Here is a 56,720-nt window from a genome sequence, read left to right as displayed (position 1 = left end):
TCATGCGTAGAATTTAGTATCGTTTCTTGAACCGTTCCATGTTCTTTCATATAGGATATTAACGTTTCTTTCTCATCAATCAATTGAAAAATAAAGTTTGCTATCGTTCCAGATATAATAGTCGTTGTTTTTGGGCAAACCTCCTTTATTTGTTCAATTAAATTTTCTTGTCCTGTAGCCTCAATGACAATATCCACATTAGGTTGAATTAAATTTCTCCAGTTACTATCCGTTTTAATTTGATTTTTTTGTGCCAATTGAATGCCGGGTGCTTCTAAATTGATATCTGAGACTGCAACGACTTCCATTTTTTTTGTTTCCATTAACAGCTTTAATAGTGCTGTACCGCCTTTTCCTGCACCAATAATAACGACTGATTTCATTTTCTTCCCTCCCTTTTAAGAAAATCTTCCATACACAACTATTACCGAAACTTAGAAAACTTGCAACTGATTACTCGAACGACATGGTATAATAATTTGAAAATAATTATGAAAGGATAACTAGCATGCAACGATTTATTGCATTAATGATTTTAGTAATTCCAGCTATTATTGCAGGTTATGGAATAAAACTTATGCGCGATACCGTTTTTCAAATTCTTCATACTCCATTTTTTTCATTATGGCTTCAATTTATAGTAGGTTTTATCCTTTGTATACTAGGAATTGCTTTTATAGGTGGTTTTATTTTTCATCGTGATCGAAAAAATAACAAAGTAGCTCCTCGTTTTCTTAGGAAACCAAAAAAAAGTTGAGACAAGTATGTAACTCCAGATCATTACGATATATAGAACGACTGAAATACTGTGGTTCTATATATCGTCTCCTTCAAAGAGTAGAGACACTTGAATCAACATCTTCTTATTTTTCAGACAGCCCCCACCGATCTACAATTTTCATTAGTGGGTGTTTCTCAATCCACTTTGTAATTGAAATTCGTTCAGCAACGACAGTTAAAAGCACTAACAGTAGTACCATTATATATTGTTGATGTATAGGCGCATATGATATGGTAATGATCGCTATTATGCCTCCAACTAATGTTGCCCCATTATCTCCTAACATCGCGACTGCATGGCCTTCTAAAACATAAAAAATAAATAAAAACGTTAATAAAAACAAGTAATATGAAAAAGAGACATTAACGACAACATAAGGTATAAAAATCGCAACATGCAAGAGTGATACTTTCCAAACGCGAAGTGGCCTCGTGTCAAACAAATTCATTACGTGAGGCGTTAATATCAATATTAACGAATAGCGAATCCATTGCTCTAACGATACAGGTTCGATTAAATAGAGCCAAAAGAAGGTTAACATTAAAGTACCAGTAAGCTTTAATAACCCCGTACTAAAAACACCTGCTCGAATGAATTGATAAATATGACCCTTTAACCCTTTAGGACTTCGATCTCCAATAACATCATCAATTAGACCAATTAACCATATTCCAATTAAATAAATTATGCTTATTCCACTAAATAAGTCATTATCCCACGGAGAAAAAATGGCAAATATAATATAACTATATAAAACAAACACACCAATACTATAAGGTATAGACTGCTGTAAAAAGTTGTTTGCTGTCCAGTTCATACGAGTAAAAAACACCATACTAGCAATAGCTACTAAAGGTAATGTAAAAGATAAAAAGATCATTTAACCACCTCTCACGGCCGCCTTAATATCTAACCACTGCTTCCCCCGATGAACAATGCCTCTCCAGTTCTTCCCTGTATGCCTGTGTGTGATGTTAGTATCCACTTCAATGACCTTTGCACCTGCTTGAATTAAATCTAATGTCATCGCTATTTCAATTCCATAACCATAATAATTTTTATTTAACAACGTTTTTAACCATTTACTGCGAAAAGCTCGTTGACCTGATAACGGAGCTGTCAACCACTTGCCAGTCCTTTTATAAATAGTGTTTTGGGCTTTTCGCTTAACAAAACCAAAGCCGCTTGTTTTTGCTGGAGGAAGAGTTCCTATGACTACATCAATGAAAGAATATTCTAATGGAGCTAATAACTTTTTTCCTTCACTAGCCGTCGACCCAATATCTGCATCTAAACAAACGATAAACTTCCCACTGGCTATTTGCCATCCTTCTCTTAACGCTTGTCCTTTTCCTTTATTTTCACTTAAATGAATAACTTGATCACTATATTTTTCACAGATCTGTCCTGTATTATCTGTACTTCCATCATTTACAGTTATGATTTCTTGAACCCACGGTTCTTCCCTTAAAGTGATTAATGTTTTTTCAATTCTTTCTTGTTCATTAAATGCAGGAACGACAACACTAGCTTGAATGTTCATGAGTAAAATTTTCTCCTTTAAGCCGTAATAGCGATAAGTAAAAATCTTGTATTTCGATCTCATGAATAGGTATAGCTTCTAAAGCCATATGAGGCCCTTCATATTCTTTATAAAGTTCATTTCCTATTGATATCAATATTCCATCTGCATCGAATATCGGTTCAACACCCATTTCAATTACTTTTACTTCTGCTCCAATTTCTTCTAGTAAAAATGCTAATTTATTATATTTTTCATCTTGAGCAGGAATGTACAGAGGTGTAGAGCCCATTTCTTCAGCGACAAAAGATAACCAACCATCTCTTTCAGTTTTTAATAACGCATTTTCAGAACGAAGCTGGTTAAAATAGATAGCTTGTTGCTCAGTCAACCAATCTTTATCAATAACAACACCGACAAAAGCTCCGAAAAAGAAAGTTAGTATTAAGAGAATATTTGCTCGTAATGTCATAGGTTTCGGTCAGCCTCCTACCGTTATCCAATTCCATAAAATCATAAGGAGTAATTGAATTTTAGAACTTGAAGTAATGAATAATAGCGCAGCTAAACTACCTGCTATTGGAAACAGTGGTAAAATTCGATTATTTTTCTGTTCTAATTGGTGAATTCCTTTTAAATCAACAATTCGATGTCCAGCTTGCATGCGAGTTAAAAGAGTTGCTCCCATCCCTTTTCTTCCTTTTTCTAAAAATTCATTCATAGATGCATGCCCACCTACTAAATAAATAACTTTAGCATTAGCCCAGTATGAAAAAATAATCGCTACATCTTCACTCGTTCCTACAAATGGTAGTTTTTCACATTGTAATCCAAGCTTACAAACTCGTTCAAATCCTGGTGAGTTCCCATCTAGATAACAATGAGCAATGAGCTTTGCTCCCGACTTTAATAATTTCTCACTAACCGAATCCATATCACCAATTATATAATTAGGTATAATACCTAATTCAGCTAAGCCATCCGCCGCACCGTCTACAGCTATAATTGGAAGCTTTTTTGTTTTTATTGTAGGTAAAAGAGTTAGAAAATCTTTTTTATACTTAGACCCTCTAACTACAATCACAACTTCCTTTCCGTCAAGTTCTACAAAAGGTTGGTAGATTGAGCTATCATTTAAAAAGTCAGCCAGTTCCTTTTTTGCATAAGTAATAGAATTACTTACAAAATCTTTATATAATTCGGTCAAGTGATAGGATGAGATTTTTTTTAGCTCATATACCCATTTGATGGTATATCGAAAAACTTTCGCAACCTTCACCCAGTGATCATTGTCCAATACAAACAAATCAAGATTCACGATTTTTATGTTTTTTAAATGAAATTTAATTCTGCGGTCATACATTTCCACAATATCGTAAACAGGTATTTGAGCTTCTAGTAGTTCTAATACACCATTATGGTCATATCGCCCTGTCATCGAGCGCTTTACGTTAAGTACCGCTTTCACTTTTTTAGCAATTAATGCATCAGTAGCTGTACAATCAATATCTTCATGATGCAGCATCGCAATACTTCGTTTCGGAATCACTTTAACTAAATCTTTCGTAATTTGTCCTTCATAACATACACCACTCAGGAACCAATTCATACATAACCCCTCGTGTCTTTTTTGATAGTATGTTCCAATAGGACGAATTTCAACCATATCTTCATTTTGTATAAGGGAAAATCTAGTCGGGAAAAATAAAAAAGATCTTGGAGGTGAAAAAAATGTTTCAATTTTTACACGAAAAAAATGAACGGAAAGTTTACGAAGCGGAGTACTGTGACAAAAGGTATTTAATTACTTACAATCCTGAGACTGATGAAATTGAACATATTATACCAACAATGGGTACAGATACAATTGTCCACTTATTTAAAAATTATATAGACGAACAACATTAAAGAGGCTGCTAAAATAGTCAGCCTCTTTCTTAATTAATAATTAATCTTGGTTCTTTCAACTTACTTTATGCTCAATCCGGAGTTTATCTGCAACCATTGCGATAAACTCACTATTCGTCGGTTTTGCTTTAGAGTGACTTACTGTATAACCAAATAAAGACGAAATTGAATCGATGTTTCCTCGACTCCAAGCGACTTCAATTGCATGACGAATAGCTCGTTCTACACGACTTGCTGTCGTATTAAATTTCTTTGCGATATCTGGGTATAACACTTTTGTAATTGAACCTAAAAGCTCAATATCATTATATACCATTGTTATCGCTTCTCTTAAATACATATACCCTTTAATATGTGCTGGTACACCTATTTCATGGATAATATTTGTAATACTTGCATCGAGGTTAAACTCTTTAGTTGTCGATTTAATCGGTGTTTGTTGATATGAAACAGACTTTTGGATGAATGTTTGTTTTTGTCCACTGATCTCACGAATATTAGAAATCAATGTGTCCATATCAAACGGCTTTAAAATGTAATAAGATGCTCCTAAATCAACTGCCTTTTTCGTTACATCCTCTTGGCCAAAAGCCGTTAACATAATAATATTCGTGCTCTTTTTAAGTCCTAATTGATTCATCTTTTCTAATACTGCCAAGCCATCTAAATGAGGCATAATAATATCTAGTATAAGTACATCAGGTTGCTTTTCTTCTACAATCTTTAAACACTCCTGTCCATTGTAAGCGTAACCTACAACTTCCATATCATCTTGGGCAGAAATATACTCATTTAATAAACCAACTAATTCCCGGTTATCATCTGCTATACATACTTTCACCTTTTGCACAGGACGTCCTCCTCAACTTCTATAGTAGTAAAATAATGTCTAAAGTTATATTCCAAACAACAAATTCGACACTTTAATGAAAACTCCTTTAAAATTTCTAAAATTATCTGAAAAATATTGTTTTTTATTAAGAAAATGCGTTATAATATAAAATTCGATTATTTTCGATACCTCAGCTCGGTTTTCAATTGACTTTTGTCGAATCATCTTTTTTTCTTGTTTATTTTGCAATCACAGTTAATTATATGTCAACATTCTTATATTATTAATCTTATCACAAATAAATTGTAAGATATACACGATTTTTGATGAAGCAAATACATATAATTAAATAAATTGGCTCTTTTCTCAAAGATGTTGCTTTTAACTTTTGGACCGTAAGCCAAGCGGATGCTTGGCTCTTCACGTATAGCGTGAAGGTTTTGAAAATAAAATAGCCGTTCAGACAAATGAATTTGTCTTGAAAAGGCTATTTTATTTTCAAAAAACGGTCCAAAAGCAACAAAGTTTACGAAAACAGCCAATAAATTAAAAAGACGAGCTTAGCTCGCCTTTGCATCATTTTTTCCATAAATATCAATTCCGGCTTCTTGAAGCATCCATTCAATATGACATCCATATCCACTCGTTGGATCATTAACGAAAACATGTGTTACTGCCCCAACAATTTTTCCATCTTGTATAATTGGACTACCACTCATTCCTTGAACAATTCCACCAGTAGCTTCAATTAAATTTTTATCAGTTACTTTAATTACAAGCCCTTTAGTAGCAGGATATTTTTGTGGAGTTGAACTAACGATCTCAATATCGTATTCTTGAACCTTTTCTCCTTCAACAACTGTTAAAATTTTTGCAGGTCCTTCTTTTACTTGTGACGATAAAGCAATCGGCATTTCTTGATCATGCAAGTCATTTTTTATTTGCTTTTGGGTTGTCAGTTCACCAAAAATCCCAAACGAACTATTTTTTGTAATACTTCCTAATACATGCCGTTGGTCGGAAAAGCTCGCTAATTTTTCACCTGGATCGCCATTACTTCCTTTTTCAATAGAAGTTACTGAAGATCGAATAATCTGTCCATCATGAACAACAATTGGCTTTTTTGTATCAACATCTGATATAACATGACCTAAAGCACCATATTTCTTCGATTTCGGATCAAAAAATGTCAATGTTCCTACGCCAGCAGCCGAGTCGCGAATATATAATCCTAAACGATACGAGCTTTCTCCTTTAGCCTTTAAAGGTTTTAACTTTTTTTGTATCGTTTTTTGATCCCGTTTTACTTGAATATCAAGCTTTTCTCCTTTTTCACCAGCTTCTTGAACAAAAGTGGCCACTTGGCTCATTCTCGTAATTTTTTCGCCATTAATTTCAGTAATCATATCACCTACGAGTATTCCGGCAATTTCCCCTGGTGATTGTTCACCATCTTCTGTCTGTATAAGATGATGGCCTACAACTAATACTCCATCTGTATTTAATTTTACACCTATTGATTGGCCTCCAGGAACTACTTTCACTTCAGGTAATACTTTTACGTCCATTTTCTTAACAGGCAAAGACCCTGACTGAATTGTCACCTCACCATCTCCTTGCCCCTGGGCTAATACAGTAACAGCGGCCATTTCTTCATGTTCGACTTCATTAAACATGAAATGCGATTGATTAGTGTGAGCTGTGAGGCTTCCTAATTCAGGTGTTTGTTTAACTAATTGTTGTTCCACTCCTTCAAATACGACAACTTGTGAAGGAATATTAATCCACTCATGTACTGGCTTACAAAAGCCAATACCAATGACAAAAACAAGGAGAATTGTTCCTAAAACTTTTCTAATTTGTTCTGAATGCAATTAATTCACTCTCCTCGCTCCTAAAACACACCTCCATAATTGCTGTATTACTAATGTTGCCTTGTTTCACCTCATTTATAACCGTTCAAAAAATAAAAAGCCAGCCTATTTTGGCCGACTTTTCATGTTTTGGTTTTTATTTTTTTTGCTAATAATATTAATTCACTTGCATGTTTTTGAGTAAGGTCTGTTACTTCAACTCCAGAAATCATTCTGGCAATTTCTATAATTTTTTCTTCATTCGTAAGTTCTCTTACATTTGTTTTCGTTCTTTCCTTAATTTGCTGTTTTGATATATATAAATGTTGATCAGCCATCGCAGCAACTTGTGGAAGGTGAGTAATGCAGAGCACTTGAGATCTCTCTGCAATTTGATTAATTTTTTCAGCTATCGCTTGTGCCACTCTTCCACTAACACCTGTATCTACTTCATCAAAAATTAAAGAGGTTACTCCTTGCCCTGATGAAAAAATTGTTTTCATTGCTAACATGATTCGTGAAATTTCTCCACCAGATGCTACTTTTGATAATGGTTTTAATGGTTCACCTGGATTAGTGGAAAGGAAAAATTCAGCAGTATCCATACCTTCTTCCGTAAAGCGTCCACGTGGTAATTTATTCATTTCCACCGAAAATTTCGTTTTTTCCATATAAAGCGCCTGTAACTGTTGGTGAACAGCTGCACTTAATTGTTCTGCTGTTTCTTTACGAATTTTTGATAATGCATTTGCTTCAACCTCTAAATCTAAAACGACAGCATCTAATTCTTTTTGTAGTGCTTGAATTCGATCATCCTTATTAACAAGTGTATCAAGTTCTTCTTCAACTTTAGCAGCATACTCTAATATCTCATCAACAGTTGCACCATATTTCTTTTTTAAAAAACTAATCTCATTTAATCTTGTCTCAATCATTTCAAGACGATTAGGATCAAATTCTAAATGTTCAAATTTATGACTTAATGTAAACGATGTTTCTTCGAGTAAATAATAACAATTTGAAATGGTCTCAACAAGCGTTTGCAGGTCCGGGTCTATCCCAGCTGCTTCTTCAACATGATTTAACGCATTATGTATCCATTCGAGACCTTTCCCTTCACCGTAAAGACTATTATAGCTACACGTGAGTGCTTTATAAAGTTTTTCATAATTCGCTAATCTAAGCTTTTCTTCTAGGAGATCGTCGTCTTCATGTGGATTTAAATTTGCTTTTTCTATTTCATTTAATTGATATTGAATAAGGTCGAGCCGGTGGGCTAACTCCTGCTCATTTTTATTCATTTGTTCTAATTGCTGTTTCACTTTAACATATTTTTTATAAAGCAATTGATATTCCATTTTTGTCGTTTTTAACTTATTTTGAGCAAAGTTATCCAAATAGGACATATGTCTTTCATGTTGCAGCAACGATTGATGCTCATGCTGTCCATGGATATCTACTAATGTTTGTCCAATTTCTCTAATAATACCTAGAGTCACAAGCTTACCATTTAACCGACAAATGCTCTTTCCATTCGTCGTTAAATCCCTTCGAACTATGATCATGCCTTCTTCAACTTCAATACCTAAAGACTTAGCTTTTCCAATAACAGGATGATCTTGTTCAATTGAAAATAAGCCCTCAATCTCAGCTCGATTAGCACCGTAACGAATAAATTCAGTTGAGCCTCTTCCGCCAATTAATAAACCGATGGCATCAATAATTATCGATTTACCTGCACCGGTTTCTCCTGTAAGAACTGTTAAACCTTTATTTAAAGATATCGTGAGTTCATCAATAATTGCAAAATTTTTGATGGACAATTCTACAAGCATAATATTTTCACCCTTTATAGCATATCTAAAAAGCGCTCTGAAATACTCGGGCTATCCTCTTTATGTTTACATATAATCAAGATTGTATCGTCTCCACAAATCGTTCCCATTATTTCTGACCAATCTAAATTATCGATTAATGCCCCAACTGCATTCGCATTTCCTGGTAACGTTTTCATGACGATCATATTTTCTGATTGATCAATGCTAACAAAACTATCCATTAATGCGCGCTTTAATTTTTGTAGTGGATTAAACCGTTGGTCAGCTGGTAGGCTATATTTATAACGACCATCCACCATTGGCACTTTTACTAAATGGAGCTCTTTAATATCTCGAGAAACAGTCGCTTGTGTAACATTATAACCGGAATTTTTTAATTGCTCTACTAAATCATCTTGAGTTTCGATCTCTTGATTGGTAATAATCTCTCGAATTTTTATATGTCGTTGGCCTTTATTCATTTCATCCACCTACTTATCGTATTTATTAGCATTCATTAATTGTATATTCATTATTTTACATGTATCCTCGGTGAATTCAAGGTTTTTTACAAATAATTATAAAAATTAATGTATAAATAATATAACTCAAAGTTTATACGTTTCTGTATAAAAAAGCTAACATTCCAATTTTGAAATGTGGTTAAAATGCCCACCTTAGTTACTTTTATCCCTTGGGAATCTCAATCTAACTAAAACTTAGCGGAAAAAAAGAGGAGCTATTGCCCCCCACTTAATCTTTCTTCAATTGTGCATGTGCTTGATGAACCACTTCTTCCACAGAATGCTCAGGTGACGTGAAGTCTTCTGTTGAATTCCATCGTAAGTGTAGTAAAAACTCTATATTGCCTTCCCCACCTTTAATAGGTGAATAATCGATTCCTGCAATTCTATATCCTTCATTTTGAGAAAATTCAATGATGGCTTGGACTACTTTAATATGTGTATTAGGGTCGCGCACAATCCCTTTTTTGCCTACTTCTTCTCGCCCCGCTTCGAACTGCGGCTTGATTAATGCTATGACATGACTATTCTCAAGTAATAATGTTTTTAATACCGGTAAAATAAGTTTTAGCGAAATGAATGAAACATCAATCGTTGCAAAATTAGGCAACCCATTGATTAAATCTTCAGCTTTTACATAGCGGAAATTTGTTCGTTCCATGACTGTCACGCGTTCATCTTTCCTTAACTTCCATGCTAATTGATTATAGCCCACATCTAAGGCATAGACTTGCTTAGCCCCGTTTTGCAGTGAACAATCTGTAAAGCCACCAGTTGATGCCCCAATATCTAGAACGGTAGCACCTTCTAACTGAAGATGAAAAACTTCAATTGCTTTTTCTAGCTTTAGTCCTCCCCGACTAACATAAGGTAAAACATCACCTTTGATCGTTAAGGGAGATTCGATATCAATCTTCATACCTGGTTTGTCAACGCGCTCACTTTCGACATAAACGAGTCCTGCCATCACCGCTCGTTTCGCCTTTTCTCTCGTTTCAACTAATCCTTTATCTACTAACAATACATCAATACGTTCTTTTTTGCTCATTATTTATGCCCTTTGTCTTTTTCGGGGTACCATTGTTGTTATTTTTTCAATGACTTTACTAGAAGTTAACCCAATTTCTTCTAATAATTGTGCTACACTTCCATGCTCAATAAATCGATCAGGAATTCCCATACGTTCAACTACTACACCATGAAGGTTATGATCATGGAAAAATTCCAAAACAGCACTTCCGAAACTTCCTTGAATAGCAGTTTCCTCCAACGTTAAGATTGGCATGTTCGCATTTGCAAGGTCAGTAAGCAATTGTTCATCTAAAGGTTTTGCTGAACGTGCATTTACTACTTTTACAGACACCCCTTGTAATGCTAGTTGACGGACGGCTTCTTCTGCCACAGGTAACATTGTACCGAATGTTAAGATACAGGCATCGTTTCCATCTTGAAGGACTTCCCATTTTCCAATTGGTATTTGTTTTAACTGTTCATCCATCTTTATGCCATATCCATTCCCACGTGGGTACCTGACAGCGATCGGACCGTCATCATATTGAATCGCTGTATAAATCATGTGTTGAAGTTCATTTTCATCTTTCGGCATTAAAATAACCATATTAGGTAAATGACGAAGATAAGCGATATCAAAGACCCCTTGATGTGTTTCTCCATCTGCCCCGACGAGTCCCGCACGGTCGATCGCAAAAAAGACATTTAAATTTTGGCGACAAATATCATGAACAACTTGGTCATACCCTCTTTGTAAAAATGTTGAATACACCGCAAATACTGGTTTTAATCCTTGTGTAGCTAAGCCACCTGCCATCGTTGTCGCATGTTGTTCAGCAATTCCAACATCAAACATACGCTCAGGAAAATCTAAAGCAAACTTATCTAATTTTGTGCCACCAGGCATTGCAGCCGTAATTGCAACGAGTCTTTTATCATCTCTAGCAATTTTCTTAAGTGTGTCACTAAAAACACCACTATAGCTTGGTGGACCTGGTTTTTTAACAACTTCTCCAGATTCAATCTTATAAGGCCCTAAGCCATGCCAAGTTCCTTCGGCATCATTTTCTGCGGGAGCATAGCCTTTCCCTTTTTTCGTGAGGACATGAATTAACACCGGTCCTTTTGTCTTTTTTGCATACTTCATGTTTTCGATTAAATCATCCAAGTCATGACCATCGACGGGCCCTAAGTACGTGAACCCCATTTCTTCAAAAAAGATTCCTGAAACGAGTAAATATTTTAAACTATCTTTCACACGCTCAGCAGTAGCAGCCAGCTTTCCACCAAAGGCAGGGATTTTTCGGATCAACATTTCTAGCTCTTCTTTAGCCTTATGATATTTCCCTGCCGTTCGTAAACGCCCTAATACATTATGAAGTGCTCCAACATTAGGAGCGATGGACATTTCATTATCATTTAAGATAACGATAATATCTTTTTGTTCATGGCCAATATGGTTTAAAGCTTCTAAAGCCATACCACCAGTTAGCGCACCATCACCAATAACCGCAACGACTGTATCATCCGTACCCTTTAAGTCACGTGCAGTTGCCATTCCCATTGCCGCAGATAATGACGTAGAGCTATGTCCCGTTTCCCAAACATCATGTTCACTCTCACTTCTTTTTGGGAAACCACATAATCCCTTATATTGACGTAAGGTGTCAAATTGGTCGGCCCTGCCCGTAAGGATTTTATGAACATAAGCTTGATGCCCTACATCCCATATAATTTTATCTTTTGGACTTTCTAAACAGTGATGTAATACCAATGTAAGTTCAACAACACCTAAATTAGGACCAAGATGACCACCTGTCACCGATAACTTTTCTATTAGAAAACGACGAATTTCAGATGCTAGTTCTTCCAATTCTGATTTAGATAGCTGTTTCAACATACTAGGGTCTTTTATATTCTCAAGTTCCATCAAGAACCCTCACTTTCAATTATTCTTATCTTTTTTTCTTACTCTTTCCGTTCTTACCATTATTAACAAAAAGTTTTATTCTTAATTTTACCTCTAATATATATAATATTCTACCAACCTGATAGATGATGGGAGTCGAGTATTGTATGGCTAGCGTTTTTCCTATTGATTTTCCACCAACGGTTAACGCTGCTATAACGCTTGTAAACAATACGGATATGAAAAATTGGTAAAACGAACCTTCACCGTACCCTAGTTGCAAAGATAACTGAAGAACCACATACGCTGATGCCGTTCCACTTACAATACCCGCGATATCTCCAATAACGTCATTACAAAAGTTCGCAAAGCGGTCCGCGTTTCTAGTAATAGTTACAGCGTGCTTCGCACCAATTAATTTTCTTGCTGCCATAGCATGAAAGGGAGCTTCATCCGCAGCGGTCGCGGCTACACCAATTGTATCAAAAAAAATACCTATTATTACAATAAAAAAAACAATTAACATTCCTAAAGCCCATGTTACCCCACTTAAAAGAAACGTCGAAATAACTGAAAAAATAGCCGCTAACACAAGTGTGATAACGGCAATTGCTAAACTCCAATTTATGGATTTAATAAATGAATGTTTCATTTATATGATTTGTCACCTATCTTTTAGAAGATGTTCAAAGAATACTACCTGAACATACACACTTTTATTTATCTTGTTTATGTACAATTGTACAATGAATACTGAGTGGTCATTTAAAGAGTAAACGCTGTGGCTTAGGTCCAGTAGGATTTCCCAGATACGTACCGAAGCGTCGCCGCTTTGGCGGTTTCCCTTTAAACATATCTTAGCGTCGTCACCAATCGCTAGACTAGATTACCACTTAGTCCACACTTCAATCCTCTTTAAATGTCTTGATGAACAGTCTAGGAGTTTTCCTCAGCAGCTCCTCGCTATTCTTTTATCCTCTTTTGCAGAGCAGATTTCATAAGGCAAAGTGCAAATCTTGTTGGCCGACAATCTTTACACCACTTCCATAATCCCCTCTAACTCCACTCAAGGCAGGCTACGCTGCTGGCATAACTACCCAAGTATGCCTTACACAGGTTCATATCCTATCTTACCACTAATGTATGCACCGCATACAGAAGTAAGATAAGGCCTCCGCGGAGTGAGGGTCATCGCCCACATGCCTTTGTGGATCGCCCTCACCCCTTAACACCCAGCGCCGACCCAAAGCTGGGCGCCTCAAGCCGACACAAGGAGCTTCATCGATGTGCCCTTTGGCGGATTTTTAGCCCCGCCTTCAAGAATAGAGAGCTGACTAGAATACTGCACCACTCAACTTTGTAAATTTATTATATCACTAGACAGAAAAACGCTCAATGAAAATGTATACCAGTACATCTACATCCTACTGTTATGAGCAGATTAGTGATCTCTTTCTACAATATAGTCAGTAATTGACATTAATAACGAGTTTTCAAGGTTTATATTATATAAATATTCTTTTGCTCGATTTGTATGCTCGAATAATTTATTTTTTGCCCCATCCATAGATAACAATGAAGGATAGGTGCTTTTATTTTTGTCAGAATCACTTCCTATTGGTTTTCCAATTGTTTTTGCATCTCCTTCAACATCAAGGATATCGTCTTTGATTTGAAAAACTAAACCTAGTTCTTTTGCAAACATGCGTAATTGTTCAATTTCACCATCACTTGCTCCAGCTAATATTGCTCCGGATAGCACAGCGAAGGTTAAAAGATCACCGGTTTTATGATGGTGGATATATTCTAATTCCTGTAAAGATAAACTTTTCCCTTCGCCTTCGAGGTCAGCGACTTGACCACCGACCATTCCTTCTGGCCCAGCAGCTTTGGCTAACTCTTTGATTAATTTTACTTTCATTTGATCCGTTACATTATGACAGTTCATATCACTAATTAATTGAAAGGAATAGGTAAGTAGTGCATCGCCAGCGAGTATGGCCATAGCTTCTCCAAACACTTTATGATTTGTCGGCTTTCCTCTTCGTAAGTCATCATTATCCATTGCAGGCAAATCATCATGAATTAACGAATAGGTATGTAACATTTCAATCGCACATGCGATATCAATTCCAATTTTTTCATCGTGATTAAAAGCACGAAGAGTAGCTAATACTAAGACTGGCCTTACTCGCTTCCCACCCGCTGAAATCGAATAAAGCATCGCTTCTTTTAAAGACGATGGTGCTTTTAATTCGTTAATATATAAAGGTAGTTGCTGATCTATTGCTGTTTTACTATTATTTAAAAACTGCTTTAAATTAAGATCAATAATCACTCTGCTTGATCCTCCTGAAAAGTTACTTCTTCTAATGTTCCATCTTCTGTAAGAATTTGTTCTAATTGCTTTTCAACTACTGATAACTTATCATGACATAACTTAGAAAGGTTCATCCCTTGTTGAAACATTGAAATTGCTTCCTCTAAAGGAACGTCGCCTTGTTCTAATTTATCAACGACACTTTCAAGTTCATTTATCGCTTCTTCAAAAGATAACTCTTCTTTTTTTTGCTCACTCATTACTCATCCACCTTTAATAAAGATTCTTCTTTTGTGTCTAACACTTGGCATTTTATCGTCCCATCCATGACACGAATTTGAACTTGGTCATTTGCATTTACATCGTCAGTTGACTTTACTAGCTTGTTCATTTCGTTAAAAGCTAAGCTATATCCACGATCCATCATGCGTAACGGGCTTAATACTTCTAGTGTTTGCATTTGTTGTTGAAACTGGTTTTGCTTCTCCTTTAGTAACCATCTCATATTTCGTAAAAGTTGTTCACGTAAAAATAAAGATTGTTGTTTAGATTCAACAAGCTTCCCTTTTGGGTGATTTCTCATGATGTCTTTTGTTAACTGATTGATTTGTTGTGTTCGCTTTTCTAGAAAACGGCGCATTTCTCGCTCTAATCGATCATACAATCGATCGAGCTCTTGCTCTTTTTGATGAACTAATTGTTGTGGATAGCGGAATGCATACGACTTTTGTAATCGTTGTAACCGCTGTTTCTCACGAACGATTTTTTCCATTAATGCACGCCGTAATCTAAGCTTTTGAAGGTCAATAGACTTTACAAGTTCCTTCAATTCTGGGACTGCAAGTTCAGCTGCGGCTGTAGGTGTTGCCGCTCGAATATCTGCAACGAAGTCAGCAATCGTAAAATCCGTTTCATGACCGACTGCTGATATAATTGGAAGCGCCGATTCATAAATAGCACGAGCTACTACTTCTTCATTGAACGCCCATAATTCCTCAATTGAACCTCCACCACGTCCAACGATTAATAGATCAAACATATTCCCAGCATTCGCTTGACGAATGGCTTTTACGATGGACGGTGCAGCCCCCTCACCTTGAACTAAAACAGGTAGTATTGTAATTCTTGCAACTGGAAACCGTCTTTTGATTGTTGTGATAATATCACGAATAGCTGCTCCTGTAGGTGATGTTGCAATCGCAATTCTCATCGCATAGGCTGGAAGAGGCTTCTTTAGATGTAGAGAAAAAAGCCCTTCACGCTCCAATTTCTCCTTTAATTGTTCATACGCCATATATAAACTTCCAACACCGTCTGGCTGCATTTCCCTAGCGTACAATTGATACTGTCCATATGCTTCATAAACTGTAACTTCACCACGAATAAGAACCTTCATTCCATCTTCTGGTTTAAACTTAAGAAAACGATTATTTCCAGCAAACATGACCGCTTGCATTCGGGACTGTTCGTCTTTGATTGTAAAATACATATGTCCACGATTATGGTGCTTAAAGTTAGAAAGTTCCCCTCTGATCCAGACATTCTGCAAGATGTCATCACTTTCGAATCGTCTTTTTATGTATCTCGTTACTTCAGTGACAGATAAAATAGTTTCATTAGACATAGACAACTCCTTATCTTAGTCCTCGCTTTGCCGAAATAATAGTGTTATGTAGTAACATCGTAATTGTCATCGGTCCAACCCCACCTGGTACAGGCGTTAAATACGATACGACCTCTTTGACATCATCAAAAACAACATCACCACATAATTTTCCTGTATCTAACCGGTTGACACCAACATCAATTACCGCTGCCCCTTCTTTCACATAGCTAGAATCTACAAAATTTGCCTTACCTACAGCAACGATAAGAATATCAGCTTGTTTTGTTATTTCTTTCATGTTTTCCGTACGGGAATGACAGTATGTCACAGTCGCATTTTCATTTAATAATAATTGGCCAACTGGCTTTCCAACGATATTACTTCTTCCAATCACAACAACATGCTTTCCTTCAATTTTAATTTCTTTCGACTTTAACATTTCTACAATTCCAAATGGAGTACAAGGAAGAAAGGTTTCTTCGCCAATCATCATTTTCCCAATACTAATCGGATGAAAACCATCAACATCTTTTTCTACACTAATTTTTTCAATCACAGCTCGTTCAGAAATATGATTCGGTAATGGAAGCTGTACTAAAATTCCATGGATTTCACTATCGTTGTTTAAGCTATCAATTAAATTCAATAACTCTTCTTCTGTAATGTCTTCTGATTTTTCAATAAGTACTGAACGGATACCGACTTCTTTACATGCCTTTACTTTACCGGATACATAGGATTTTGAAGCTGGATGGTCTCCAATTAAAATGACTGCTAACCCTGGAACTATACCTTTTTTACTCAATGCCTCTACTTCTATTTTCATTTCTTGCCTTTTATTCGCAGCTAATTCTTTTCCGCTTATAATCGTCGCCGTCACTTCTAACACTCCATTTCCTTTATCTTCATTTTAGTTTTTTTCTTTACCTAAGGTCTTTACAACATTAGACAAGACGCCATTTACAAAACGTCCCGACTCTTCTCCACCGAACGCTTTTGCCAGTTCAATTGCTTCGTTGAACGTAACATTAGTCGGAATATCATCAATATATTTCATTTCGTGTACTGCCATACGTAGAACTGCGCGATCGACATTCCCGACTCGATCTAACGTCCAGTTCGATAGATTTCCTTTTAAAATCTCATTAATTTCTTCCTGGTGTGCTAACGTTCCTGACATAATTTCTTCCAAGAATGGCGTAACCTCTTCATTGTCTTCGAGTGAATTTGCCAATGCATCTTTCCATTCTATCCCTGTTAAATCGATTTGAAAAAGAGCTTGTACAGCCCTTAAACGTGCTAGACGTCTATTCATACGTGTTTTCTCCTTTTGTTGCCTAATTATATGTATGATAATAGCATATTCTAATAGTGGATAACAGCAAATGCCGATTTTCTTGTTCAAGCCTTTAAGTACAGTAAATCCCTACTTATGATGCAGTATCCATTTTATGCATCCTTCAATATCAACTAGAAAACAGCCAAAGGGGCATTCCTTTGGCTGTCGATCTGCTAGTAGTATTCCCACCGGAAAATGTGTTAATCACTAGCAAAGAAAATTATTCTTCAATCAATTCTTGAGGTTCTGTTTGCGATTCAAATTGTACACCAACAACATGTACATTCACTGCTTCAAGATCTATCCCCGTCATTGTTTGAAGAGCTTGCTTAACATTCGCTTGAATTTTTTTAGCGACATCAGGAATAGACACACCATAAATAATAATTACCGAAACATCTACAATAATGCCATCTTCCTTTAATTCAACTTTAACGCCCTTACCGTGATTTTTTCTTCCTAAACGCTCTGCTACTCCTGTAGCAAAATTTCCCCTCATTGTTGCTACTCCGTCAACTTCTGATGATGCAATACCTGCAATTACTTCAATGACTTCAGGAGAAATTTCTACTTTACCTAGTTCATTTTGTTGCTCCTCTAAGTCTAAAATATGATTTTCTGGCATCATAGCACCTCCATCATTCAGCCTTATTTTCATTTTACCATATTACTTACTGGTTAAATCATATTGCTCTAAAAATTTCGTGTTAAACTCACCAGAAACGAACTTTTCATGGTCAAGTAAACGAAGATGGAATGGGATTGTCGTATCAATTCCTTCGATTTCAAATTCTGATAGCGCTCGTTTCATTCTAGCTATTGCTTCCTCACGCGTAGCACCGTATGTAATGATTTTGGCTATCATGGAATCATAAAATGGCGATATTGTATAACCTGGATACGCAGCAGAATCGACGCGAACTCCTAAACCACCTGGTGGTAAATATTTTGTAATTTTACCCGGAGAAGGCATGAAGTTTTTACTCGGATTTTCAGCATTAATACGACATTCGATCGACCAACCATTAAATGTTATTTCATCTTGAGTTACTGATAAAGTTTTACCAGAAGCTACTAACAGTTGTTCTTTGATCAAGTCAATTCCCGTAACCATCTCTGTGACTGGGTGTTCCACTTGGATCCTTGTATTCATTTCCATAAAATAAAATTGACGATTACGGTAATCGTAGATAAATTCCACTGTTCCTGCTCCCGTATAATTGACAGCTTTCGCAGCAGCTACTGCTGCTTCTCCCATTTGATCTCTCATTTCTTGATCAAGAGCTGGTGATGGTGTTTCTTCTAGTAGCTTCTGAAGCCTCCTTTGAATACTACAGTCTCTTTCCCCTAAATGAACAACATTACCATAGTTATCCGCTAATACTTGAATTTCAACATGGCGGAAATCTTCGATGAATTTTTCAAGATATACCCCAGGGTTACCGAAAGCTGTTTCTGCTTCTTGTTGCGTAATTTGGATACCTTTTCTTAGTTCTACTTCATTACGAGCGACACGAATCCCTTTGCCGCCGCCGCCAGCTGTCGCCTTAATAATGACAGGATATCCGATTTCATTAGCTACCTTTAAACCTGCTTCAACATTCTCTATGATTCCTTTAGAACCAGGGACAATCGGTACATTGGCTTGTGCCATCGTTTCTCGAGCTACGTCCTTTGTTCCCATACGATTTATGGCTTCTGGACTCGGTCCCACAAATGTTACATTGCATGCTGAACATATTTCTGCAAAATCGGCATTTTCAGCTAAGAAACCATAACCAGGGTGAATTGCATCAACCTCAGTTAATGTAGCTACACTCATAATGTTTGTAAAGTTAAGGTAGCTCTTTGCAGAAGGAGTTGGACCAATACAAAATGCCTGGTCTGCTAGTCTGACATGAAGTGCATCTTTATCTGCTTCTGAGTAAACAGCAACCGTTTCTACTCCTAACTCTTTACATGCCCGAATAATTCGGACAGCTATTTCTCCTCGGTTAGCAATTAAAACCTTTTTTATCATTGTGAACTCTCCCTAATCTGGTTGGACAACAAATAAAGGTTGTCCATATTCTACTAATTCTCCATTTTGAACGAGTACTTCTACGATCTTTCCTTTAACTTCAGCTTCAAGTTCATTCATTAACTTCATCGCTTCAACAATACATACGATCGTAGTCTCATTTACTTGATCACCTGTTTTTACATATGGATCAGCATCTGGTGCTGGTGCAGCATAAAAAGTACCGACCATTGGCGAATTGATTGTTATATGTGTATCATTCAATTTAGCCTCTGGTTGAACAGGAGCTTCAGCTACTTTTTCATTACTAGTTACTACTTGCTCCTCAACTTGCTGTTGTATCGGTTGCTGAACAACCTCTTGTGTTCTTGGCGCTTCTACGATTGGCGCTGTATTCAATGGTTGGTCTGTATTTCTTTTAATCGTTAACTTTGTACCATCTTGTTCGATTTTTACTAAATCAATTGTAGACTTATCAATGACTTTAATAAGCTCTTTAATCTCTTGAATTTTTAACATTTTCTTTTATCCTTTCATAATAAAGCTAACATGTTTTATTTATTCATTTATTTCTTTTTCTTCTGTTTCTTTAACAACTACATCATTTTTGTATTGACGAAATACAGGAAACTCTGATAAGTTATCTGGAATTTTTCCATTTTCTAATAAGATCAGCTTTACAATATTTTTATTTCTTGCCATATGGTACTTTTCACCGTACTCATTTTCTTTCGAATAACGTTTAATGCTATCGTAATCCTCTTCTTGAATGGATACTGTATATGTATTTCCGCCTTCTGTTTCAAAATCCTGCACAAACCCTATTTCAAATTCTACAATCTGAATGTTATCATTTTTCAAATTGCGAGTTTGTTCTAATACTGCTTTTGCACCTTCTGTTAAATCATTCCATTCCACTTTCATCACCTCATAAAATCATACTAACATACGTTAAGGACCTCGATATTGACGTATTATACCACTTCATCGTTTCCTTCGCATTATAGTATAGCATGTTCCAAAAGAATAAGGATATAAACATTCAATAAGGTTATTTATTTTCAAGTTCACGGCTTTTATTTTCAACTCTGGGTCATTTATCGATTTCTCGACACCGAAAGATAAAATTCGACACTCTCGCTATTTCTTCTCTCCAACGCTAAATCCTTTCAATGCATCCATGGAAAGAAAAAAAAGAGGCTGACGTCAAATCAACCTCTTTCAGTCCTATTTTTTTGATGGTTGGTGTCCTACTACTACTAATTTTTCCCCTAATTGCTCATTTGCCATTAATAGAATTTCATTTGCCTGTTCCTTTGATAATTCATCTGCTTTTACAATAATCTTTACTTGATCCTCTTCTGTAAGTACTAATACATCTTCATAGCCTTTGGAGCGAATAAGTGTCTCAAGTAAATTTTCTTTTTGTTCTAATGCTAGTAAATCTTTTTGATCTGCTAATGCCTGCACTTTCACTTGAGCTGGAACATCTGCTTCGGCCATAATATTTGTATATTCCTCTAACATCTTACTACGTGATTCTTCTCGATCTAACCGAATTTCTGTAAAAAACTCGTCGCTATTAATAGCCGAAATCAGTTCTTCTTCCATATCACCTTCAGCCATAGTATCTTCTTCAATATTTACTGATACTTGCCCTGCATTTTCTTCATTCATCATTTCATTTATTTCTTCTTCCATCATCTCTTCATCCATATAAGCTAAATCAGTTGGGTTTTGACCTTGAGAAGTCATGTAATAAACAGATAATACAACGATTAAGCTAAGCATTGTTAACAACCAAACTGTTTGTTTCTTTAATACCATTTTTCTATTCCTCCTTTAATTTCTTAGGCATTACAGAGACTCGATGTGCTGGAACATCAAGGACTCTGCTTACAGCTTCTACAACCCTTGATTTGACTTGGATATTGTCAGTACCTTGGGCGACAACGAGAACCCCACGAATTTCTGGTTTTTGTTTTTTGACTAAAAGCGGTTCTTCACTATCTCCGTTACGGATAATGACGACCTGTTCATCTCTTGTTAAATCATCCACTTTTCTTGTTCCACCTTCGCGATCTGTCTCATCGGTTTTTTGATGCTTTGTACTAATATTTCGTTCATACACACTTTTTTCGGTTTCTGCTAAATTAATCATAATGGAAACGTCTGAAACGCCAATCATTTGTTCTAATACTTCTCTTAGTTGATTTTCATAACGAATTTCATAGTCTTCCATCGTCATAGGTCCAGAAGAACTGTTTCGTCCTAAAGCTGGCTCTGCTTTTTCATCTTCATCGTCATTAAACACTGGTTCGCTTGGTGGAGCACTATTGTCTTCTCCAATGAAATTTCCTAAAATCATGAGTCCAACACCTACACAAAGGATCATGATGACGTATTGGATCGTATTCTTTTTCTTTGGACTGCCTGCTTTTTGGTCAAACAGTTTTTTTAACCATTGCTTATCCCCTTTTTCACCTTTTTCCATATCACTGCTCCCCTCCTTCCCAGGCTAAAGAAATTTTATCTTTAGGAATCTGCCATTCATCTGCTAAAAATGATTGAATTGGTGCGACATTTATTACCATGTCTTCTCGAGGAGGTAATTCGTTTCGTGTATCGATGTTCACAACTTGCACGGCTTGAACGAGATCGCCTTTCTCTTCCTTGTCTGCTACTTCCTTAAGATGGACTATCACTTTGACAATCGCATCCTCAGCATGTTCAAAGGCAAATTCATCGAGAGTAATAAAAACACCGTCAATTTCTACATCAAATCTTACTACCAACTCCTCTTCTACTTTTCTCTTCAATTGGACAGCCATCTGTTCTGAAATATATGCACGTTGTCCTCTTTCTATTTCTATTTTCTTTCTTTCTATTGAATTTTCTAAAGATTTTTCTGATATACGTTCATTCGATGAAAAATTTGGCAAAATATCATTGATATCTTTGGAAAAAATAGAAAGTAACGGATTTAAAATAATTACAAGTAATAGTAACCCAACAACCATTTTGACATAGCGTTGCATATTGGAGTTCGGCAATAGGAGCTCTAAGATCGTAGCTAATAATATAAAAATTATGATGTTCGTTAGCCACTCTGTTAAAAAACTCATTTTCTATTTCACTCCTCACCGCATCATTAATGAGACATTTCCTGCAGCAATTATGATTGTTAAAGCTAAAAAGAACATGAGACATACTGTAGCGAGCGCAGCAAAAATGAAGATGACGGACTTTCCAATAATCGATAAACAATCAATAATTGGACCACCGCCGAGTGGTTGAAGTACAGCTGCTGCTACCGTGTAGATGATTGCCAGTGATAGAACCTTAAGCGCCGGAAAGGCACAAAGTAACAAGAGTATTGTTAATCCAGCTAGTCCAACTGTATTTTTTAATAGCACACTTGCACCCATCACTGTATCTGCTGCATCAGTAAACATTCTTCCAACGACAGGAACAAAATTCCCGGCTATAAACTTTGCGGTTCTTACGGTAATTCCATCCGTTACAGCAGAAGTTGCACCTTGCACAGAAATGACCCCTAAAAATACAGTTAAAAACACTCCTAAGATTCCAATACTAAAATTACGAAGAAAGTTTGCTAACTTAGTTACTTTATAATGATCACTTAGTGTACTTACAATACTCAATATCGCCGATAGAAATAATAGGGGCATCACAATATGCTGAATAAGTAATCCACTCGTATTTACTAAGAAGACAATTAATGGGTGGAATAACGCTACTGAAGTCACACTTCCAACAGCTGCCATAAGTGCTAATAATAGCGGCAATAAAGCAATCATAAAGTGTATCATATTACTGATTGCATCTGTTGCGTAAGTAATCGCAATATGAAAGCTGTTTAAAGCAATAACAATTAACACCATGTATGTGATTGCATAGGCAACCTTACTAATCGTATGTTGCTCAAAGGCATTTTGTAACGACTGCAGAACCATTGCAAAAATCGTAAGTAGAATAAGTGAGCCGAGTAGTTTTCCATTGACTAATAATTCATGTAGAAAAAATTTAATAAGTCCAGTAAACCATTCTTTAATTGAAAACTCTTTTTCACCTTTGACAAATTCCATAAAGCTTCCTTTTTGACTTTCTGGTAGAAAGCCTCCATATTCGGTCGCTATCTTGTTCCAATATTCCCTAACTTCATCGACTCCTAACTTTTCTAATTGATCCTCTACAAACGTTTGGTCTTCAATCGGTTCAGTTTCCGCAAAGACTTGAATTGGGGAGAATAATAGAAAAGCAAAAAAACAAGCGATTAAAAAGCGCATCTCTTCACCTCCTCATTTTTGATAGGAGATGCTTGTACAATCTATTTATCCTGGAATTAATGAAATAATCATTTCAATAATCGACGTAAGAATCGGTATAGCCATTACAAGAATTAATATTTTTCCTGCAAGCTCAATTTTCGAAGCGATCGCTGCTTGTCCAGCATCTTTAGCGATTTGTGCGCCAAATTCAGCGATATAAGCGATCCCAATAATTTTTAAGATCGTCTGCAAATAAACCATATTAATATTGGCATTTTTAGCAATATTCTCAAGCATTGAAATCACTTTTACAATTTCATCTATGACAAATAAGAAAATAAGAATGCCGACAAAGACCGTTAAAAGAAAAGCAAAGATTGGCTTTTGTTCTTTTACAACGAGAGCAAGGAAGACGGTGATGAGCCCTAAACCTACAATTTGAATGATTTCAATGGTCATCACCCCCCTACCCTTGAAATAAAAAGACACCTTTAATTTTTTGAAATAAATCATCTACGATTGAAGCAACCATATATAGTACAACAACAAATCCGATGAGGGTTACCCAATGCGCCCAATCCTCTTTTCCCATTTGTTTTAATACGGTATGGATCATGGCAACAACAATTCCAATTCCTGCGATTTGAAATATCATATTTACATCATATGCCACCGTTAAACCCTCCCTTATCCCTTAAAATACAGCCAAAGCGAATCTATAACATTAAGATAATAATGAGTAATCCTGTTAAGAAGCCAAGGCTTTTAATCATTTTTTCATATCGATTTTGGCGATCTCTAGCTTCACTTTCTTCACGTTCAAGATGATTGATTGTAAGTAAAATATGTTTTTGTTGGTTCGTACGATCATGTTGACCAAGTGTCGAACCAAATTGTTGCATAATTTCATATTCAGCATCACATAAAGCCGTAAGCTGCCATGTTTCTTTTAAACTTTCCTCCCAAGCCACCGGGACACTCTCTTCCTGATTTCGCAAGCGCTGAGCAAAACGAGAAAAGAAGTAAGACACAGGCTTTGGCATTTGTTTTGCTAAGTTATAACAGGCTTCAGCTAATGGGGTCATCCCATACATAATTTCAGCTTCCAAAGATTGAAGTGCAATTTTTAATTGTCTTAACTGGCGGGGACGTTCACTCAACCTTCTTGAAATTTCAAATCCAACCCAAGTCGTAGCCATTAAAATAATCATTGCACCTATAAGCTTCAAATAACGTTCACCACATCTTTCCGAAGCTGATTACGAATTCGCCTGATCGAGCCCGCCGAATTCCTTCTCGTTAGTTCAATACATCGATTAAATACATTGGCTTTCATTAACTTTGAAATCGTTGGTCTTTGATCTAATTCTTCCATATCGAAACCGTGAACAGTTGTAACGATTTTTACACCAGCATGAATCGCTTCCATGATCGCTACTGCATCTTCTTGTCTACCAATTTCATCTACGATTAACACATCAGGACTCATCGAACGAATCATCATCATCATCCCTTCCGCTTTTGGACACCCATCGAGGACATCAATTCGATGACCTAAATCGTGTTGTGGTACCCCTCGAACGCTTGCAGCGATTTCAGATCGTTCATCGACAACTCCAACTTTACTAGGAGGAATATTTAATTCTGGTACTCCACTACTGATAATTCGAGCAATATCTCTTAGTAATGTCGTTTTCCCTGTCTGAGGTGCACCTACTATTAACGTATTTTGCCACCCCTTTTGATATATGTGTGGTACGATTTTATTTGCAACACCTATCTTTTGACGAGCAATTCTAATATTGTAAGAACTAATATCTCTTAGTGCTTTCACCTGGCCCGCTTCAATAATAACTTTTCCCGCTAAACCAACTCGATGGCCTCCACGAATGGTTATAAACCCGCGCTTTAGCTCTTCTTCAAAGGCATATAACGAATATTGGCTCAATTGATTTAATAAGTGTTGACCATCTTCTGGTCGTATTTTATATACTTGGTTTCGAAACTCTGGATAATATGGTCTTCCATTTGCGATCACTTCTAACGGTCGGTTTACACGAATGCGAATTTCTTCGATATCTTTTTTTAATGAGTCTGGACATTGAGTAATAAGTTGAGTAATCGGTTCTGGTAAAACATCAAGAACTTCTTTCATATTTCTCTCTCCTTCATCCTCATTAAAAGTGGTGTTGCCGGGATTTTTTGAACTTTCTTTAAAAGCTAGTCTCAACCAAATGTATGCTTAAACTAGTTGTTTATTCCTTATCTTTTAATACCAATTAGAATTAACATTACTCCTAATCCAATAAGAATAAGCTTACTCACAGATAGTTTATCTGCTAACCCAATGAGTCCTATAGTCATCGTTGTTATTAAGACGAGCGGCCCTACAATTGCTAAAATGGCATTAACTGCGACAGCCTTTTCAATACTGTTGAATTTCAACATAAGACCAGCAGCAGAAAGCTCTATTAACCCTGAAATAACTCGTAAAAAAACCATTCCTAACAATGCTGTTTCAAATCCTGAAAAAAAACCTTTCATTTCATTCACCTCTAAGCTAAACTTCCTTTGTACAACCTTATGATAGGTTAGAGAAGTTCAGAACAGCTTGTTTATATGAAAATTAAGAAAAGCGGAAGGTGTCTGCTTATCGGCGACAAGCGCTGGAGGGCCAGCAATTAGTGTCTTGACTTTTAGACACGTTTGATGGACCGAAGCGACCTCGAGCCGATGACACCTGCAGCTAGACATCTTCGAAATTTTATACTCCCTTCTTTTTAAAAAAAAAGAAGCTGAACACATCCCGTGTCAACCTCTCCTTAACAACTTACATGCTTTGCTGACTTTGCCTGGAAATAATTCTTTCTAATAATTCTTCATCTTCCATCCATTCTTCAAACGATATTCGATCAGCACAAAACGAGCCAATTGGTTTTCCTTTTCTATACATTGACACACACATCATGTCATCAGAGTGAGCATAATATTCCACTTCAACACCATTAATTGTTTTTCTTTTACTAGATGTAGCGAGCTGATCAGAATGGTATCTTTTAACATGCTGCTCTGAAAGTTGTATAATTTCATCTTCCTCTAAATCCTCGAAAACCGTTCGATCAGAACAAAAAGCGCCTAATGGCTTTCCATCATAAGTGACTTCTACACAAATCACATCTTCAGAAAAGTCGTAAGCTTTAATAACAATTTGATCATTTAACCTGTAACGTTTCAGCCTATCCATTTTTGCTCACCACCCATATTTATTTGCAAAAACGCTTACTTACTAATATTCTATTCTTTGTAATATAGAAGTTCCTTTTTTATTTCAACTCCTATTATGTATTAACCCCTTTCCATAGATTAAGGGGTTTTTTATTTTGGCTGTTTTCGTAAACTTTGTTGCTTTTGGACCGTTTTTTGAAAATAAAATAGCCTTTTCAAGACAAATTCATTTGTCTGATCGGCTATTTTATTTTCAAAACCTTCACGCTATGCGTGAGGAGCCAAGCATTCGCTTGGCTTACGGTCCAAAAGCTAAAAGCAACAATCTTTGAGAAAAGAGCCTTTATTTTTAACATAAAAAAACAACCCAATGCTATTGCATCGGGCTGTCTATCGTAATTATGCACGAGAAACATAATCACCATTTCTAGTATCAATAATTAAAACATCACCTTGATTAATAAAAAATGGTACTTGAACAGTTAAGCCAGTTTCTAAAGTAGCAGGTTTTGTCCCTCCACTTGCAGTATCACCTTTAATTCCAGGCTCTGTTTCTGTAACTTCCAATTGTACTGTATTCGGAACTTCAACGCCTAAAATTTCTCCTTGATACGTCATAATATGAACTTCCATATTTTCTTTTAAAAATTTAAGCTCACGTTCAATTTGGGCTGAAGTTAATTCAATTTGCTCATATGATTCGTTATCCATGAATGTATGTGTATCACCACTCGCATATAAATATTGCATTTTGCGATTCTCGATATGAGCTTTAGAAACTTTTTCACCAGCACGGAACGTTTTTTCTTGAATTCCTCCAGTACGAATATTACGAAGTTTAGTTCTAACAAAGGCAGCGCCTTTCCCTGGCTTTACATGCTGGAATTCAAGTACTTGCCAAATTCCATTGTCTACTTCAATCGTTAACCCAGTTCTTAAATCATTTACAGAAATCATGTTTAAATCCTCCATCTTCATTCAATCAATTGTTTAAGTCCACTATAAAAATATACCACACATTCTAAAAAGGGGGCATAATTTATTCGCCAACAAATAGAAGTTCCTTAGTCGATTTTGTAAAAGAACGATTTCCATCTTCTGTGATTAAGGTGTCATCTTCTATTCGGGTCCCACCAACACCTGAGATATAAATTCCTGGTTCCACAGTAACGATCATCCCTGGCTCTAGCGTTATATCAGACTTCGTTGATAATGATGGACCTTCATGAACCTCCATACCTAAACCATGTCCTGTCGAATGGCCAAAGTATTCACCATACCCTTGTTCCGTTATATAATCACGTGTTAAAGCATCTGCTTGTTTTCCTGTGATCCCTGGTTTAATACCATTCATCCCTCTTTTTTGTGCTTCTAATACCGTATCATAAATTTTTCTGAGTTCGTCACTAATTTGCCCAACTGCTAAAGTACGAGTAATATCAGAACAATATCCTTGGTAATACGCACCAAAGTCTAGAGTCACAAGCTCTCCCTTCTCAATCACCTTTTGGCTAGCAACACCATGTGGAAGTGCAGACCGTACTCCAGAAGCAACAATGATATCAAACGAAGATGAAGCGGCTCCTTGTTTTCTCATAAAAAATTCAAGTTCATTCGCTACATCAAGTTCCGTTAGGCCAGGACGTATGTATTTAGTAATATGATCAAAAGCTGCATCTGCAATTTCTGCAGCTGTTGTAATAATTTGAATTTCACTTTCATCTTTAATTAATCGAAGCTTTTCGATAACACCACTTATAGGTACGAGCTTCCCTTCAATTTGCTTTTTATAAATTTCAAATGTTTGATATGTAGTGTGATCGCTTTCAAAACCTAAACGTTCAATACCCATCATCTTTGCTTGTTTAGCTACTTCATCAAAAATAGGTCCCGTATGTTGAACAACTTCAAAGCCAGTGGCTTGTGTTTGTGCTTGTTCAATGTATCGGAAGTCCGTAATAAACTTTGCTTCTTTCTCTGTTACTAATGCTACACCTGCAGTACCAGTAAAATTCGTTATATAACGACGGTTGTATGTACTAGTAACTAATATTCCATCAATTCCTTGCTCAGTAAATGTTGCACGTAATCTTTGTAAACGTTGCACTTATTTTCCCCCTTTGATGAGTGCTTGGATCGCAAGTTCATATCCAGTGAAGCCAAGACCAACAATCTGTCCTTTTGTAACAGGTGCTGTGACCGATGTATGTCGGAATTCTTCTCTTGCATGAACATTAGAAATATGTACTTCAATGACAGGTATTAGAACACTAGCAATGGCATCTCTAATTGCATAACTGTAGTGAGTAAATGCCCCTGGATTAATGATAATACCTGAATTTCCGTTATCAGAAGCTTCGTGAATCCACTCAATGATTTGACCTTCGTAATTTGATTGTTTACAAAGGACTTCACATCCTAGATTATTCCCATGTTCAACAAGTTTTTTCTCTAAGTCTGCTAACGTTTCATAGCCATAAATCTCTGGTTCTCGCTTTCCAAGTCGATTAATATTCGGTCCATTAATGACGAGAATTGATTTCATTGATTTTTCTCCTCTTTTTAAAATACTAATATATTGTTCTATTTGGTTTATTCTACCATAGGTCCTTCTTTTTTTGCTAATGAACCGATAACTAATTAAGATTGAACTCTTTTTACCTCCTGATATTCATAGGAAATTGAATAGCCAATAAAGACACCATATAACACATACAAACATATTGTAGTTATTATAGTGTTGGAATCTAAATTCGCTACACTTTTTAATCCCGGGAAAATTGGGTTTAATAAATAAAACACAATTAACCACAAGACAATCCCATACAATATACCAGGCCATAGACTGTTAAACCTTTCAAATAAAAGCTTATAAATAAACGCGACAAGTACCGATAACAGTCCGATTACGATAATTCCAACAATTTGTCCTATATAGCCGTTTTTCCAATCTCCTAACGCCCATGGCATTAATACGAGAGCAGGACCGATTCGTGCAAAGTTAAAAAAGAATGCAATATAACCTAGAGTACTCCACAGTAATCCACCGAAAATACCAATCGTCGCTATTTTAGCATTATATGACATTGGTTCATCTTTTCTGCTTTGTTCTAATGTCTGTTGATTATCCATTGTACGACACCTCCAACCCTAGTATGTCCATCTTTTTCTAATGTTTTCATTTATTTTAGATTGGATAACTTTAGAAATTTTCTAGAAATATGTGTAAATTTAAAAATTTAGGGGAAATCTATAAACAAGGAAGATATCATTAGAGGAATTATGGACATTGTTGTAGAATATAAATAAAAAAATACATTATACATTTTTTTATAGTTTTAGCAAAACACTATTTAATTATTTATAGTACTTGTAAGATATATAACCCCTGCTAATGGAGGCCAAGCTATAGAAATAACGGTGTAAGATTAAGAAAAGCGCAAGCGCCCGTTTAGCGGCGTACGGACTAGTCTCGGCCGCAGGAGATAAAGGAAACACGATGAACGTTAGTGAAGCGATGTTGACTTATCGTACGGAGGTGAAGGAAGTCTCGCTAGACGCTGGGTGCTTACGCTAGACATCCTCGAAATTTAAACTTTCTTATTCTTAAAAAAAGAAGTTAAAGATTTATTTTGAAAGACAACTTTTGCTAATTCTTTGGAGGTGAGCCCAATGTCTCGTAAAATGTACAATCCTCTTGTTTTAATTCTGATTGGATTAGCAGTGTTTGGTTTCTTTTACAGACTCATTACACAACCAATGCAATTGTTAAGTCAGATCTTTATTTTTGCTGCAATTGCTGCTATTCTATTTTTCTTGTATAAACGCTTTGTCGCAAAGCAATTCGGAGTGGAAGGGACCTCTCACCGTCCAAAACAACAGATCAAAAATAAATTAAAGAAAACGACCAATGTGATACCACACCGAAAGAAAGTTGGACAAAAAAAGTCAGCTAATCGTACGCTAAATAAACGTAGTTCAGCACCTAATTTAACAGTGATTGAGGGAAAAAAAGGAAAGAAAAAAAATCGTGCACTGTTTTAAGCTGCACGATTTTTTCATTCTAGTCCAGGATATGTTTTCTCATATCTTTTAAGAAGGCTGTTTTCGTAAACTTTGTTGCTTTTGGACCGTTTTTTGAAAATAAAATAGCCTTTTCAAGACAAATTCATTTGTCTGAACGGCTATTTTATTTTCAAAACCTTAACGCTATGCGTGAAGAGCCAAGCATCCGCTTGGCTTACGGTCCAAAAGCTAAAAGCAACAATCTTTGAGAAAAGAGCCTTTAAGAAAAAAAGTATTGCTTTAATTTCATGTTAATGAAAGGAGTCCAATTATGTTTGAATCCAACTTTCTCACCTGGTTATTATCATTAGAACATCCTATCCTTCAATTTCTTATTACCTTTGTTCAATTGATTAGTCATGAATATGTCTATTTCATTGTCATTCCTATTATTTACTGGGCGATTCATAAGCAAACTGGTTTTCAGCTTTTATCTTTATTTTTATTTTCAATGTATGTCAACAACTTTATTAAAGATATTTTTATGATTGAACGTCCTACCTCTTCATTACAATTAAATAATAGCTATTCGTTCCCGAGTGGACACACACAGGCTGCAGCTACTTTCTGGGGTTACCTCATTCCCGCAGTAGCAAAACAGTGGTTTACTTTGCTTGCCTGCTTTATTATTGCTTTCGTTGCATTTTCTCGTTTATATACGGGCGCTCACTGGCCAATCGACATCATCGGAGCGATATTTATCGGTATTTTTCTCGTTTTTGCTAGTTATCGATCATTAGATTGGTCAGGTGGAATGCCAGAACGAATTAAAATATCACTTTGGATTTTCATACCCATCGCTCTTTTTGTTTTATCTCCGGCACAAGCTTTTTTTAGTGGCTTATTACTCGGATCAGGGATTGGGTATCAGTTAGAGCAAACCAAAAACCGGATGGACATAAAAGTTTCTCTACTCCAAAAAATAATCGCTATTATTATTGGGATAATGGGCATTGTTGCAGTTCAAACGGTAGAAACATATTTGCCGGATCACGTCTTCGCTGAATTTATCCATGCAACCGGATTAGGCTTATGGATTACGTATATAGCACCACTACTGTTTGTAAGCTTGAAAATATATAAGCAGCAAGGAACTAAAATAGGATGATAGTCTTTAGAATCAATACACCCACTTTTTTAAAAACTTTTCCGTTCGCTCTCTTCCTAATCGAATGAGAGCATCTTTTTTTTCTTCGGGTAAATCAAAATCTGTAACCTTTACATCCGTTACTGGGATAAAAACAATATTTTTTGCGTGCTCTTCAACAATATACCTGACATCATGAGCTTTACGCATTGTCTCAAATAACGACTGAAACATATCGATTGCATTGTTAATTTCATTTGGTGGAATTTCATCAATATTAGGCGTTAATCTAAACCCTAATACAGGACGAGTTAAATTTTGATCACCATCTTTCATAAATACCCATAACGGAAAGTTACTAAGGACCCCTCCATCAACAATATATGACTTTTTACCTGACGGGTTATATACTTTTACCGGTTCAAAAAAATAAGGAATACTACTACTCATCCTCACGGCCCTTGCGATAGAAAATTTTTCTGGGATAAGTCCATAACTAGGTAAATCATCTGGAAGAACAACGATCCGTCCTTTAGATAAATCAGAAGCAATGATCTTTAAAGAATCTGCAGGAAGGTCAGCAAAAGTTTTCACTCCTTTTTTAGCTAACTTTTCATCTATCCATTGTTCTAATTGATCTCCCTTATACATACCTAATTTAAAATATAGCTGTACCCATTTCATCCATTTATAAGGTAAAAATGTCTTTCTTCCATCCATAAACTTAGCAGCATTCAACTCATTCATTAAGTCCATTAGCTCATGACTTGTATATCCCGCTTTTAATAGTGCAGAAAATAGCGCACCTGCACTTGTACCAGCTAGCCGCTCAAAACTATACCCTCTTTCTTCGAGAACTTGTGTTGCTCCAATAAATGCAAATGCACGGACGCCACCTCCTGCGAACACACCATCAATTTTCATCAACCTCTCCTCCTTCTCACTTTTAAAATATGTGAAATGAGTCTAAGGAGGTACATTTGTTGATGAATTTTTTATTTTAAATCGGTAACAAACGGTTAATGCTAATTCCACTGAAACATTTTTACCTCTAACAAGAAAAGCGCAAGCGCCCGTTTACCGGTGTATGGACTGGAGCCCCACCGAATGAGATAAAGGAAACACGGCGAGTGCTAACGAGCCGATGTTGACTTATCGTAAGGAGGAGGAGCGAAGTCCACTAGACGCTGGACGCTGCAGCTAGACAAGAAAAGCGCAAGCGCCCGTTTACCGGCGTATGGACTGGAGCCCCACCGAATGAGATAAAGGAAACACGGAGTAGCGCTAGCGATCCGATGTTGACTTATCGTACGGCGGTGAGGGAAGTCTCGCTAGTTGGTGGGCGCTGCAGCTAGACAAGAAAAGCGGAAGGTGTCTGCTTATCGGTGACAAGCGCTGGAGGGCCAGCAATTAGTGTCTTGACTTTTAGACACGTTGGATGGACCGAAGCGACCTCGAGCCGATGACACCTGCAGCTAGACATCCTCGAAATTTCTTATTCTTAAAAAAAAACAACCACAACATATTTGTTATGATTGTTCCTCATTTTTCTTTTGAACTTCTCTAAGTTGATTTACCCGGTTTTCATCCTCTTGAAAATATTGAACGAGGTCGCCAATTCGATCGATAGCATCCCAGCTTAAATGATGTTCGATTCCTTCGACATCAACATATATATTTTCATTTGTTACTCCTATGATTTTCATAAAATCCTCTAATAAGTCATGCCGATACACTAACCGTTTACCAATTTTTTTTCCTTTAGGTGTCAATATCAATCCACGATATTTTTCATATATTAAATATTCGCTCTTGTCTAATTTTTGAACCATCTTTGTGACGGAAGACGGATGAACTTCCAATGCCTCTGCAATATCTGATACTCTGGCATATCCTTTATCTTCGATTAGCATATATATTCGTTCTAAGTAATCTTCCATACTTGGTGTTGGCATTGGTTCTCCTCCACTCCATTCGTCTCATTCCATTAAGTCTATCCTATATTTTACTATAAGTAATGTATGACAACAATATGTAATGCGTGTATTTGCAAAACAAAAGACCGACTCATTTTCAAGTGTCTGACGAAATAGTAATAGTTTTTCCCTTTACCTTTAGGTAGGAAACACGTTATCGACTAATCGTGTCAAACACTTTTGAGAGTCGGCCTTGATTAAAATCATTTTTGAACTAATGATCTGTTAAAGTAAGCTAAGTTTTATCCCTTAACGATTTGACCTTATAAACCACACTTTAGTTGTGCTCCACAACTCGTACAAGTATTGCAACCACCTAGGTCTTCAACTGTACCTTCACGACATACCGGGCATTTATCGCCAACTTCAGAACCGAATGTTACTTTTGTTGAACGAAGGTCTGCAATCGTGTCTACTAAAACAACGGGTTGCTTTTGTTTTGGTTCTTTGCTATCAAAAGATGAATCATCAAACGTATTTTCTTCTGCGCTTAACGTAAGTACTTGAGCATCTCGACTTCCATCTACATAAACTGTACCGCCTTTAGCGCCACCATTGTATAAACGTTCGTATACTTTTTGTACTTGTTCTACGGTGTAGCCTCTCGGTGCATTTACCGTTTTAGATAGAGAACTATCTACCCAGCGCTGGATGACACATTGAACATCCGCATGTGCTTCAGGCGTTAATTCCATTGATGAAATGAACCATTCTGGTAGTTTATCTTTTGTTACATCTTCATGGCTGTTTAAATATTCCTGAACGATTTCTGCATTGACCTCAATGAACTTACCTAATCGCCCACTGCGATAGTATGAAAAAGAGAAATATGGCTCAAGTCCCGTTGATACACCAACCATTGTTCCCGTTGACCCTGTTGGAGCAACTGTTAACAAATGAGAATTACGGATGCCATGTTCTAAGATACCTTGTCGAATATCTTCAGGCATTTTCTTCATATACCCTGTATTTATAAATGCTTCTCTTAAAGCGACTGTATCTTCATACGTCTCGCCGACTAAAAATGGGAAGCTTCCTTTTTCTTTCGCAAGTTCGATACTTGTACGATAAGCGGTCGTCGCAATCGTTTCAAAAATTTGATCTACTAATTTGTTTCCTTCTTCAGAACCATATACTGTTTCACAATAAATGAGTAAGTCATGTAGTCCCATAACCCCTAAGCCAACACGACGTTCACCTTTAGCTTGCTTTGTATTTTGCTCTAAGAAGTATGGAGTAGCATCAATGACATTATCTTGCATACGAACTCCAACTTCGACGGTTTGTTTCAACTGTTCAAAGTCAACAACTTTATTTTCCTTATCAGCCATTTCAGCTAAGTTAATCGCAGCTAAGTTACAAACTGAAAATGGCGCGAGTGGTTGTTCCAATATTGTTATCCTATCGGCTTTTTATCCAATAGTTCTTACAGTTCGTTTCCTGTAAGTTCAGCATACCTTTTCATTACACGTCTTTTGATATTTCCTTCATAAATTTTATAAGCTCTTTTCTTCCTCGATCTTCTCAAAATACGGCTTTTGATATTACTCGAAAATCTTTAACAAAATACCATCTCTCTATTTCTTCTACCAATGGTTTAATGGTCGTTTTGCATTTCTGGATTTGATCTCAACAATTTTTGTTATTTTTCCATATTCATTATAAAAGAAGAAGTCAGGCTTATAAATTTTATATCCTATATCAAATTTCTTATCTTCATATCCCCAAGGTATAGATTGAAATTCAAGGTATTTTGCATATGCATATTCATAAGAACTTCTCAAAAAGTGTCCTTTATAATAACCTGCATAACCTCTATTCATCATATTCACCACTTTTTTTGGGGAGGATGTGTGTAATGCTGCGGCCTCTTGGATGGATTATATTCTCTAATTAGAGTTTCACCATCTATGCGTTGCCCCTGACTAAAGTTTTACGTTTAGCCTTCGGTTCGGGTTGCCATCTCAGGTTTTCCCGCTTTATTCCGCAGTTTTTTACGTGAGGCAAATTACGCTACTCTACCACACGGATTCGTTGCTACTACCTTTTGACCATATGCTTTTGCATTTGTCATGTCATTAGCATTGTCAATAAAGAAAATACCTGGTTCAGCAGAATATGTTGCACAAATGTTAATTAAGTTCCATAATTCTTTAGCTTTAATTGTGCGATATGTTCTTACTTTAAACCCGCGTTTTTCCCACTCACGTACATCTCCATACTCATGCCATTCTTTATTGTAGATTTCCATTTCTTCATCTGTATAGTTTTCTACATCAGGAAAGCGTAATGGATAATTAGCATCGTTTTCTACAGCTTCCATGAATTCTTTCGTTAAACATACTGAAATGTTAGCACCGGTTAAAAACTCTGAGTTATTTACAGTATACGTTCCACCAAGAGCCAGCTTTTCTTCAGCTTCTTTAATCACTTTATTGTCAAAACCACCTTGACCTTCGACATTTTTAAAGTTTACAATACCTTGATACATCGCTTGGTCAACGTCTGAAAGTGGATTGAATTTTAATTTGTCTTTTACTAACTTTTTAATTTGGTCATCTTTTGTATTTTCTAATAAGAAACGTAAAATACGTGGATTTTGCATTTTCGAAATAATAAATTCCAGAATATCAGGGTGCCAATCTGAAAGCATAATCATCTGAGCTCCACGTCTTGAACCACCTTGCTCGACTAAATGCGTTAACTTCGCAATATCATCTAACCAAGATACTGAACCTGAAGATTTACCATTTACCCCTCTTGCTAAAGTATTACGAGGTCTTAGTGTGGATCCGTTTGTTCCAACCCCGCCACCGCGACTCATAATCTCCATCACTTGTTTACGGTGTTCAGAAATACCTTCTCTTGAGTCTTTTACATATGGCATGACATAACAGTTAAAGTATGTCACGTCTGTTCCAGCGCCGGCACCATATAAAACTCGTCCTGCTGGGATAAAATTCATATGAACTAGCTCATGATAAAATTTTTCAAACGTTTCTTGGCGCTTTTTCTCATCTACCTCAACAGAGGCTAAACCAGTAGCTACACGCTTCGCTATTTGTTCATAATAAATTTCTAGTGGTTTTTCAATTGTATCTAATGAGCGCTCGACGATGCCCGTTTTTATCTCGGTTGGTTCATCTAAAACACCATGAAATTCTTCGTCGACAAGGACTTTAGCTTTATTAGCTTCTCGATCAATTTCGAGAATAAAACCAAAACCTCTCGCTGGGAATTTAGGGTCATCTTTCACTGTTAGTACGACGAAGTCGCCCTCTTTAAGTGTTTTCTTTTCTGTGTCTTTAAATGTGTAACGATCGAGCATTACAAGTCTTGAAACACCTTTCTTTGTAATGTTCATGTTCTCTGTGATTGGATGAACCTGAGGAAACCTCTTAATATCATCATTCAGCCTTTCAACGTTGATCGTCATCACCTTCGACATCATCATCGTCATATGAATAGCTCCTCTCTCTTGTATCTAATCTATTGTTCTTCTGCAATACATGTTGTATGTAGCAAAGTAGTCTAACGTTTTGAAAAGTTACCAACAATTTCTTGCTTATTGGTAACTTGGTCAAGCGTAACATAAAAAATATCCCAAATCAATATATAGTGTGCTAAAGATTAAAATATATACTATATATTGTGAAACTAGTCATCCATACCTCTTGTTTGTCAATGTTAAAAGAAATGAAAGAAAAAGAGATATTTCGAGAAATAGGTTAATTTCCTTCTTAAATTCGACGTAATTAAACAATTTTCTTTGTTGCATTTTAGTAATGGTAAAAAAGGTTGAATTATAGCCAATTTAACAATACATTAACAATTTTTAGGTAAAAATACCTAGAGAATCTCACAAGTGTAAATGATAAATTGGAGTACAAGGCATCTGATTTAAGGAGGATAAAAAATTTATGGACTACGTTCTTTACCAAAATAGTATTATACCAAAAGATCAGCTAAAAATAGAAATGGAAGATAGAGGATATATGTTTGGAGATGGTATTTATGAAGTCGTGCGTGTATATAACGGCGTTCCTTTTACGATGCAAGAACATTTAGAACGCTTCGAACAAAGTGCGGCTGCACTAGATATGTCTGTTCCATATCATACAGCTAAAATAACAGAACTCATTCAATCCTTAATACAAAAAAATAATATGAATAGCGGTATCGTTTACTTCCAGCTGACTAGAGGCATTCAACCTCGCAATCATTTATACTCAAGAGAGATTGAACCTGTCCTAAGTGGTTTTTCAAAGCCTTTAGAAACAAATATAGAATGGCAACAAAATGGGATTGATACATGGATGACAAAAGATATCCGCTGGCTTCGATGTGATATTAAAACCATTAATCTACTAGGAAACATAATGGTTAAAAGAGAAGCCAGTGATCAAGACTGCCATGAAGCACTTCAACATAGAGATGGAATCGTCACAGAAGGCTCGTCTTCAAATTTATTTTTGGTAAAAGAAAACGTCATTTTTACCCACCCTGCAACGAATTTAATTCTCAATGGAATTACAAGAAGAGTTGTTCTTCGATTAGCTGACGAAATTGGGGCATTACTAAAGGAAAAACAATTCACTTTAGAGGATTTAAAACAAGCTGATGAAGTCTTTATCACCAGTACGACAATGGAAATTACTCCAGTTCGATCTATTAAAGGAGATATTACCACTTCTTTCGACATTGGACCGTGGACAAAGAAATTACAAGAAGCATTTACAAACTATCGAAATAAGCAGCAGTAAACACTGCTGCTTATTTTTTATAATTCCAACTATCATTTGCATATCTTCCTGCTGCAATAGCCAGAACTACATCTTCTTCTTCTTCTGTTAATGAATACGGCTCAAGTTGAATGTTAAGCCCTAATTCAAACCCTTTCTTAAATGCCTCTTTGGCTTCTTCGTAGCTTACAGGAGTAGTTCTTAATTCATTTATAGCCACGGCTTTATTTTTAAAATTCTTTTGCAACCGCTCACGAACACGTTCACTCGGATACATAAACAAATCAAATAATTGATCTTCATCTAGATCTAGTATAATTGAACCATGTTGTAAAATAACACCTTTTTGTCGAGTTTGCGCACTTCCTGCCACCTTTCTACCTTCAACGACTAATTCATACCATGAAGGCGCATCAAAACAAACAGCAGATCGTGGATTTTTTAATGCATCTTTTTCTTGCTGAGTTTTCGGTATGGCGAAATATGTATCGAGTCCTAACTGCTTGAATCCTTCTAATAAACCTTGTGAAATCACACGATAGGCTTCAGTGACTGTTTTAGGCATTTCTGGGTAATCTTCAGACACAATCACACTATATGTAAGTTCTTTATCATGAAGGACTCCTCTACCTCCTGTCGGACGGCGAACAAATCCTAAACCGTATTTCTTTACGGCATCCATATTAATTTCTTTTGCTACTTTTTGAAAGTAGCCAATCGATAATGTCGCAGGATTCCATCCATAAAAACGGATAGTTGGTGGTATCGCTCCTTCACTATGCCAATTTAATAACGCTTCATCCAATGCCATATTATAAGCAGGTGAACAAAAACCTGAATCAATAAATCGCCAAGTTTCTTTCATCATCCAATTCCTCATTTCTACTACTAAATACAATCCTAAGTGTAACAAAAGCTGAAATAAAACAAAAGAAAGAAAGATTACAAATAAGTATCTCACTACTTCGCCTTATATTTTTACAACTATCACAATTACTTTGCGAAAAACGGCATCCATGTTTATAATAAATGAGGATACTATTGATTGTCGTAAATAAAGGAGTGTTTTTGTACAAGATGGAATGGATTTTATGGGGTATAATGTTAGGATTATTAGCTTTTATTATTGTAAAACGTTTTATTAAACCAAAGTATTTAACAGAGTTAACACAAGATGATTTTATTAAAGGTTATCGTAAAGCTCAATTGATAGATGTTAGGGAACCAAAAGAATATGATGGTGGCCATATTTTAGGAGCTCGTAACATTCCGCTATCTCAATTAAAGCAACGAATGAATGAAATTCGTACAGACCAACCAGTTTATTTATATTGTCAATCAGGTGCTAGAAGTCGCCAAGCTGCTGAAGTATTAAAGAAAAAACGTGGCTGCGAAGACCTGCATCACCTTAAAGGTGGATTTAAAAAATGGACCGGAAAAATTAAGAAGAAATAAGAAGAGGCGGAAGGTTGACAGGTTTTGTCTACCTTCCGCTTTTCCATTCAACAAACATTTTTAACTAGCTTAAGCATTTACATTTCTTTTTCAAACCGTAAAACTGGCTTTCTTGCAGCAGTCGTTTCATCTAATCGACCGATTACTGTATGATGCGGAGCTTCTTGGACGATTTCTGGATTTTCTTCGACTTCTTTTGCAATTTGAATCATCACATCAATAAACTCATCAAGCGTTTCTTTTGATTCCGTTTCTGTCGGTTCAATCATCATACATTCTTCAACGTTTAACGGGAAGTAAATGGTCGGTGGATGATAGCCGAAGTCAAGCAGGCGTTTCGCCATATCTAGCGTTCGTGCACCTAGCTTCTTTTGACGCCTACCTGAAATAACAAACTCATGTTTACAATGTTGTTGGTACGGAAGATCAAAATAAGGCTCTAGACGTCTCATCATGTAATTTGCATTTAATACCGCATACTCGGAAACAAGACGTAACCCCTCTGGTCCCATCGTGCGGATATAAGTATAAGCACGAACATTTATCCCAAAGTTACCGTAATACGGTTTAACACGGCCAATGGATTCTGGACGATTATAATCGAGACGATACATTTCCCCATCTTTTACGATTAATGGTTTTGGTAAATAAGGAATTAAATCTTTCTTTACCCCAACAGGACCAGAACCAGGTCCACCCCCACCGTGAGGCCCTGTAAATGTTTTGTGTAAATTTAAATGAACAACATCAAATCCCATATCTCCAGGTCGCGCAATTCCTAAGATTGCGTTAGAGTTCGCCCCATCATAATAAAGCTTACCGCCAGCATTATGAATAATCGTTGCCATTTCCACAATATGTTCCTCGAATAGTCCAAGTGTATTTGGGTTTGTTAACATAAGAGCAGCAGTGTCTTCCCCGACTACTTCTTTTAAGTGCTCTAAATCAACTAAGCCATTTTCGTCTGTCCGAACCGTAATTGAATCAAACCCTGCAACTGTAGCTGAAGCTGGATTGGTTCCGTGAGCTGAATCAGGTACGATTACTTTCGTACGGTGATTATCTCCATTTGCTTCGTGGAAGGCACGAATTAACATTAGGCCTGTCCACTCGCCTTGAGCTCCAGCAGCTGGCTGAAGAGTAACTTCGTCCATTCCAGTAATTTCAGCTAATGATTCTTGTAGCTCATATAATAGCTCTAATGCACCTTGGACTTGCTCTTCTTCTTGATACGGATGAATATGAGCAAACCCTTCATAACGAGCGACATTTTCATTAATCTTAGGATTATACTTCATCGTACACGAGCCAAGTGGGTAAAATCCTGAGTCAACCCCATGGTTTCGTTTTGATAAAGCAGTATAGTGGCGCATTAATTGCAGCTCTGAAACTTCTGGAAGTTCAGGCTCATTCGTGCGAACAAATTCTTCTGGCAACAATTCAGATAAGTCTACTTCCGGAACATCATTTTCAGGCAGGCTATGACTAATACGTCCTGGCTTACTCATTTCAAAGATTAATGATTGATTTTTACTCATGGATAGCCGCCCCCAATTCTTTCGCAAACTGGTCTATTTCAGTCTTTGTACGAATTTCAGTTATTGTTACTAACATATGTCCATCTAACTCTGAATACGTTTTACCTAAGTCGTATCCACCTATGATTCCTTTTGCAAAAAGTGCTTGATTAATTTCTTTAACAGGCTTGTTTAACTTTACGACAAATTCATTGAACGTTGGGTGAGAAGAAACGATTTCTACGCCTTCTTCTTGTAATTTCTTTTTTCCGTATGCTGCTTTTTGGATATTTTGAATCGCCATGTCTTTCACGCCAGATTTTCCAATTGCAGACATCGCAACCGATGCAGCTAGAGCATTTAACGCTTGATTCGAACAAATATTAGAAGTCGCTTTTTCACGACGAATATGTTGTTCACGGGCTTGTAGCGTTAGAACAAAACCACGTTGACCTTTATCATCTGTCGTTTGGCCAACAAGGCGCCCTGGAATTTTACGCATCAGCTTTTTCGTCGTTGCAAAATAACCACAGTGAGGTCCACCGAATTGTGTTGGAATTCCGAAAGGTTGTGCATCACCAATGACGATGTCCGCTCCAAATTCACCAGGTGGCTTTAATGCTCCTAGTGCTAGTGGATTACTTGATACGATAAACATTCCTTTTTCAGTATGCGTAATTTCTTCAATTGCTGCTAGGTTTTCAATCGCACCAAAGAAGTTAGGATATTGAACGATTACACACGCCGTTTCACCATCGTATTTTGATTTTAAGTCCTCTAAATCTGTTACTCCATCTTGAATTTCTACTTCAACAACTGTCAAGTTTTGTCCCTTTGCATTTGTTTTTAAAACATCACGAGCCTCTGGGTGAACCGCCTTCGAAACAAGAATCTGTTTTTTCTTCGTTTGCCCTGCACTCATCATTGCTGCTTCTGCAAGTGCTGTCGGACCATCATACATAGAAGAATTAGCAATATCCATTCCTGTTAACTCACAAATCATTGTTTGATATTCAAAAATCGCCTGAAGCTCACCTTGAGAAATTTCTGGCTGGTAAGGTGTGTAGGCTGTATAAAATTCAGAGCGAGAAATGACATGGTCAACTACTGAAGGAATGTAGTGCTCATAAACTCCTGCACCTAAAAAAGATGGCATCTGTTTTAAATTGGTATTTTTCTTCGCAAGACCTTGAAGATATTTTACTAAATCAGGTTCAGCAAGAGATTCTTTAATATTTAATTGTCCTTTAAAACGAATCTCCTCTGGAATATCTTGAAAAAGCTCTTCTATCGATTGTACACCGATCGTCTCAAGCATCTCTTGCTTATCCGTCTCGGTCATTGGTAAATAACGAAAACTCATCGTATTGCCCCCTATTTTTTTCTTTTATAAAATGGTGTTGATATCACTTTTGCTTTTAAACGCTTTTTTCTTACTTGAACTTCTACCTCTGTGTCTACAGCTGTATATGCTTTATCAACAATGGCTAAGCCAATGTTCTTTTTTAGAGTTGGTGATTGCGTTCCTGTTGTAACAGTACCTACTTGTTTTTCGCCAACAAAAACTTCATAACCTGTGCGTGGGATCCCTTTATCAATCATTTCAAGTCCCACTAACTTTCTTGTAGTTCCTTCTTCTTTCTGTTTTTTAAGGGCGGCTTTCCCAATGAATTCAGGCTCTTTATCAACTTTTACAGCGAAGCCAAGGCCTGCTTCTAGAGGAGAAATATCCTTAGTTAACTCTTGTCCATAAAGAGGTAATTTGGCTTCGAAACGTAAAGTATCTCGTGCGCCTAAACCACAAGGAACAACTTCCCCGTTCTTACCTTCTTCTAAAATTGCAGCCCACAATTTAGCTGCCTCTTTTTCATCACAATAAATTTCAAAACCATCTTCACCTGTATAACCTGATCGGGACACAAGAGACCGTACGCCAGCTACGTCTACCTTATCTTTAAAACGGAAAAAACCGATCGTCGATAAATCCTCTTTCGTTAATCGTTGTAAAACGGTTTCTGCTAACGGTCCTTGAATTGCAAGTTGTGCTACATGATCAGATACATTTACTAACTCGACACCATCTATGATATGACTTTCAAGCCAACTTGCATCTTTTTCTGTATTTGCTGCATTAACGACAAGAAGATAGTCTTGATCACTACGTTTATAAACGAGTAAATCATCTACCGTTCCACCATTTTTATAACACATTAGGGTGTATTTTGCTTGACCTACTTCCATATTAGAAAGATCATTAGTCATTATATATTGTAAAAACTCTAACGCCTTTTCACCTTTTACTTCAATCTCACCCATATGGGACACATCAAATAACCCAGCTTTCGTACGAACGGCTTCATGTTCTTCTTTAATACTTGAAAACTGAACCGGTAAATCCCATCCACCAAAATCAATCGTTTTAGCTCCATGCTCTTGATACAACTCAAATAAAGGTGTTCTTTTTAAATTTGACATGTCAATCCTCCTTAAAAATTAAAACACATGCTTAATCTAGACTAGATTGCCTTGAAATATTTCATTTTCTCATTAGAAAATAGCTCTTTTTAATTAAGATTATTACTATTAGCTATTAGATCCATAGTCTTTGAATGCTTGGTTTTTCACGGTTTGCATGAAAAAAGACAGAGAAGTACATACTAAATCTACGTACTTCTCTGTCCTGATACCAGAAAGTTTCTTCCTTAACATGAAAAGCAAGGAATGTCTTCGTAGGTGGTCCCTAATCCAAAAAACAGGGAACGCTCTCCAGAGTTGCGTCGAGCAAGAGTCTGTTTGCCTGAGAGATTCGCTTTCACTTGCTCCTTCGGCGTCGCCAATATGTCCAAAACACGAACATTTTACGAGCTCTCCCCTTGCTTTCATTCGCTATTATGAAGTTAATTGTTAAAAAATATATGTTTTGAACAAAATATTATATTAATATCCTATCAATTGATGAGTAGAAAGGCAATATAAAATTTTCAGGAAAGGATGAAATTTCTTGAATATAGACGTTTTATTTCAATCATCTTGGCAAGAAGACTTTTGTAAAAGGTTAGATGAGGACGGTCCGTGGGCAAATTGGGAGCTTTTTCAATTAGCTTATGAAGCTGAAGAGCATCTATCCATTCCTGAGTTTCATGGGCTTCAAGCACCAAAACATCTGCCCAACTTAGAGCCATATCCTCATCAAATTGAAGTCGCAAAAACAGTGATAGAGAAAATGAACGGTAAGGCCATACTAGCTGATGAAGTTGGTTTAGGGAAAACGATAGAAGCGGGACTTATTTTAAAAGAATATATGATTCGTGGATTAGCTAAAAAAGTACTAATTTTAGTACCTGCTTCACTAGTCTCTCAATGGGCTTATGAGCTTAATCAAAAATTTCATATTCCAGCTGTCGCTCAGAAAAAAGCTTATGTTTGGGAACAATGTGATGTTGTCGTTGCTTCCATTGATACAGCAAAGCGTAATCCTCATTTTGATCTCGTGATGAAGCAAGATTACGACTTAATCGTCATTGACGAAGCACATAAATTAAAAAATCCAAAAACAAAAAATTATGAATTTGTTAAAAACCTAAAGAAAAAGTTCTGTTTATTACTTACAGCGACACCTGTCCAAAACCGTTTAGAAGAAATCTTTAATCTTGTATCACTATTAAAACCTGGCCATCTTGGAGATCTCTCTACCTTTGAAAAGAACTATCGAACGAGTAAGCGGGCTCCTAAAAATGATGAACAATTACGTGAATTAGTCAATAAAGTGATGGTAAGAAACAGACGAGAAGAAACCGGTATCGAATGGACAAAACGAATTGTTGAAACAGTTCCTATTACATTTAGTAAGGAGGAACGAGAATTATATGATGCCATTTCCTCGTTAAAACACGACCCAAACGTACTTACTAGTAGCTTTGCTTTACTCACGTTACAACGTGAAATTTGCTCAAGTCGTGAAGCAGCCTTTATGACCTTAAAAAATATGATAGAAAAAGCAAAAGAAGAAGGGCGAACGCTAACTGTCGCAGATCAATTTATTAAAATGATTGAAAATATCAAACAAAATTCCAAAGCTGAGAAAGCATTAGAAATTATTCAAGGAATTAATGATAAAGTTATCATTTTCACAGAATATCGAGCGACCCAGCTATACCTTCAGTGGTTTTTAAAACAACACGGCATTTCCTCCGTCCCTTTTCGTGGCGGATTTAAACGTGGAAAAAAAGATTGGATGAGACAACTCTTCCAAAATCACGCTCAAGTCCTGATTGCAACAGAAGCTGGTGGTGAAGGTATTAACCTTCAATTTTGTAGTCATATTATCAATTACGACCTACCGTGGAACCCAATGCGGATTGAACAACGAATTGGGCGTATTCATCGCCTTGGTCAAAAGAACGATGTTCATATTTATAATTTCGCTGTTGAGGACACAGTTGAACAGCATATTCTTAAATTGCTCTATGAAAAAATTAATTTATTTGAGCGAGTTGTCGGTGAGCTTGATGATATATTAGCACGGCTAGAGCTGCCTTCGATCGAGGAGCATGTATCTGAAATTCTTCTCCATTCAGACTCTGATGGAGAAGTCCGTGTGAAAATGGATCATTTAACTGCGATCATTAACGATATTACTACTGAAGTGAGTTGTGACGGGGAGGGACGTAATACTCATGCAACAGCAACACATCCATAACTACTTAGAGCGATATTTTACTGCTAATCAAAGTCCTATCTTGCACAGCGGTGATGGTTACCTTCAAGTTCAACTATCTATTGAACTTGACAAAGCATTAATGAATCGACCATTTTATTGGCACTACCTTGAAAAAACAGGCGGTACACCACAACCGATGCAGATGACTTTAGTAACAGACCACACAATAGCCCCAGAAGGAACAAAAGGCGAACAAATTCATTTTGGTTCACCAAGACTTCATCAAATTTTTCAATCGACGAAAGAACTGGGTGGATTTATTAGAATGTACGAAAATATTCAATTCGTATCACATGGATCCATTCCTCTTCAACCATGGCTTTGTACTAACGTTAAAATATCGTTTCAATGCGATCGAAAAAAAGATGTTATTCTGTCACTTGGGTTAAACTTAATCCATGGTCAAATCGTTGATAACTTTTTTGAAAGGTTAAAAGAAAAAGAACTAACACCCAAAATTCCAGACTACTGCTTTACTTTATCACCACTTATTACACCTAAGAGTGGGTTACTTCGGATAGAACGGACTATTGAAAACTTTATTCATAATCAAGAAAAAGATTGGGCAATTGAAGCAAAAAAACGCTGGGATGAGGATTTACAACTATTAAATCGCTTTTACGAAGACGTAGAGGAAAAACCTGAAAGTTATGAAACTGAAAAAGAAGCATTACGAAGTCAATATGAACCTAGAATTCATGTTCATATCATAAACGGAGGAATGTTTTATTTAAGACAGCAGTTTTTTTCATAACATCTAATAAGAAAAGCGTAAGTGCCCGTTTAGCGGCGTATGGACTGGAGCCCCGCCGTACGAGATAAAGGAAACACGGCGATCGTAGGAGCCGATGTTGACTTATCGTAAGGAGGCGGGCGAAGTCCACTAGACGCTGGGCGCTGTAGCTAGACAATAAGAAAAGCGTAAGTGCCCGTTTAGCGGCGTATGGACTGAAGCCCCGCCGTACGAGATAAAGGAAACACGGCGATCGTAGGAGCCGATGTTGACTTATCGTAAGGAGGCGGGCGAAGTCCACTAGACGCTGGGCGCTTGCGCTAGCCATCATCTGAAAAGTTATAATTTCTTATCTTCTCCCCAACAAAAAAAACTCCTGCTAAAAGCAGGAGTTTTTTTAGTGACCGCCTGGACCACCTGAGAATAGAGTCATGACTCCAAACCAGCCAAATACTGCTAAAGAAATTCCTGCAAAACCTACAGCAAAGAAATTCTTGTTGCGCACTTCACGGATAAGTCCCCATGCACAAAAAATAGCAACTAAAATCATGTTAATTGCAATAAACACGATGTCTTCCCCTCCTTATGTACAACTCATTAACTAAAATGGCATTTTCACATATATTATAATTACTTCCGAGGGCCGTTTCATTAAAAAGCTGAAACTGTCACAGAATATCCCTCTATAGCTTGGCTCATTCTATATTATTTTACTCTTTTTTTTTTCAAATGTCGAGGTTTGAAAATGAATTATAAAAATTCTACACCGATATTATAAGCACTTGCATACCCCTCAATTAATTCTCTAAATTGAAGATCTACAAAAAAGATGCGTTCTTTATTATTATAAGCAATTAAGTCTTCTTCAATTTGTAAAATCGCCATTTGTATTTGGGCTTCCTCTCCATCTATTATTTGAAAAGGTTGAATAAGGTCGCGATACAAATAATAAAATTTACCATGCCAGCCGTAATCATAAAACCGTCCACTAATCTTAGCATCTTCAAAAAACAAGAGATCATGAATGTCCTCGACTATATTATATCTAGAAAGCTGTTTGGATATAGTCTTTATATCGGCCTGATCAGTAAACACAAATATCGTTTCTTTTTCATCTATCGGTTCATATTGATAAATTTGATAATAGCATTCCTCTAAGCGATTTATATCGAGGTTGAGATGACTTTTTAACTCTAAGGCGAACCCACTATTCATAATCGCCACTCCATTCTTTGTACAACATTTACATTCAGTGTAAAATAGGATTATATAAACTGCAATGGAGGAGATTTAATGAATTGGAAACAAATACCCCTTGGGCCGCTTCAAACAAATTGTTATTTACTAGTCAATGATCAAAATGAAGCTATCATTTTTGATCCAGGTGGAGACGGACCAAAATTAAATGCATACTTAAAAAAAGAAGGGATTACACCACTAGCGATATTACTTACACATGCTCACTTTGATCATATTGGTGCAGTAGATGACATAAGAAATGCATGGAATATTCATGCCTATTTGCATACAAATGAGAGAGATTGGCTTGGCGATGCTACCAAAAACGGTTCAGCATTTTTCTTAGGAAATCAAGAGATTAATTTAAAAGACGCAGATCACCTTATTCAAGAAGAAGGAATTTTATCAATTGGTTCTTTTGAATTCAACGTATACGAAACACCAGGCCATTCGCCAGGAAGTATATCGTTTTATTTCAAGCCACTTGGAATCGTTTTTTCTGGGGATGCACTTTTCTCAGGGAGCATTGGTCGAACAGACCTTCCAGGAGGGAATCAACAACAGCTTTTAGATAGTATTCATGACAAGCTATTAGAATTGCCTGAAGATACAATTGTAGCGTCTGGTCACGGACCAACGACAACAATCGGTCAAGAAATGGATTCAAACCCGTTTTTAGGTGGATTTTAATACGAAGCTATACAAAGGATAAAAAAATTGACCTCCTAACTTGGAGGTCACAAGGGGAGTAAATCGTATTGATAAATGAACTATGAGGGGGAGGGGGACTCCCAAAATCATTGTATTCACCAATGTAGTAAAAGTATATAATATGCTTTAGCACTGTGTCAACAGTATTAACAATAATTTCTTTTCGGTTCTACTTACATTATATAAATGAGATAAATATAAGTACTAAGGGGTTTTTTATGACTCATCCAATCATTTCATACATACGTAATCAACCTACTCAAAAGCTTAATTATGCTGAATATATGACAAAGGCTCTTTATGATCCTATATATGGGTACTATATGAAAGATAAAGATAAAGTTGGCAAATCAGGCGATTTTTTTACAACAAGTAATGTCCACCCTATATTTGCAAAAGTATTTTGCTCTATCTTCCATGAAATTATTATAAAAAATAATCTACCATTTATCATCTGCGAAATAGGGGGAGGTACAGGGCGTTTCTCTTACGATTTATTAATAGAATGGCAATCCCAATTCCCAGAATCATTCGATAAGCTTTCGTATTATTTAATTGAAGAAAGTCCTTTCCACCAAAAAAAACAAAAAGCGTTATTAAGCATTTTCCCGAACGTTCACTTCTACCGTTCAATTGATCAAATGAACTTGCACCCATTTGAAGGGATTATTTTTTCAAACGAACTGATCGATGCCTTTCCTGTTCACGTAGTTGAAAAACAGGATAATATATTATATGAAATTTTTGTTTCTATAAATGAATTCGAAAAATTACATGAAATTAAAGAACCTCTTCAAAATAATGCCGTTAAAACATGGTTACAAACATATGGACCTCCACTGAAAAATCACCAACGAATAGAAGTACCTCTAGCAATGGAAAAGTGGATCCAACAGGTTAGTCAATTTATAAAAAGAGGAGCAATCTTTACAATAGATTACGGATATTGGAACGAAGAGTGGCAGCAACCCGAACACCGAGAGGGTAGCTTACGGGGGTACTACCAACATCAAATGGTTGATAACCCTTTACTCTATCCTTGCGAAATGGATTTAACTACTCATATCCATCTCGATCCATTCATTTATATTGGAAACGAATACGGCCTCAAAACCCAACTCGTTACATCACAGGATCGATTTTTACTTGCAGCTGGTATCCTGAAATATTTACAAGAAAACTATGACCCGAATCCGTTCTCTGAAATAAGTAAGCAAAACCGCGCCATACGCTCACTTATTACTTCGGGTATGAGTATGGGGTTTCAAGTTATTTTCCAAACTAAATCGCTTACGCAAATACAATCGCTTTCTTTTATAAAACCTGAAAAAGAGGCTGACTCATAAAAGTCAGCCTCTTCCGTATGTAAACTTCAGTTACATATTAGTGGTTTCCAACCCCAGGTACAAGTAGGAAATGTGAATAATACGTAAATCCTACAAAGAAAACTGTTAAGTATGCACCAAAAATATAAATGTACACTCGCTCTGAAAGATTTAAGTAACTTAGTGCAACAAAAGCTCCTGTCTGTGCAAAAAATAAAAGTGCCATGTTATACATGTCTCCAACAAAGAAAAGTACTGCAAAAATCCCAGTCCAAAAGCCTAATACACGAAACATACGATCCATTCCTGTCCCCTCCTTCTCTTTATCTTAATCCACGGATTAACAATAGTACATGTCCACGCTAATCATATCATAAATAAATACAGTACTCTACAATTATATATGACAATCAAACGGCTTGTAAATGGCTTAACCTTGTCTATATCGTGTCATTCTCACAATTATTTATAAAATGATCGTCGTATACGAACAAGACATGCAACCTTCATTTTTTATCGATTGCTCTTCTTTGAGTATAACTTCCCCAAAGAAATACTCAAATATACCGAGTAATAAAGAATAATGCATTGAACATAACGGTGTAGAATAATTACGAATTATTTCTTTAAACGTACAATTATATATGCTAAAGCTTACTTGCCTTTCCTCTTGATTAAATGAAATTTCTGGGTTTAATCCTTGGTTAGTAGCAATTTGTTCTATAAATTGTATCTTTTCTTCATCTTGTAGATCAGCCAAATTCTTATTTACCCGTGCTATAAATGTCTTAGCTGATTCCATCCCAAACTTATAGCCAATCTTCTTTAATGCTTCTTGTCCTTCTACACCAAATCCTGCCAACGTCTCCAAACACATTTCAGCTAACCTTTGATAATCACGATATGGAAATTGGAGACTAACTACTTCATTTGATAATCTGTAAAAACGGCTCGGCCGACCACCTTTTCCAGTCTTCTTTGTCTCAGAAACTACCATATTCACATCTTCTAATTTAGTCAAATGTAAGCGGGCAACGTTCGTATGAATATTAAACTGGTCTGCAATTTCCTGAACAGTAACATCGTCATGTCGCTTAGTTACATATTGATATATAGAAAACCGAGTTGGATCAGACAATACGCTTGTTATCTTTAATGTTTGTTGTTCCATTACCGTCACTCCCTATAAATGTCTTGTACCATTATAATACAATTCATTAAACAAGCAAATGTATTTTCAAATTTTGTAGTTTTTTGTCAATAAAAATACAATATTTATAGTAGAATGTACTTTACAATAATAACCAAACTAAAAAAAGCTGACCCTAGTATGTCCATTTCTCTCAATCGCATTTTTACCTAATAAACACTTGTACCGATATTTGAGGGCCTGGCTCTTTAAACTTAAGTCAGCTTTTAAGTCTACTATTTATTTTTTTCGATTTTGCCGATTTCTTTTAATAATCATCGAAATAGCTAATGGTATTAAACCAAACATTTGATATTGAATAGGTTGTCTAGCCTCTTTCTTTTGCTTTTTTATGGCCAAACGTTCTTCTTTCGGTCGATCGACGTACGTTACAAATTGTTGAGTTACAAATTTCACATAATCATTAAAGGATGACAATACATTCCACTCCCGCACAGTTTTTAATGATAGTATTGTCAGTTTGACTTAGATTCATTCAAGATATTAAGAATCTTCTCTACAATTTGAGGTACTGTTAAATGTGTAGTATCGACTTGATAATCTGAGTCTTCATAATAAGGAAGACGCTGCTTAAACAATTCACTTACCTGTTCTTTTGATTTATTTTGTAATAGCGGCCTTGTAGTATCCCCTTTCGTTCGCCGAAGAATTTCTTCCATTTCACAGTGTAAATAAATGACAGCTCCTTTTTCCTTCATGATCTTCCGATTTTCCTCATTAACAACAATGCCTCCACCAGTGGTTACAACAATATTTTCATTAGGTAAAGTTTTTAAAGCATTTGTTTCATAAGTTCTAAAAGCAGCTTCCCCTTCATCACTAAAAATCCTTGAAATACTTTTACCATGTATAGTTTCAATCCATTCATCTGTATCTAATAATTTGTAATTTATGTTATCGGCTAAAGCCTTTCCAATAGTTGATTTACCCGCCCCCATAAACCCAGTTAAAAAAATAATTTTCATCTCATTGTGACCTCTATCCATTCCTTCACCCTCATTCGCACTTTGTCTAGTATTAGTCGAACGACCCGTTGTCGTTTTGAATTTGTTGTAACTTTAAGTTGTATGTTTAATGTATCATGGCTATCTTCTAAAATCCAATAAGTAGCAACACCTTTTTCATAATGAAACTCTCCAGACGATTGGTAATCGATAATTTCTACGCTATGAAGCAAATCAATAGTTGCCATTTGCAGTAATGATTCAATGATTAATATTTCTTCTTGTTCGGAGTAAAACCTCTTTTCAACAATATATACTTCAAGCAAGTGAAAAAGAGCTAGAGATAAAAATAAACAAAGGGTTAAAGTTAATGGAAGGATAAACCCCTTCTGATTGCACATGTTCAAATCCCCCAGACACTACACCATCGAAAATCTACGTTCATATTTCGTTCCATCACTATCCACTATCGTCACTACAACTCCATGAGGCGCAAGCTTGAACGATACAGTAGAAATATGACGTAAAAAAACTTCATGACCTTGACCATTCACCCTTCGTCTTATCATTGTTCCATACCTCTCAATTGTTACTATTGTTTCATTGGGCTTCGAAAGATAAATGGCACTCCCTGTTACTTGAATATCCTCTGCTTCTCTTACTTCCATACTGAATTGGTTGAAAAACAATTCAACTTGTAACATATGCGGTTGTTCTGTTGGGGGTAAAATGATTGGAATAACCTTTATAATTAAAGGAAAAAGTGACACTAGTATTAGAAAAATAATAAATGCTAAAATCACTTCGATTAGGGTAAAGCCCTTTTCATTTATTTTTTTGCATGGCCACATTGTTCGTAGTCCCGTCCATTTTTGCTTGACCATGTAAGACAGAATTTAACCTGACCGTCATTTAATGTAAGAATTGACCATTGATATATTGTATTTCTTTCTGCAAAATTTCCACTAGGCAGCGTATGTTCAAATAACCAAACCTGAATGGCTTCAGTAATGTTGTTATTAGCAATTCTAAACTCACGAATCGCTTCACGTTCTGTATAAATTTTTATCATAGCTGGAAATAGCGAAGCTGACATAATAGATACAATAAAAACTGAAGTGATCACTTCTAGTAATGAAAACCCTCTATCTCTCTTCAATATAGAAACGCCCCTTTCCAAGTAGAAAAACAATCGCATAACGTTGGTTTTCAACATACATAAATAAAGTGCCCGACTTACTTATATTTCCATTGGATAAAAATTTAATGTCATCAATACCTAACGAACCGCGTTCGAAAGTTACATTTAGATTAAAAGGCTGCTCATATATCAACTGATTATTTTGTTTAACTCCATAAATACTTTTGGACGTATTAATATAGAAAACAGATGGAGTACCATTCGATATAGCTAACTGTTGAGTATAATATAAATCATTTTCAAGTTGGGAGACTAATTGATTTCGTTCATAGGAAGAGTATGAGGAATGAAGAAAAATGAGAGTAACCGAACCAACAATAGATATTATTGTTAATACAATTAGAAGTTCAATTAATGTGTATCCTTGTTTGCTTATTTTCATTAAACATCTTTAACTACCTTTCCATCACTATCTATCTTTAATTTAGTACCATCTGGACAAGACGTATTATTTACATAATTCGGAGATAAATCATCTATCGTTTCTGGTTCCATCCCTTCATCAAGAGTATATGCTCCAATCTGTGCCTGAAGCAGATCGATAGTTGCTTCACATCCTTTATCGTTAGCAACAGTTGTATTCTTCGTCATATTAGGAACTGCAATAAGTAGTAAAACGGAAATAATCATCAATACAATCATCATTTCGATCAAGGTGAAAGCACCCTCTTCTTTTAACTTTTTCAATATTAATAACACTCCTAACCATATAAAATACAAACAAAGAATAAACAATGAGAAACAGGTAGGGGGAGAAAATAATAGCTTAATGAGGAAGGTACTTACGGTAGTAGTTAAATTCATCACTCCTTTAATCAATCTATTGTAAGCATACAATAAAAAATCATCTTTGCCATTTTAAATACAAAAAATTTACAAAGGTTTAAAAAAACTAAAAAACTTCAGGCTCTCACCTGAAGTAAAAATATGTATAAAGTGGTGCGGGTGAAGGGAGTCGAACCCCCACGTCATAAGACACTAGATCCTAAGTCTAGCGCGTCTGCCAATTCCGCCACACCCGCTTTCTTTTATATGGTGAGCCATGAAGGACTCGAACCTTCGACCCTCTGATTAAAAGTCAGATGCTCTACCAACTGAGCTAATGGCTCCTAGATTAATGAAGATAATTCAATTTGCTGTTTCTTTCTCTACTAGTATCGCTTCGATGTGTATGTGTCGAAACACTCGGTGTATTTCGAAGAAGTAAGTGCTCTACCAACTGAGCTAATCGCTCTTAGATTAATAAAATACTTAGTGTTGGTGACCCGTACGGGATTCGAACCCGTGTTACCGCCGTGAAAGGGCGGTGTCTTAACCGCTTGACCAACGGGCCAATTGTAATGGCGGAGAAGGAGGGATTTGAACCCTCGCGCCGGTTACCCGACCTATACCCTTAGCAGGGGCACCTCTTCAGCCACTTGAGTACTTCTCCTATTTATTATGGTGGGCCTAAGTGGACTCGAACCACCGACCTCACGCTTATCAGGCGTGCGCTCTAACCAGCTGAGCTATAGGCCCTAGTTTGGAGCGGGTGATGAGAATCGAACTCACGACATCAGCTTGGAAGGCTGAGGTTTTACCATTAAACTACACCCGCAGGTTATTCACTTCAATGTCATGCCTCTTCCTCTTCAAGCATATACAAAGATGTTTATGCGTCGAGGCAACTCGTCGTTATTACATAGGTGTTTCGCTCGTGGCTGAGGTTTTACCATTAAACTACACCCGCAAGCATTTACTTTTAAGGTCATGTAATATACATGGTCGGGAAGACAGGATTTGAACCTGCGACCCCCTGGTCCCAAACCAGGTGCTCTACCAAGCTGAGCCACTTCCCGAAATATCGTTTAAAATATTGTTTTATCCATTTATTCTTAGTCCATCAATCTATCCGTTTGTGTTCAACTATAGATGTCTAGCATTGGAGCGGAAGACGGGACTCGAACCCGCGACCCTCACCTTGGCAAGGTGATGTTCTACCACTGAACTACTTCCGCATAATGGCTGGGCTAGCAGGATTCGAACCTACGCATGACGGAGTCAAAGTCCGTTGCCTTACCGCTTGGCTATAGCCCATTGATAAACAGTAATGTACTGCTAACAAAATATATTATCATTTTAATTTATTATATATGGGGCGATTGATGGGAATCGAACCCACGAATGCCGGAGCCACAATCCGGTGCGTTAACCACTTCGCCACAACCGCCATATGAAATTAAGTGGTGGAGGGGGACGGATTCGAACCGCCGAACCCTCAGGGAGCGGATTTACAGTCCGCCGCGTTTAGCCACTTCGCTACCCCTCCAACTCATGGCGGTCCCGACGGGAATCGAACCCGCGATCTCCTGCGTGACAGGCAGGCATGTTAACCGCTACACCACGGGACCACATTTAAAATTCTTAATTTTTTTGGTTGCGGGGATAGGATTTGAACCTATGACCTTCGGGTTATGAGCCCGACGAGCTACCAGACTGCTCCACCCCGCGTCGTTATAAAGTTTACCGATGATGTCCACTCTCCGTAGAGTCTTGACTGTTTCTTCCTCTTCCAGCTTCCCATCGCAGTATATGCGTCGAAACAACTCCATGAATATACATCGATGCGTTGCTCGTTGCTCCACCCCGCGTCGCTATAAAGTAAATGGATGATGATTTTCAATGAGGTCATCGGTTCCTCATGTCATTATAAATTTTACTTCATGAATGATATGGCGGAGGAAGAGGGATTCGAACCCCCGCGCGGTTTAACCCGCCTGTCGGTTTTCAAGACCGATCCCTTCAGCCGGACTTGGGTATTCCTCCGCATGATAATGGTGGAGCCTAGCGGGATCGA

The 56,720-nt window shown here is 36.6% G+C and carries 64 protein-coding genes, 14 tRNA genes, 2 pseudogenes and 1 riboswitch (1 of these 81 running past the window's edge); of the genes and pseudogenes, 11 read left to right on the top strand and 69 right to left on the bottom strand.

The features are described 5' to 3' along the window. Positions 1-383: the 5' end (the start) of a sigma 54-interacting transcriptional regulator gene (locus J0N78_RS11015; RefSeq protein ID WP_209123108.1), read on the bottom strand. The gene continues 1,684 nt to the left of window position 1, outside the view; 383 of the gene's 2,067 nt are visible here — the first part of the coding sequence; it begins with the start codon at positions 381-383; its stop codon lies beyond the left edge, outside the window. A 125-nt stretch (positions 384-508) separates the two neighbouring features. Between J0N78_RS11015 and J0N78_RS11010 the strand changes: the two genes are divergently transcribed. Continuing rightward, the gene (locus tag J0N78_RS11010) at positions 509-757 is read left to right on the top strand and encodes a DUF2627 domain-containing protein (RefSeq protein WP_209123107.1); all 249 of its coding nucleotides are present in this window, start codon (positions 509-511) and stop codon (positions 755-757) included. A gap of 106 nt (positions 758-863) precedes the next feature. Here J0N78_RS11010 and J0N78_RS11005 read toward each other — a convergent pair whose 3' ends face one another. Genes J0N78_RS11005 through steA form a run of 4 tightly spaced genes read right to left on the bottom strand, consistent with a single transcriptional unit; the run spans position 864 to position 3,912 of the window. Then, the gene (locus J0N78_RS11005; protein WP_209123106.1) at positions 864-1,661 is read right to left on the bottom strand and encodes a hypothetical protein; all 798 of its coding nucleotides are present in this window, start codon (positions 1,659-1,661) and stop codon (positions 864-866) included. Then, complete coding sequence (locus tag J0N78_RS11000; protein WP_209123105.1) at positions 1,662-2,324, bottom strand: glycosyltransferase family 2 protein; 663 nt, start codon at positions 2,322-2,324, stop codon at positions 1,662-1,664. Next, the gene (locus J0N78_RS10995) at positions 2,308-2,775 is read right to left on the bottom strand and encodes a hypothetical protein (protein ID WP_209123104.1); all 468 of its coding nucleotides are present in this window, start codon (positions 2,773-2,775) and stop codon (positions 2,308-2,310) included. The genes J0N78_RS11000 and J0N78_RS10995 overlap by 17 nt, the downstream gene beginning before the upstream one ends. 9 nt (positions 2,776-2,784) lie before the next feature. Then, positions 2,785-3,912 (bottom strand): putative cytokinetic ring protein SteA, encoded by a 1,128-nt coding sequence (gene steA, locus J0N78_RS10990; RefSeq protein WP_209123103.1) that lies wholly within the window; start codon positions 3,910-3,912, stop codon positions 2,785-2,787. A 122-nt stretch (positions 3,913-4,034) separates the two neighbouring features. Between steA and J0N78_RS10985 the strand changes: the two genes are divergently transcribed. Next, positions 4,035-4,211, top strand: a complete 177-nt coding sequence (locus J0N78_RS10985) for a hypothetical protein (protein ID WP_209123102.1) — start codon at positions 4,035-4,037, stop codon at positions 4,209-4,211. A gap of 55 nt (positions 4,212-4,266) precedes the next feature. Here J0N78_RS10985 and spo0A read toward each other — a convergent pair whose 3' ends face one another. The 26 genes from spo0A to J0N78_RS10855 all read right to left on the bottom strand — a co-directional run bounded on the left by spo0A (position 4,267) and on the right by J0N78_RS10855 (position 26,978). Beyond that, a complete protein-coding gene (gene spo0A, locus J0N78_RS10980) occupies positions 4,267-5,061 on the bottom strand; it encodes a sporulation transcription factor Spo0A (protein ID WP_209123101.1) in 795 nt (264 codons plus the stop codon). Between the two features lie 542 nt (positions 5,062-5,603). Then, the gene (gene spoIVB / locus J0N78_RS10975; protein ID WP_209123100.1) at positions 5,604-6,917 is read right to left on the bottom strand and encodes a SpoIVB peptidase; all 1,314 of its coding nucleotides are present in this window, start codon (positions 6,915-6,917) and stop codon (positions 5,604-5,606) included. Positions 6,918-7,039: 122 nt separating this feature from the next. After that, a complete protein-coding gene (recN, locus tag J0N78_RS10970) occupies positions 7,040-8,731 on the bottom strand; it encodes a DNA repair protein RecN (protein ID WP_209123099.1) in 1,692 nt (563 codons plus the stop codon). 14 nt (positions 8,732-8,745) lie between these two features. Further along, the gene (ahrC, locus tag J0N78_RS10965; protein WP_209123098.1) at positions 8,746-9,195 is read right to left on the bottom strand and encodes a transcriptional regulator AhrC/ArgR; all 450 of its coding nucleotides are present in this window, start codon (positions 9,193-9,195) and stop codon (positions 8,746-8,748) included. 271 nt (positions 9,196-9,466) lie between these two features. Continuing rightward, the gene (locus J0N78_RS10960) at positions 9,467-10,285 is read right to left on the bottom strand and encodes a TlyA family RNA methyltransferase (protein WP_209123097.1); all 819 of its coding nucleotides are present in this window, start codon (positions 10,283-10,285) and stop codon (positions 9,467-9,469) included. Between the two features lie 3 nt (positions 10,286-10,288). Beyond that, entirely contained in the window at positions 10,289-12,178 is a 1,890-nt protein-coding gene (gene dxs, locus J0N78_RS10955; RefSeq protein ID WP_209123096.1) for a 1-deoxy-D-xylulose-5-phosphate synthase, read from the bottom strand. Positions 12,179-12,203: 25 nt separating this feature from the next. Beyond that, positions 12,204-12,809 carry a hypothetical protein gene (locus J0N78_RS10950; protein ID WP_209123095.1) on the bottom strand — a complete coding sequence of 202 codons (606 nt, stop codon included), beginning with the start codon at positions 12,807-12,809 and terminating at the stop codon, positions 12,204-12,206. Positions 12,810-13,598: 789 nt separating this feature from the next. Then, the gene (locus J0N78_RS10945) at positions 13,599-14,489 is read right to left on the bottom strand and encodes a polyprenyl synthetase family protein (RefSeq protein WP_374193905.1); all 891 of its coding nucleotides are present in this window, start codon (positions 14,487-14,489) and stop codon (positions 13,599-13,601) included. A 2-nt stretch (positions 14,490-14,491) separates the two neighbouring features. Next, positions 14,492-14,737 (bottom strand): exodeoxyribonuclease VII small subunit, encoded by a 246-nt coding sequence (locus tag J0N78_RS10940; protein ID WP_209123094.1) that lies wholly within the window; start codon positions 14,735-14,737, stop codon positions 14,492-14,494. Continuing rightward, the gene (gene xseA, locus J0N78_RS10935; RefSeq protein ID WP_209123093.1) at positions 14,737-16,101 is read right to left on the bottom strand and encodes an exodeoxyribonuclease VII large subunit; all 1,365 of its coding nucleotides are present in this window, start codon (positions 16,099-16,101) and stop codon (positions 14,737-14,739) included. Before xseA ends, J0N78_RS10940 begins: the two co-directional genes overlap by 1 nt. A gap of 10 nt (positions 16,102-16,111) precedes the next feature. Next, entirely contained in the window at positions 16,112-16,963 is an 852-nt protein-coding gene (folD, locus tag J0N78_RS10930) for a bifunctional methylenetetrahydrofolate dehydrogenase/methenyltetrahydrofolate cyclohydrolase FolD (RefSeq protein WP_209123092.1), read from the bottom strand. A 30-nt stretch (positions 16,964-16,993) separates the two neighbouring features. Next, positions 16,994-17,398, bottom strand: coding sequence for a transcription antitermination factor NusB (nusB, locus tag J0N78_RS10925; RefSeq protein ID WP_209123091.1), 405 nt, complete (start codon positions 17,396-17,398; stop codon positions 16,994-16,996). Positions 17,399-17,642: 244 nt separating this feature from the next. Next, positions 17,643-18,047 carry an Asp23/Gls24 family envelope stress response protein gene (locus tag J0N78_RS10920; protein ID WP_209123090.1) on the bottom strand — a complete coding sequence of 135 codons (405 nt, stop codon included), beginning with the start codon at positions 18,045-18,047 and terminating at the stop codon, positions 17,643-17,645. 42 nt (positions 18,048-18,089) lie between these two features. Next, entirely contained in the window at positions 18,090-19,442 is a 1,353-nt protein-coding gene (gene accC / locus J0N78_RS10915) for an acetyl-CoA carboxylase biotin carboxylase subunit (protein ID WP_209123089.1), read from the bottom strand. A gap of 12 nt (positions 19,443-19,454) precedes the next feature. Beyond that, complete coding sequence (gene accB, locus J0N78_RS10910) at positions 19,455-19,961, bottom strand: acetyl-CoA carboxylase biotin carboxyl carrier protein (protein ID WP_209123088.1); 507 nt, start codon at positions 19,959-19,961, stop codon at positions 19,455-19,457. A gap of 39 nt (positions 19,962-20,000) precedes the next feature. Further along, the gene (locus tag J0N78_RS10905) at positions 20,001-20,360 is read right to left on the bottom strand and encodes a hypothetical protein (RefSeq protein ID WP_209123087.1); all 360 of its coding nucleotides are present in this window, start codon (positions 20,358-20,360) and stop codon (positions 20,001-20,003) included. 309 nt (positions 20,361-20,669) lie between these two features. Continuing rightward, positions 20,670-21,269: a SpoIIIAH-like family protein gene (locus tag J0N78_RS10900; RefSeq protein ID WP_209123086.1), complete on the bottom strand. Its 600-nt coding sequence runs from the start codon at positions 21,267-21,269 to the stop codon at positions 20,670-20,672. Between the two features lie 4 nt (positions 21,270-21,273). Beyond that, positions 21,274-21,936 (bottom strand): stage III sporulation protein AG, encoded by a 663-nt coding sequence (spoIIIAG, locus tag J0N78_RS10895; protein WP_209123085.1) that lies wholly within the window; start codon positions 21,934-21,936, stop codon positions 21,274-21,276. A 1-nt stretch (position 21,937) separates the two neighbouring features. Next, positions 21,938-22,567 carry a stage III sporulation protein AF gene (gene spoIIIAF, locus J0N78_RS10890; protein ID WP_209123084.1) on the bottom strand — a complete coding sequence of 210 codons (630 nt, stop codon included), beginning with the start codon at positions 22,565-22,567 and terminating at the stop codon, positions 21,938-21,940. 15 nt (positions 22,568-22,582) lie between these two features. Beyond that, a complete protein-coding gene (gene spoIIIAE, locus J0N78_RS10885) occupies positions 22,583-23,752 on the bottom strand; it encodes a stage III sporulation protein AE (RefSeq protein WP_209123083.1) in 1,170 nt (389 codons plus the stop codon). A gap of 45 nt (positions 23,753-23,797) precedes the next feature. Beyond that, a complete protein-coding gene (gene spoIIIAD, locus J0N78_RS10880; RefSeq protein WP_209123082.1) occupies positions 23,798-24,193 on the bottom strand; it encodes a stage III sporulation protein AD in 396 nt (131 codons plus the stop codon). 7 nt (positions 24,194-24,200) lie between these two features. Beyond that, the gene (spoIIIAC, locus tag J0N78_RS10875) at positions 24,201-24,407 is read right to left on the bottom strand and encodes a stage III sporulation protein AC (protein ID WP_209123081.1); all 207 of its coding nucleotides are present in this window, start codon (positions 24,405-24,407) and stop codon (positions 24,201-24,203) included. A gap of 43 nt (positions 24,408-24,450) precedes the next feature. Beyond that, positions 24,451-24,963, bottom strand: a complete 513-nt coding sequence (gene spoIIIAB / locus J0N78_RS10870; RefSeq protein WP_209123080.1) for a stage III sporulation protein SpoIIIAB — start codon at positions 24,961-24,963, stop codon at positions 24,451-24,453. Further along, positions 24,960-25,889, bottom strand: a complete 930-nt coding sequence (gene spoIIIAA / locus J0N78_RS10865) for a stage III sporulation protein AA (protein WP_209123079.1) — start codon at positions 25,887-25,889, stop codon at positions 24,960-24,962. Before spoIIIAA ends, spoIIIAB begins: the two co-directional genes overlap by 4 nt. A gap of 107 nt (positions 25,890-25,996) precedes the next feature. Further along, complete coding sequence (locus J0N78_RS10860) at positions 25,997-26,278, bottom strand: YqhV family protein (protein ID WP_209123078.1); 282 nt, start codon at positions 26,276-26,278, stop codon at positions 25,997-25,999. Between the two features lie 286 nt (positions 26,279-26,564). Then, on the bottom strand, positions 26,565-26,978 hold the full coding sequence (locus J0N78_RS10855; protein ID WP_209123077.1) for a hypothetical protein: 414 nt from the start codon (positions 26,976-26,978) through the stop codon (positions 26,565-26,567). 136 nt (positions 26,979-27,114) lie between these two features. Between J0N78_RS10855 and J0N78_RS10850 the strand changes: the two genes are divergently transcribed. Next, complete coding sequence (locus J0N78_RS10850) at positions 27,115-27,291, top strand: hypothetical protein (protein WP_209123076.1); 177 nt, start codon at positions 27,115-27,117, stop codon at positions 27,289-27,291. A gap of 67 nt (positions 27,292-27,358) precedes the next feature. Here the strand turns inward: J0N78_RS10850 and efp are convergent, their stop codons facing one another. The 4 genes from efp to J0N78_RS10830 all read right to left on the bottom strand — a co-directional run bounded on the left by efp (position 27,359) and on the right by J0N78_RS10830 (position 30,091). Further along, positions 27,359-27,916, bottom strand: coding sequence for an elongation factor P (efp, locus tag J0N78_RS10845; protein WP_209123075.1), 558 nt, complete (start codon positions 27,914-27,916; stop codon positions 27,359-27,361). An 82-nt stretch (positions 27,917-27,998) separates the two neighbouring features. Next, positions 27,999-29,066, bottom strand: a complete 1,068-nt coding sequence (locus J0N78_RS10840; protein WP_209123074.1) for a M24 family metallopeptidase — start codon at positions 29,064-29,066, stop codon at positions 27,999-28,001. Next, entirely contained in the window at positions 29,067-29,504 is a 438-nt protein-coding gene (gene aroQ, locus J0N78_RS10835; protein ID WP_209123073.1) for a type II 3-dehydroquinate dehydratase, read from the bottom strand. It abuts the gene before it with no gap. A 95-nt stretch (positions 29,505-29,599) separates the two neighbouring features. Continuing rightward, positions 29,600-30,091, bottom strand: a complete 492-nt coding sequence (locus J0N78_RS10830) for a YqhR family membrane protein (RefSeq protein ID WP_209123072.1) — start codon at positions 30,089-30,091, stop codon at positions 29,600-29,602. 540 nt (positions 30,092-30,631) lie between these two features. Between J0N78_RS10830 and J0N78_RS10825 the strand changes: the two genes are divergently transcribed. After that, entirely contained in the window at positions 30,632-31,003 is a 372-nt protein-coding gene (locus tag J0N78_RS10825) for an SA1362 family protein (RefSeq protein ID WP_209123071.1), read from the top strand. Between the two features lie 292 nt (positions 31,004-31,295). Then, the gene (locus tag J0N78_RS10820) at positions 31,296-32,132 is read left to right on the top strand and encodes a phosphatase PAP2 family protein (protein WP_209123070.1); all 837 of its coding nucleotides are present in this window, start codon (positions 31,296-31,298) and stop codon (positions 32,130-32,132) included. Positions 32,133-32,144: 12 nt separating this feature from the next. Here J0N78_RS10820 and J0N78_RS10815 read toward each other — a convergent pair whose 3' ends face one another. The 5 genes and pseudogenes from J0N78_RS10815 to J0N78_RS10795 all read right to left on the bottom strand — a co-directional run. Continuing rightward, the gene (locus J0N78_RS10815) at positions 32,145-33,035 is read right to left on the bottom strand and encodes a patatin-like phospholipase family protein (protein WP_209123069.1); all 891 of its coding nucleotides are present in this window, start codon (positions 33,033-33,035) and stop codon (positions 32,145-32,147) included. Between the two features lie 605 nt (positions 33,036-33,640). Continuing rightward, entirely contained in the window at positions 33,641-34,066 is a 426-nt protein-coding gene (mntR, locus tag J0N78_RS10810) for a transcriptional regulator MntR (RefSeq protein WP_209123068.1), read from the bottom strand. Positions 34,067-34,350: 284 nt separating this feature from the next. Beyond that, positions 34,351-35,475 (bottom strand): annotated as a pseudogene (locus tag J0N78_RS10805) (vitamin B12-dependent ribonucleotide reductase); the annotation flags it as partial. Between the two features lie 198 nt (positions 35,476-35,673). Further along, entirely contained in the window at positions 35,674-35,910 is a 237-nt protein-coding gene (locus J0N78_RS10800; RefSeq protein ID WP_209123066.1) for a PDDEXK family nuclease, read from the bottom strand. A gap of 200 nt (positions 35,911-36,110) precedes the next feature. Next, positions 36,111-37,547 (bottom strand): annotated as a pseudogene (locus J0N78_RS10795) (vitamin B12-dependent ribonucleotide reductase); the annotation flags it as partial. A gap of 460 nt (positions 37,548-38,007) precedes the next feature. Between J0N78_RS10795 and dat the strand changes: the two are divergent. After that, positions 38,008-38,850, top strand: a complete 843-nt coding sequence (dat, locus tag J0N78_RS10790; protein WP_209123064.1) for a D-amino-acid transaminase — start codon at positions 38,008-38,010, stop codon at positions 38,848-38,850. A 10-nt stretch (positions 38,851-38,860) separates the two neighbouring features. On the opposite strand, the gene J0N78_RS10785 is transcribed toward dat, so the two are convergent. Further along, positions 38,861-39,697: a lipoate--protein ligase family protein gene (locus J0N78_RS10785; RefSeq protein WP_209123063.1), complete on the bottom strand. Its 837-nt coding sequence runs from the start codon at positions 39,695-39,697 to the stop codon at positions 38,861-38,863. A 209-nt stretch (positions 39,698-39,906) separates the two neighbouring features. On the opposite strand from J0N78_RS10785, the gene J0N78_RS10780 reads away from it, so the two are divergent. Next, a complete protein-coding gene (locus J0N78_RS10780) occupies positions 39,907-40,284 on the top strand; it encodes a rhodanese-like domain-containing protein (protein ID WP_209123062.1) in 378 nt (125 codons plus the stop codon). Positions 40,285-40,361: 77 nt separating this feature from the next. Here J0N78_RS10780 and gcvPB read toward each other — a convergent pair whose 3' ends face one another. Genes gcvPB through gcvT form a run of 3 tightly spaced genes read right to left on the bottom strand, consistent with a single transcriptional unit; the run spans position 40,362 to position 44,276 of the window. Beyond that, a complete protein-coding gene (gcvPB, locus tag J0N78_RS10775; RefSeq protein WP_209123061.1) occupies positions 40,362-41,822 on the bottom strand; it encodes an aminomethyl-transferring glycine dehydrogenase subunit GcvPB in 1,461 nt (486 codons plus the stop codon). Further along, a complete protein-coding gene (gcvPA, locus tag J0N78_RS10770) occupies positions 41,815-43,164 on the bottom strand; it encodes an aminomethyl-transferring glycine dehydrogenase subunit GcvPA (RefSeq protein WP_209123060.1) in 1,350 nt (449 codons plus the stop codon). Before gcvPA ends, gcvPB begins: the two co-directional genes overlap by 8 nt. An 11-nt stretch (positions 43,165-43,175) precedes the next feature. Continuing rightward, the gene (gene gcvT, locus J0N78_RS10765; RefSeq protein WP_209123059.1) at positions 43,176-44,276 is read right to left on the bottom strand and encodes a glycine cleavage system aminomethyltransferase GcvT; all 1,101 of its coding nucleotides are present in this window, start codon (positions 44,274-44,276) and stop codon (positions 43,176-43,178) included. A gap of 300 nt (positions 44,277-44,576) precedes the next feature. Then, positions 44,577-44,684, bottom strand: a riboswitch (glycine riboswitch). Between the two features lie 118 nt (positions 44,685-44,802). Between gcvT and J0N78_RS10760 the strand changes: the two genes are divergently transcribed. Beyond that, on the top strand, positions 44,803-46,500 hold the full coding sequence (locus J0N78_RS10760; protein ID WP_209123058.1) for a DEAD/DEAH box helicase: 1,698 nt from the start codon (positions 44,803-44,805) through the stop codon (positions 46,498-46,500). After that, on the top strand, positions 46,478-47,275 hold the full coding sequence (locus tag J0N78_RS10755) for a YqhG family protein (RefSeq protein WP_209123057.1): 798 nt from the start codon (positions 46,478-46,480) through the stop codon (positions 47,273-47,275). Before J0N78_RS10760 ends, J0N78_RS10755 begins: the two co-directional genes overlap by 23 nt. Positions 47,276-47,651: 376 nt before the next feature. Here the strand turns inward: J0N78_RS10755 and J0N78_RS10750 are convergent, their stop codons facing one another. Both J0N78_RS10750 and J0N78_RS10745 read right to left on the bottom strand, forming a co-directional pair. After that, positions 47,652-47,822: a DUF2759 domain-containing protein gene (locus J0N78_RS10750; protein WP_209123056.1), complete on the bottom strand. Its 171-nt coding sequence runs from the start codon at positions 47,820-47,822 to the stop codon at positions 47,652-47,654. 182 nt (positions 47,823-48,004) lie between these two features. After that, entirely contained in the window at positions 48,005-48,469 is a 465-nt protein-coding gene (locus tag J0N78_RS10745) for a hypothetical protein (RefSeq protein ID WP_209123055.1), read from the bottom strand. 78 nt (positions 48,470-48,547) lie between these two features. On the opposite strand from J0N78_RS10745, the gene J0N78_RS10740 reads away from it, so the two are divergent. Together J0N78_RS10740 and J0N78_RS10735 are read left to right on the top strand one after the other, a co-directional pair. Then, positions 48,548-49,183 (top strand): MBL fold metallo-hydrolase, encoded by a 636-nt coding sequence (locus tag J0N78_RS10740; RefSeq protein WP_209123054.1) that lies wholly within the window; start codon positions 48,548-48,550, stop codon positions 49,181-49,183. 239 nt (positions 49,184-49,422) lie between these two features. Next, positions 49,423-50,550, top strand: a complete 1,128-nt coding sequence (locus tag J0N78_RS10735) for a class I SAM-dependent methyltransferase (RefSeq protein WP_209123053.1) — start codon at positions 49,423-49,425, stop codon at positions 50,548-50,550. A 37-nt stretch (positions 50,551-50,587) separates the two neighbouring features. Here the strand turns inward: J0N78_RS10735 and J0N78_RS10730 are convergent, their stop codons facing one another. The 23 genes from J0N78_RS10730 to J0N78_RS10620 form a co-directional block, all read right to left on the bottom strand. Then, the gene (locus J0N78_RS10730) at positions 50,588-50,833 is read right to left on the bottom strand and encodes a DUF2626 domain-containing protein (RefSeq protein WP_209123052.1); all 246 of its coding nucleotides are present in this window, start codon (positions 50,831-50,833) and stop codon (positions 50,588-50,590) included. Between the two features lie 162 nt (positions 50,834-50,995). Further along, complete coding sequence (locus J0N78_RS10725) at positions 50,996-51,700, bottom strand: helix-turn-helix transcriptional regulator (protein ID WP_209123051.1); 705 nt, start codon at positions 51,698-51,700, stop codon at positions 50,996-50,998. Between the two features lie 258 nt (positions 51,701-51,958). Then, entirely contained in the window at positions 51,959-52,156 is a 198-nt protein-coding gene (locus J0N78_RS10720; RefSeq protein WP_209123050.1) for a YqzE family protein, read from the bottom strand. A gap of 38 nt (positions 52,157-52,194) precedes the next feature. Then, the gene (locus J0N78_RS10715; protein WP_247747250.1) at positions 52,195-52,725 is read right to left on the bottom strand and encodes a shikimate kinase; all 531 of its coding nucleotides are present in this window, start codon (positions 52,723-52,725) and stop codon (positions 52,195-52,197) included. Continuing rightward, complete coding sequence (comGG, locus tag J0N78_RS10710; RefSeq protein WP_209123049.1) at positions 52,701-53,084, bottom strand: competence type IV pilus minor pilin ComGG; 384 nt, start codon at positions 53,082-53,084, stop codon at positions 52,701-52,703. Before comGG ends, J0N78_RS10715 begins: the two co-directional genes overlap by 25 nt. A gap of 18 nt (positions 53,085-53,102) precedes the next feature. After that, complete coding sequence (gene comGF, locus J0N78_RS10705; protein ID WP_209123048.1) at positions 53,103-53,534, bottom strand: competence type IV pilus minor pilin ComGF; 432 nt, start codon at positions 53,532-53,534, stop codon at positions 53,103-53,105. Next, positions 53,513-53,842, bottom strand: a complete 330-nt coding sequence (locus J0N78_RS10700) for a type II secretion system protein (RefSeq protein ID WP_209123047.1) — start codon at positions 53,840-53,842, stop codon at positions 53,513-53,515. Before J0N78_RS10700 ends, comGF begins: the two co-directional genes overlap by 22 nt. Next, positions 53,829-54,266 (bottom strand): competence type IV pilus minor pilin ComGD, encoded by a 438-nt coding sequence (gene comGD, locus J0N78_RS10695; RefSeq protein ID WP_209123046.1) that lies wholly within the window; start codon positions 54,264-54,266, stop codon positions 53,829-53,831. The genes J0N78_RS10700 and comGD overlap by 14 nt, the downstream gene beginning before the upstream one ends. Then, complete coding sequence (comGC, locus tag J0N78_RS25800) at positions 54,266-54,583, bottom strand: competence type IV pilus major pilin ComGC (protein WP_307794923.1); 318 nt, start codon at positions 54,581-54,583, stop codon at positions 54,266-54,268. The genes comGD and comGC overlap by 1 nt, the downstream gene beginning before the upstream one ends. 238 nt (positions 54,584-54,821) lie before the next feature. Continuing rightward, a tRNA-Leu gene (locus tag J0N78_RS10685) sits at positions 54,822-54,906 on the bottom strand. 11 nt (positions 54,907-54,917) lie between these two features. Beyond that, positions 54,918-54,993: transfer RNA gene (locus tag J0N78_RS10680), tRNA-Lys, on the bottom strand. A 149-nt stretch (positions 54,994-55,142) separates the two neighbouring features. Then, positions 55,143-55,217, bottom strand: a tRNA-Glu gene (locus tag J0N78_RS10675). A gap of 8 nt (positions 55,218-55,225) precedes the next feature. Then, positions 55,226-55,316 (bottom strand) — tRNA-Ser (locus J0N78_RS10670). A 9-nt stretch (positions 55,317-55,325) separates the two neighbouring features. Further along, positions 55,326-55,402 (bottom strand) — tRNA-Ile (locus J0N78_RS10665). A 5-nt stretch (positions 55,403-55,407) separates the two neighbouring features. Next, positions 55,408-55,481: transfer RNA gene (locus J0N78_RS10660), tRNA-Gly, on the bottom strand. Between the two features lie 164 nt (positions 55,482-55,645). Next, positions 55,646-55,722: transfer RNA gene (locus J0N78_RS10655), tRNA-Pro, on the bottom strand. A gap of 84 nt (positions 55,723-55,806) precedes the next feature. Beyond that, positions 55,807-55,881 (bottom strand) — tRNA-Gly (locus J0N78_RS10650). A gap of 4 nt (positions 55,882-55,885) precedes the next feature. Beyond that, positions 55,886-55,960 (bottom strand) — tRNA-Gln (locus J0N78_RS10645). Between the two features lie 57 nt (positions 55,961-56,017). Next, positions 56,018-56,093: transfer RNA gene (locus tag J0N78_RS10640), tRNA-His, on the bottom strand. A gap of 14 nt (positions 56,094-56,107) precedes the next feature. Further along, positions 56,108-56,192: transfer RNA gene (locus J0N78_RS10635), tRNA-Tyr, on the bottom strand. Positions 56,193-56,198: 6 nt separating this feature from the next. After that, positions 56,199-56,274: transfer RNA gene (locus tag J0N78_RS10630), tRNA-Asp, on the bottom strand. Between the two features lie 23 nt (positions 56,275-56,297). After that, a tRNA-Met gene (locus J0N78_RS10625) sits at positions 56,298-56,374 on the bottom strand. A gap of 222 nt (positions 56,375-56,596) precedes the next feature. Beyond that, positions 56,597-56,689: transfer RNA gene (locus tag J0N78_RS10620), tRNA-Ser, on the bottom strand. Positions 56,690-56,720 lie beyond the last annotated feature (31 nt).

Source organism: Alkalihalobacillus sp. BA299, assembly GCF_017745675.1.
GTDB lineage: Bacteria > Bacillota > Bacilli > Bacillales > Bacillaceae_F > Alkalihalobacterium.
The sequence above is the reverse complement of the archived record's forward strand: the minus strand, read 5'-3'. Positions and strand labels throughout refer to the sequence as shown.

Excerpts from the sequence above, each read along its gene's own strand:
- spoIIIAE (WP_209123083.1), bottom strand. The coding sequence starts at position 23,752 with ATGCGCTTTTTAATCGCTTGTTTTTTTGCTTTTCTATTATTCTCCCCA.
- gcvPA (WP_209123060.1), bottom strand. The coding sequence starts at position 43,164 with ATGAGTTTTCGTTATTTACCAATGACCGAGACGGATAAGCAAGAGATG.
- dat (WP_209123064.1), top strand. The coding sequence starts at position 38,008 with ATGGACTACGTTCTTTACCAAAATAGTATTATACCAAAAGATCAGCTA.
- J0N78_RS11010 (WP_209123107.1), top strand. The coding sequence starts at position 509 with ATGCAACGATTTATTGCATTAATGATTTTAGTAATTCCAGCTATTATT.
- J0N78_RS10960 (WP_209123097.1), bottom strand. The coding sequence starts at position 10,285 with ATGAGCAAAAAAGAACGTATTGATGTATTGTTAGTAGATAAAGGATTA.
- spoIIIAF (WP_209123084.1), bottom strand. The coding sequence starts at position 22,567 with ATGAGTTTTTTAACAGAGTGGCTAACGAACATCATAATTTTTATATTA.
- J0N78_RS10780 (WP_209123062.1), top strand. The coding sequence starts at position 39,907 with ATGGAATGGATTTTATGGGGTATAATGTTAGGATTATTAGCTTTTATT.
- J0N78_RS10800 (WP_209123066.1), bottom strand. The coding sequence starts at position 35,910 with ATGAATAGAGGTTATGCAGGTTATTATAAAGGACACTTTTTGAGAAGT.
- spoIIIAD (WP_209123082.1), bottom strand. The coding sequence starts at position 24,193 with ATGACCATTGAAATCATTCAAATTGTAGGTTTAGGGCTCATCACCGTC.
- J0N78_RS10815 (WP_209123069.1), bottom strand. The coding sequence starts at position 33,035 with ATGAAAATTGATGGTGTGTTCGCAGGAGGTGGCGTCCGTGCATTTGCA.
- J0N78_RS10715 (WP_247747250.1), bottom strand. The coding sequence starts at position 52,725 with ATGGATAGAGGTCACAATGAGATGAAAATTATTTTTTTAACTGGGTTT.
- J0N78_RS10730 (WP_209123052.1), bottom strand. The coding sequence starts at position 50,833 with ATGGATCGTATGTTTCGTGTATTAGGCTTTTGGACTGGGATTTTTGCA.
- spoIIIAA (WP_209123079.1), bottom strand. The coding sequence starts at position 25,889 with ATGAAAGAAGTTCTTGATGTTTTACCAGAACCGATTACTCAACTTATT.
- J0N78_RS10900 (WP_209123086.1), bottom strand. The coding sequence starts at position 21,269 with ATGGTATTAAAGAAACAAACAGTTTGGTTGTTAACAATGCTTAGCTTA.
- gcvPB (WP_209123061.1), bottom strand. The coding sequence starts at position 41,822 with ATGAGTAAAAATCAATCATTAATCTTTGAAATGAGTAAGCCAGGACGT.
- J0N78_RS10995 (WP_209123104.1), bottom strand. The coding sequence starts at position 2,775 with ATGACATTACGAGCAAATATTCTCTTAATACTAACTTTCTTTTTCGGA.
- mntR (WP_209123068.1), bottom strand. The coding sequence starts at position 34,066 with ATGCCAACACCAAGTATGGAAGATTACTTAGAACGAATATATATGCTA.
- ahrC (WP_209123098.1), bottom strand. The coding sequence starts at position 9,195 with ATGAATAAAGGCCAACGACATATAAAAATTCGAGAGATTATTACCAAT.
- J0N78_RS10985 (WP_209123102.1), top strand. The coding sequence starts at position 4,035 with ATGTTTCAATTTTTACACGAAAAAAATGAACGGAAAGTTTACGAAGCG.
- J0N78_RS10745 (WP_209123055.1), bottom strand. The coding sequence starts at position 48,469 with ATGAATAGTGGGTTCGCCTTAGAGTTAAAAAGTCATCTCAACCTCGAT.
- J0N78_RS10940 (WP_209123094.1), bottom strand. The coding sequence starts at position 14,737 with ATGAGTGAGCAAAAAAAAGAAGAGTTATCTTTTGAAGAAGCGATAAAT.
- nusB (WP_209123091.1), bottom strand. The coding sequence starts at position 17,398 with ATGAATAGACGTCTAGCACGTTTAAGGGCTGTACAAGCTCTTTTTCAA.
- J0N78_RS11000 (WP_209123105.1), bottom strand. The coding sequence starts at position 2,324 with ATGAACATTCAAGCTAGTGTTGTCGTTCCTGCATTTAATGAACAAGAA.
- gcvT (WP_209123059.1), bottom strand. The coding sequence starts at position 44,276 with ATGTCAAATTTAAAAAGAACACCTTTATTTGAGTTGTATCAAGAGCAT.
- J0N78_RS10820 (WP_209123070.1), top strand. The coding sequence starts at position 31,296 with ATGTTTGAATCCAACTTTCTCACCTGGTTATTATCATTAGAACATCCT.
- J0N78_RS10830 (WP_209123072.1), bottom strand. The coding sequence starts at position 30,091 with ATGGATAATCAACAGACATTAGAACAAAGCAGAAAAGATGAACCAATG.
- accC (WP_209123089.1), bottom strand. The coding sequence starts at position 19,442 with ATGATAAAAAAGGTTTTAATTGCTAACCGAGGAGAAATAGCTGTCCGA.
- aroQ (WP_209123073.1), bottom strand. The coding sequence starts at position 29,504 with ATGAAATCAATTCTCGTCATTAATGGACCGAATATTAATCGACTTGGA.
- J0N78_RS10855 (WP_209123077.1), bottom strand. The coding sequence starts at position 26,978 with ATGGATAGGCTGAAACGTTACAGGTTAAATGATCAAATTGTTATTAAA.
- efp (WP_209123075.1), bottom strand. The coding sequence starts at position 27,916 with ATGATTTCTGTAAATGATTTAAGAACTGGGTTAACGATTGAAGTAGAC.
- comGG (WP_209123049.1), bottom strand. The coding sequence starts at position 53,084 with ATGTGCAATCAGAAGGGGTTTATCCTTCCATTAACTTTAACCCTTTGT.
- J0N78_RS10860 (WP_209123078.1), bottom strand. The coding sequence starts at position 26,278 with ATGAAAGGTTTTTTTTCAGGATTTGAAACAGCATTGTTAGGAATGGTT.
- J0N78_RS10920 (WP_209123090.1), bottom strand. The coding sequence starts at position 18,047 with ATGCCAGAAAATCATATTTTAGACTTAGAGGAGCAACAAAATGAACTA.
- recN (WP_209123099.1), bottom strand. The coding sequence starts at position 8,731 with ATGCTTGTAGAATTGTCCATCAAAAATTTTGCAATTATTGATGAACTC.
- comGF (WP_209123048.1), bottom strand. The coding sequence starts at position 53,534 with ATGTGGCCATGCAAAAAAATAAATGAAAAGGGCTTTACCCTAATCGAA.
- comGD (WP_209123046.1), bottom strand. The coding sequence starts at position 54,266 with ATGAAAATAAGCAAACAAGGATACACATTAATTGAACTTCTAATTGTA.
- steA (WP_209123103.1), bottom strand. The coding sequence starts at position 3,912 with ATGAATTGGTTCCTGAGTGGTGTATGTTATGAAGGACAAATTACGAAA.
- J0N78_RS11005 (WP_209123106.1), bottom strand. The coding sequence starts at position 1,661 with ATGATCTTTTTATCTTTTACATTACCTTTAGTAGCTATTGCTAGTATG.
- xseA (WP_209123093.1), bottom strand. The coding sequence starts at position 16,101 with ATGTCTAATGAAACTATTTTATCTGTCACTGAAGTAACGAGATACATA.
- J0N78_RS10725 (WP_209123051.1), bottom strand. The coding sequence starts at position 51,700 with ATGGAACAACAAACATTAAAGATAACAAGCGTATTGTCTGATCCAACT.
- spoIIIAG (WP_209123085.1), bottom strand. The coding sequence starts at position 21,936 with ATGGAAAAAGGTGAAAAAGGGGATAAGCAATGGTTAAAAAAACTGTTT.
- J0N78_RS10755 (WP_209123057.1), top strand. The coding sequence starts at position 46,478 with ATGCAACAGCAACACATCCATAACTACTTAGAGCGATATTTTACTGCT.
- J0N78_RS10825 (WP_209123071.1), top strand. The coding sequence starts at position 30,632 with ATGTCTCGTAAAATGTACAATCCTCTTGTTTTAATTCTGATTGGATTA.
- J0N78_RS10785 (WP_209123063.1), bottom strand. The coding sequence starts at position 39,697 with ATGATGAAAGAAACTTGGCGATTTATTGATTCAGGTTTTTGTTCACCT.
- J0N78_RS10735 (WP_209123053.1), top strand. The coding sequence starts at position 49,423 with ATGACTCATCCAATCATTTCATACATACGTAATCAACCTACTCAAAAG.
- dxs (WP_209123096.1), bottom strand. The coding sequence starts at position 12,178 with ATGGAACTTGAGAATATAAAAGACCCTAGTATGTTGAAACAGCTATCT.
- J0N78_RS10740 (WP_209123054.1), top strand. The coding sequence starts at position 48,548 with ATGAATTGGAAACAAATACCCCTTGGGCCGCTTCAAACAAATTGTTAT.
- accB (WP_209123088.1), bottom strand. The coding sequence starts at position 19,961 with ATGTTAAAAATTCAAGAGATTAAAGAGCTTATTAAAGTCATTGATAAG.
- J0N78_RS10950 (WP_209123095.1), bottom strand. The coding sequence starts at position 12,809 with ATGAAACATTCATTTATTAAATCCATAAATTGGAGTTTAGCAATTGCC.